Genomic DNA, 57,671 nt, shown 5'->3' with positions numbered 1-57,671 from the left:
GGCATCTATCAAGCCAAGCGCCATTGTTATTGCTGCAAGCACGGGTGGCCCCAATGCTCTTATTTCCTTTTTAAAAGCTCTACGTCCTCAGTTTGAAAAACCTATTTTTATTGTCCAGCACATGCCCAGCATGATGATTGACTCACTCGCTGAACGAATAACAAAATCCACTTCTCGCCCCTGTATTCAACCAATTGATAAAAATCCCATCTTTGATGGCAATGTTTATTTAGCACCCGGTGATTCACACATGATGCTTGAGTACAACCAGATTACTACACATATAAGACTCTACGATGGACCGGAAGAAAATTATTGCAAGCCATCAGCCGATCCTCTTTTTAGAAGCGCTGCCAATGTTTATCGAGATAAATTACTGGGAGTTGTCCTTACAGGAATGGGTGAAGATGGGAAACGCGGGAGCATAGAAATAGTAAAAAAGCATGGGATTGTTATTGCTCAAGATGAAGCCAGCAGCACAGTATGGGGCATGCCAGGTGCTGTTGTAAAAGAAAATTTAGCATCAGCAATAGGAACACCGGAATGTTTAGCCTCACTGATTAAATAAATTTATGTCGACTGAAGACTTAGCCATAGCCACTTTAAAACAAATTATCTACGATAAAAGTGGAAATAAAATTGATAACGCGAATCCAAATTTTTTATCGGTAAGACTGCATACTTTACTTGAACAACACAAAGTTGATTCTCTTGCAGAACTCTTAAAACTCATATCTACCAATAACGATATTTTAGATGATGTGATTGATCTAGCTACCACTCATGAATCACTATTTTTTAGAGATGATCTTTTTTTTAAAAGCTTAAGCGAAGCTATATTTCCATATTTTTATAAAGCACGTGAAAGCACAAAAAAACTCCGTATTTGGTCGGCCGCCAGTTCATACGGCCAAGAAGCCACCTCGCTTGCCATCAGTTTAATAACTCATCCCTGCGATTTTAGTGGCTGGGATATCCAGATACTGGGTACCGATATATCAAAAAATGTTATTAAACGTGCAAACAGTGGCATATACACACACTATGAGGTGCAACGCGGCTTATCTTGCCATTTATTGGCTCGTTTTTTTGAAAGGGCCGATGCCGGATGGAAAATTAAAGATGAACTAAAAAAAATGACCCGCTTTGAAAACCTGAACCTGCTCAACTCATTTCAGCATTTGGGAGAGTTTGATATTGTTCTCATTAGAAACGTACTGATTTATTTTGAACCTGATATAAAAAAGAGAATACTGGAAAATATCAACTCACTACTGCCTACCGACGGCTGTCTTGGACTGGGAGGCCCCGAAACAACATTAGGAATTACCAATGTCTTTAAAACATGGGAAGGCTTGCAGTGCTCGTTGTATCAAAAAAATCCGCTATAATCCGTACTCCACTACTTTTTGATTAAACAAGTGATTTACTTTAACAGACAGGGAATCGCGGTCATCCATTCTTAACCCCTGAGGGAGTTCTAAAATAGTTTCTACCCCTCCCAATTCAATAAGATGCAAATAGCCTTTACACGATCCATTGTATTCGTGCAGAATAGAATTTAAATTTTTTAATTTATCTTCAGTTAATAACGTAGATGGAATTTTAAAATGAACACTACGCGTTCTATTTCCCAAAAATTCCTGCAACGGAAAAAATTCGTCGGCCAAAATTTTAGAACCCTCTTCCGTCCGGTCTACCTTACCTTTTAAGATAACAATTTGATCTTCTTTTAAAATTTCAGCCGACTTTTGAAAAGTATTAGGAAACACAATCACCTCAACCGTCCCTTTTAAATCTTCAAAATTTACAAAAGCCATTCGGCTTCCCTTTTTGGTGGTAATGACCCTAATCCCCTTAATCATACCCGCCATATTCACTTCGGCTTCACTGGTAAGAGTTTTTATTTTAAGAGTATCGGCATTGGAAACACGCTCAATTTCTTCACGGTAGCCAGAAAGCGGATGATCCGAAAAATAAAAACCCAGGGCTTCTTTTTCAAATGCCAATTTTTGATTATCGGGCCAATCGGGGCCAGACTTGTGTGTAAAGGCCATGGCATCTGCAGGATTATCGTTTAAAAGACCAAAAATACTCTCTTGGCCCAATCCCTTTTCCTTTTTATTTTTTATGGCCATCCCTACAAGTTCTTCAATACTATCAAATATAACAGCTCGGTTTTTTTCAATACGATCAAATGCCCCGCATTTAATGAGCGATTCCAGCACCCGTTTGTTGATTCGGTGATGATCCACTCGCATGCAAAAATCGGAAAAAGATTTAAAAGGTCCTTTTTCGTTACGAGCTTCAACAATGGCCTCAATAGCACCTTCACCAATTCCCTTCACTGCGCCCAAACCATAACGGATGGAATTTTTGCTCATTACCGAAAAACCAAAATAACTTTCGTTCACATCCGGAGGCAGCATGGTTATTTTTTGTAGTTTCAGGTCATCACTATAAAACTGGATACGGTCGGTATCATGCATTTCGGTAGAGAGGATAGCAGCTAAATATTCTACGGGATAATGAGCTTTAAGATAGGCGGTTTGATACGAAACCAAGGCATAGGCGGCCGAGTGGGATTTATTAAAACCGTATTCGGCAAATTTGGCCATCAAATCAAAAATCTTTTCAGCTTTATCGCTAGGAACCTTCTTTGTTTTGGCACCTTCCAAAAAGCGCACCCGCTGCGCAGCCATTTCTTCGGCCTTCTTTTTACCCATGGCCCGGCGCAATAAATCGGCTTCACCAAGAGAATACCCCGCTAACGCCGATGAAATCTGCATCACCTGTTCTTGGTAAACAATAACGCCATAAGTATCTTCTAGAATAGGTTTTAATTCAGGTAAATCGTAAACAATGGGTGTGCGTCCTAATTTACGATTAATAAAATCATCCACCATACCGCTCCCTAACGGGCCAGGACGATAGAGAGCCAAAATAGCGATAAGATCTTCAAAAGTATTGGGCTTCATGCGGATGAGCAAATCGCGCATCCCCGAACTTTCTAGCTGGAACACTCCTGCCGTATCGCCCTTGGCAAGAAGCTCGTACACAGCTTTATCGGCTAACGATATGTCTAAAATTTCAAGCTCTACATTTTGAGTGCGTTTAATAATTTTAATGGCATCGTTAATTACCGTAAGTGTTTTTAAACCCAAAAAGTCAAACTTGATAAGCCCAATCTTTTCCACAAACTTCATATCGAACTGCGTCACCACGTCACCATTACTGCCTTTATAAAGAGGCAAATAATTGGTAAGCGGCTTATCGGACATCACCACGCCGGCGGCATGGGTAGAGGCATGGCGGTTTAAACCTTCCAAATTTTTGGCAATTTGCATAAGGCGCGCCACTTGCGAATCGTTGTCCACCAATTCCTGCAAACGAGGCTCTTCTTTTAAAGCTTCTTCAAGCGTAATATTGATAGCATTAGGAATGAGTTTGGCTATTTTATCCACATCGGCATACGGCATTTCCATCACACGCCCAACATCGCGCAACACTGCTTTGGCTTTCATTTTTCCAAAGGTGATAATTTGTGACACATTGCCGTATTTTTTTCCCACATATTCCAAAACTTTTGAACGGCCATGCATGCAAAAATCGATATCCACGTCGGGCATGCTCACACGTTCGGGATTTAAAAATCGTTCAAAAAGAAGATTATACGGAAGAGGATCTAAGTCGGTAATACGCACCGAGTAAGCAACAAGAGAACCTGCAGCCGAACCACGGCCGGGCCCTACCGGCACACCAGTGTTTTTTGCATGCGAAATAAAATCAGACACAATTAAAAAGTAACCGGCAAAACCCATCTGCTTAATCAGCTTTAATTCTAATTCCAAACGAGCCTGGTAGGTTTCGCGGAGTTTCACTTCATCAAGCGGCACATCAGGATACAAAAGTTTACGGTTATGAATAATCTGCGGCCAGCGTTGATCTAGGCCCAGGTGGGCCTCTTTATCCAAATAATCATCCAGCGTTAAACCTTGTGGCGGTTCAAATTTTGGAAAGTAATATGTTTTTAAGTCAAACTCAAAATTACATAAATTTTCAACAACCTCAGTATTAGCAATGGCCTCTGGACAATCTTTAAAAGCCTCTTCCATCTCTTGAGTGCTTTTAAAATAATAGCCGTCGGTAGAAAATTTTAAATTACCATGGGCACCATGCATGGTAGCTCCCGTTTGAATACACATGAGTGTTTCAAACGCTTCGGCTTCTTCCTGCTTTAAATAATGACAATTGTTGGTAGCAACAAGAGGCAAGCCTTTTTTATGGGCCATATCTTTTAAAGCTGCGTTCATTTGCTTTTGAGCTTCAATACCATTGTCTTGCAGTTCTATATAGTAGCGGTCTTTAAAAATAGTGGCGTACTTTTCCATCCATTCCATAGCCTTGTCGTGCTGACCTTCGTAGGCATAGTGGTTAAGAGCACTGTCCCAACCACCAGAAAGAGCAATAAGACCTTCAGAATATTCATTAAGCAAAGCAGAATCAATACGAGGCTTATAATAAAAACCATCAAGATAGCTTTGTGTGATCAGCTTGCATAAGTTGAGATAGCCCTCTTTATTTTGAATGAGCAATACCAACTGAAAAAGATGATCCATCCCACGGCGATGGATTTTATTTTTATGATCGTCGAAAGAGGGGTGAAAAACGGTACAGCCAATAATGGGCTTTACCCCTTTTCCTTTGGCCGTTGTAAAGAGATCTACGGCCCCAAAAATATTGCCATAATCGGTAAGAGCAACAGACGTTTGGCCAAACTCTTTAGCTTTGGCCACCATATCTCCCACACGCAAGGCACCATTCAAGAGGCTGTATTCAGAATGATTGTTAAGATGACTAAAGGACATGATTTTTGAGCCCTATCAAAAGCGAGCCTGCCCTATTCCCACTCGATAGTGGCGGGAGGTTTTGAGGATATATCGTAGACAACACGATTAATCCCCCGTACTTCATTGATAATCCTGTTTGAAATATTAGCCAGAAGTTTTTGTGGCAAGTATACCCAGTCGGCAGTCATGCCGTCAACGCTTGCTACCACACGCACAGCACAAACGTTTTCATAGGTGCGCTCATCCCCCATTACCCCCACCGATTTTACGGGCAACAAAACAGCAAAAGCCTGCCATACCGAGTTGTACCATCCCTCTTTTTTTAGCTCTTCAATCACAATCTTATCGGCCTTTTGTAAAAGTTCTACTTTATCAGCGGTAATAGAATCGATAATGCGAATAGCAAGCCCTGGCCCGGGAAAAGGGTGACGTCCCAAAACTTCGGCCGGCATATTGAGCTTAGCTCCAATTTCGCGCACTTCATCTTTAAACAATTCGCGGAATGGCTCCAAAAGTTTAAAGCCCATTTTCTCGGGTAAGCCCCCTACATTGTGATGACTTTTAATCACGGCCGAAGGCCCCTTGTGAGATACACTTTCGATGACATCAGGATAAAGTGTTCCTTGAGCTAAAAACTTTACATTCTTGATTTTCTTAGATTCTTTTTCAAAAACCTCTACAAATACACGGCCAATAATCTTGCGTTTTTTCTCAGGGTCACTCACCCCTTTTAAAGCCTTTAAAAACACCGCCGAGGCATCCACATATTTTAGTTTTAACTTAAAATTTTTGCGGAACATGGTTTGAACATCCTGTGCCTCTTTATAGCGCAACACCCCATTATTGATAAAAATGCAGGTCAGCTGTTTACCAATGGCTTTTTGAATAAGAACAGCAGCAACCGACGAATCCACCCCACCCGATAAACCTAAAATAACATTATCTTTCAATACAATAGAACGTATTCTTTCAACTTCTTTCTCGATAAAAGAATCCATCGTCCAATCGGCCTTGAGACCGGCAACAGTAAGCAGAAAATTACGGATCACCTGAGTGCCCGATTCGGAATGAACAACTTCGGGATGAAACTGAAGCCCATACAAGCGCCGGTTTTTATCACCAAAGGCGGTGATAATGCCATTATGAGAGCGCGCCAGGGTTTGAAAACCGGTAGGAATTTGGTCGATAGAATCCCCATGGCTCATCCAAATCACCGAGCCCTGCGGCACACCGGCAAGTAACTCGTTATCACGAGCCACCACGTCAATTTCGGCCCTACCATACTCTCTTTTTTCAGAATGCGTAACCTTACCCCCTAAATGATGAGCCATTAATTGAAGGCCGTAACAAATCCCCAAAATAGGGAGCCCCAGGTTAAAAATTTGAGGGTCAATTTTAGGCGATTTTTTATTAAGAACACTATCGGGACCGCCCGACAGAACAATAGCGCTGGGATTAAATTCTTTAATTTTAGAAAGACTGGTGCGGCAATTAAGGATTTCGCAGTAAACTTTTTGTTCACGGATACGGCGGGCTATCAGTTGGGTGTATTGAGAACCAAAATCAAGAACTAAGACTTTATCCATAGTATTTCGCCATACGTCCTTCGTTGAAACACGAACGAAATACAGCTTAAGAAACGTTGTAGTTAGGAGCTTCTTTGGTGATAATCACATCATGCACATGTGATTCACGCAAACCGGCCGATGTGATCGACACAAACTTGGCCTTCTTGTGCACTTCTTCAATTGTTTTGCAGCCCAAATAACCCATGCCCGAACGAATACCACCGGTAAGCTGATAAATACTTTCGGCCAAAGACCCTTTGTAAGGAACACGGCCTTCGATACCTTCGGGAACAAATTTGGATTCTTCATCAATATCCGATTGAAAGTAACGGTCGCGGCTACCCTTTTTCATGGCGCCAATAGAACCCATACCACGATATACTTTATAACTACGACCTTGATACAGCACCACTTCACCTGGCGCTTCGTCGGTACCGGCAAATAAAGAACCTATCATCACCGTGCTGGCACCTGCAGCCAAGGCTTTCATCATATCACCCGAAAATTTAATACCGCCGTCGGATACAAGAGGGATACCAAACTTGGAGGCTACTTCCACACAATATTGAATGGCCGAAATTTGAGGCACACCCACACCACTCACAATACGGGTTGTACAAATTGAACCGGGCCCTACCCCTACCTTAACACCATCGGCACCAGCATTAATAAGATCTTTAGCAGCTTCGCCGGTGGCAATATTGCCGCCTATAATCTGCAAGGCCGGAATTTTCTTTTTTATGAGTGCTACCGTATCCAGCACCATTTGAGAATGCCCATGGGCCGTATCCACAATCACCACATCGGCACCGGCTTCATATAATGCCTTGGCCCGATTATAGCCATCGTCCCCTACCGACACCGCCGCACCCACAAGGAGCCGACCATAGCTGTCTTTAACAGAATTAGGAAAATGCTCCGATTTTTCGATATCCTTAACGGTAATAAGCCCTTTTAAATGGCCCTTTTTATCAACAACCAAGAGCTTTTCAATTCGGTGCTTTTGTAACAATTCACGAGCACGATCGAGATGAACCTTTTCATCTACGGTCACAAGGTTTTTACTGGTCATTACCTCTTTAATTTTTTGTTTTTGATCTTTTAAAAAACGCAAATCACGGTTGGTTAATATCCCCACCAGCTTGCCCGCTTTGGTTACAGGTAAGCCCGAAATCCCATAACGTTTCATAAGAGCTAGAGCTACACTTAGCGGCTCATCGGGATCTACCGTTAAAGGATCGGCTACAATGGCCGATTCAGATTTTTTTACTTTATGAACTTCCTCAACCTGATCGGCAATACTCATATTTTTATGAATAATACCAATACCGCCATGACGAGCCATGCTAATAGCCGTACGCGACTCGGTAACTGTATCCATAGCCGATGATAAAATAGGGATATTAAGCGTTATTTTTTTGGTTAATTTTGTTTGGGTTTTAGTATCGCGCGGAAGAACCTGGCTTTTGGCAGGAACCAAAAGAACATCATCAAATGTTAAGGCTTGAGGGAACTCTTTCTTCATGAGTTCCTATGAGGCTTTAGGATAAAACACCGATTGAATCAAGCATTTTTTATAAATTATGAAGTGCGGGCCAAAGCTATACAGTAGGAACTAGACCACGCAATACCTGTGCTTTTTCATAACTTTCGCTAAAATGGAGTTAATGAGAGCTTATTAAACGAAAAAGACGGTCAATCCAAAAACCTTCGTCTTTGGCCAAATGGTACAAAAGTTCGGCCTTACGCTGTAACTCAGAAAAATTACCTTCCTCTTCGCCAGAGCCACCAAAGTAATCAATTTGTCCTCTTAAAAAAATACCCTGTATAAGAGGATGAACAAACTCTTTAAAAACCTCTTTAGCTTCACTATCACTGCCATCAGGCCCGGCCTGTGCGGAAAAAGCAGCTGATGCTTTTTTGAAAGCCTCAAAAACAGGTTTAGCCTTGTTCCAATCCTTTATCAAAACAGCATCGCTAAACTGAAACTGTTTACAGGCTAAAGCAAAATCGGAGGCGTAAGTTTTAAGACGCTTTAACGCTTCTTGAGTAACACGGAGTTTTGCATTTATTTTTTCGCGTGTTTCCTTTTGTTCGCCCGGACTAGGCGGGCTAAGTTTGGCTTCTAAAATACCTAACACATCAAAACTTTCGGTTAATTGTTGTGGCAAGGTTTGAGGATCAAGCCGCTCGGTACCGTTAATTTTAACTCCCATGGTGGAAGGAATCACATTGTATACTTTTCCGGCGTACTGAGGCACCAACTGACTCACAAAAGTTTGTAAAAACAAATACCAGTAGGCATTCACCGTCACTGTGCTCCCGCTGTTACCGGGCAACTGTATTACCGCTTTTTCATCACCTTGAAGCTGTGCCATGGCAACGGCCGATTCATCCCACACGCCTTCACCATGACTTTCTTTACCTAAATAGGATAAATCTTGGCCTACTAAATAAATAGATTTACAACCCAATTCCTTCAGTAACAAAAATGCGGTATGAGCCGAAGAATGGCCATGATCGTAGCGTGGTCCAGAAAAAGGCACCCACCGTGCCAATCCGCTTTCACCCAAAATATAACTATTTAAACTCCCATTACCGTTAACGTGGTTACCCGTGTAACAACGCGGGTGCACTAAAATGTTTCCCACAAATACATGGGGGGGCTTATCTTTAAGATCTTCAAAATATTTTCCCTGCATTTCGGCACGTTCCACATTAAGCCATAGATGAGGATGAATACCCGCATCAACAAGCACTTTTAATGCCGAAGGACAGGCCGCTATAACAGCTTTATTTTGCACCTCTTTTAAATAAGGAAGGCTCTCGTTAAGAGATGGTCCCGACGCCACCACAATACCCGGTTTTCCCTCAAAAGCATTTTTAGCTTTAGAAAAATCGGCCATACCGTTTAACAAATTCAAATTATCCAAGGTATTTTGATAGCCTATGTGGGCATCGTACGGGTCACAAAAATAACGGCTAAACTGATGCGTGATAACAGCAGGTAAAATCTTTTTTTGTGCCTCATCTATAAAAGGCGCCGATAGCTTATAAGCCGGCGGATAAATAACGTATTCAATAGCGCGAGCCATAGACAGATTAAGGTACTCGGAAAAGAATGAAGAAAAAAATTGAGTGAGTTTGGCCGTATCTTGCCCAATAAACCAACCAAAATTAGACGCCAAAAAAAGAGGCGTTAAATCAGTTTGCTCCAAGGCTTCGCGAAACAAATACGGAAAAGGCTCCAAAACCAATACTGTTCTATTTGTAGGCTGAGGATTTTTGGCATATTCCAACAAATGATGCCCCAAACCAATACCCGCAAAAATAATCACACGCGGGTTTTTAAATTCGAGCTTTTTAACAAATTCTTTTGCGTATTTTTTGGGGGATTCCCCACCATGGTAAGGAAACTCTTTGCCATCGCTGGTTTTTAGAATAACTTCGGGTTCGCCCTCAATAGTAGAGCTAGAAAAGGCAGGAACGGGTTTTAACAACTCCATCTGGCGTGCCAGTTCGGGGTAACGTTTTTTAAGAACAGCTAAATTACGTTCAAAAAAGGACATAGTTTATGGAACTATCAACCCGTACAAAACGGACGAAGAGGATAACACAAACAAACGGTTACTATCCACGGCAATTTGATTTAAAGACCCACCCGATAAGGCTAATGTTTGAAGCACACGCCCGTTAGCCGCATCCAACACATAAGCCCCGTTTTCCTCGGTACCCACAATCACAGTATTGCCTACTACAACCGGTGGCGATTGAGCTCCCGAATAAAGACCTGTATCCCACATCCGAGTACCATTAGATTTTGAAAGGCTCATCACATGCCCGTCGGCTGTAGATACATATAAAGAATCGCTCCCTGCCTCCAATTTTACGCCGCTCTTGATATCTTTTTTCCACAACACATCACCACCCGAGCGCGATAATTTGTAAATATTGCCAAAATAACCAGAAACATAAAGAGCATCACCATCAATAGTAATATCGGCATCTAAATCTCTAAAGCCAATGCGGTTAAATGCCAACATGCGCGACCACACCACCGAACCATTACCCGCCGACAAGGCCACCAATTGACCATCGGCAAAACCTATATACAAGCGATCGCCCTGTATCACCACACCCGAGGTACCGCGCATTGTCATTTTGGCATCAAAGCCTGATACAGGCGTACTCCACACCACTCGCCCATTGTCGGCATCTATAGCAAAAACCTGACGCGCTGTAGTGACAGCATACACTTTCCCTTGTCCAAAAGCAGGCGTACCCAAAATTTCATTTTCAAGATAAACACTCCAGTTTCTGGTACCCGTCTCGGCGTTTACCGAATAAAACCATCCCTTGTTATTTCCAAAGTAAACATTTTGAGAAACAGCTAAAGCCTGCGAAGCAATGGGGCCTTCGGTGGGGAGTGTCCACAATATTTTACCAGAGGCCGCATTCACTGCATAAAAATTACCCGAATGAGTTCCTACAAAAACTCTGCCATCAGCTGTTGTGGGGGATGACGCTTCTGGAAAAAATCTTTTTTTAGATCCCCCGCTTTTAAGCCCTCGGCTCCATAAGGTTTTTACCACTTTTTTATGAAGTGTTTTTGGAGGATTATGTTTTTCGTCTTTGGCCCAAAGCGCCGAACACATAAACAAAACAACTAGTAGAGGAATAAAAAATTTAAGATTTTTCATGATTTCCTTTAGTTTGTTCTACAAGGTACGTTTGCACGGCCTTTTCCTTAACAGAGCTCGTTGCAGTAGAAGACAACTCTTTTAAAGTTTTTAAACCCTCTTCACTATTACCTTTACCTAATGCAATTAAGGCTTTTAAATAAGAGGCAAATTCTGTGTTGGCTTGAGTTTTATTGTTTGTTAACAAACCAAGAGCCTGGGTGGCTTCATCCCATTTTTGATTTTGAACCAAATAATGGGCGTAATGAAGTACATAGTAATTTTTAACAATGGCCGGCGCTTCCTCCAGTAAAGTTTTAAACTCGGCATCTAATTTTTCGTTATTACCAGCCGTTGCATAGCGATGAAGCAATTCAAGCGTGGGCAAATAGGCATATTTTTTTTCATCGGCAAGTTTTTGTAACCCAGCTTCCGCATCGGTAGATTCTAAAACCTCAAAAACCTGAGCATTCATTTGAGTAAGATCGCTGTCTTTTTTGTGGCTTAAAAAAAGATAAACAAAGCCACCTATAAAACCAACAATCACTAAAACAAAAATAAGGGAGGCAAAGGGAGCTAATTTGGAAAAAATGGTATCTACAGCAGAAATAAATTCATCCTGTTTTTTCTTTTTATTTTCAAATGGAAGTCTTTTGTAACGTGACATGAATTAATTGTCCTTTCCTTCGTAATCCGATTCATCTAACCGGAACATTTTGCGAATTAAATCTTTGGCCTGCCAACTACGTTCATCACCGGCCTCATTTTTAAGGCTTAAAACCGGATCAAATAGAATTCGGTTTAAAATAGCCTCGGTCATTTTTTCTACAGCTTCTAAATCGTTTTTATTTAAGTGGGAAAGTTTTTTCATAGTTCTTTCCAACTCTTTTTTACGAATACCGTCCCACTTGGCTCCAAGCTGCACCAACGTAGGATCTCTTGCTACCATAAAATCCATGAATCTCGAAGCTTCTTTTTCAACAATAAGAAAGGCTTTTTCGGCCTCTTTTTGACGCTCTTTCGAGTTATGTTCAATCACCTGTTTTAAATCGTCAATATTATATAAAAACACATTATCAACATTATTACAGTCGGCATTAATGTTGCGTGGCACGCCCAAATCAATTAAAATCAAAGAACGGTTTTTGCGTTTATGCATTAATGTTTGCAATTGATCGGCCAACAAAAGAGCTTTATCGCTTTCAATAGCAGTAACCACAATATCAAGCCCCTGCTCCAATATATTTTCCAAATTATCCAATGAATGAGCCTGTCCGTTTAAGCGAAAGGCCAATTCTTGCGCCTTAGCCTGAGTACGGTTAAAACAATGAAGTGAGCCAATGTTGTGCTCGCTTAAATGGCGAACAACCAATTCTGCTATCTCGCCAGCGCCTACAATGCCTATAGATTTATTTTCTAGCGTTCCATAAATTTGCCGCGTTAGCAGTACTGCCACCGACCCTACCGATACTGCCCCAAGTGACACAGCCGTATTTTCGCGCACCTTTTTAGATACATAAAAAGCACGATTTACAAATTGGTTAAGATAGGTTCCCGTTACATGCTCTTTAAAAGCAATTTCAAAAGCATCTCTAAACTGTCCCACAATTTGATTTTCACCAACCACCAAAGAATCAAGACTACTAATCACTTTAAACCCATGGGTTACGGCTTCCGAATTTTTATATGTATAAAGATGTGAACGGATAGTATCAAGTGGACACTGCCCCTTATGAGAAAAAAAACTTTCCAAATCACGAATAGAATCTTGCGCATTGCTACTAGCCGCATATACTTCCATCCTGTTACAGGTAGATAGAAAAAAAGTTTCTTTAAGCGAGGGAATTTTACCCGTCAAATCGTGCAGTACATGCGGGCATTCCTGGGCCGATACCGATAATTTTTCACGCAGGCTAATAGGGGCTGTTTTGTGGCTTAAACCCACCACTAAATAATCCATTAGGCTCCTCCCCCTTGCACCCTAAATAGAAGATAAAGAAAAAGTACAAAGCCCATGGTAGATAAAAGAATTCCTTTACGCCCCTGCAAGCCCTGCGACACGCGCAAATTAAGAAGAAGTGCAAAAAAAATCCAAATCCCAATCGATAAAAGTGACTTGAGATCGTTAGTTACATAATAACCCAAAGTACTTTTAGACCAACCGGCACCGGTAATAATACCCAGCGTAAATAATACAAAACCGGTATACAGCGAGCGATAATGAATAGCATCCAGCTCATCCAAAGCCGGCACTTTATCAAAAAAACCACCTAGTTGTTTGTGCTTAAGACGATATTCTTTGATGAGATAAATAAGCCCGGTTACAAAACTCACCATAAACACGCCCACACCCATAAAAATAAAAACAAGATGAATAAAGGCCCAGGGATTTTGTAAAAAATGCTGAGGAGCTGCGTAGGCCACCAAGCGTGTGATGCTTAAAATATAAAAGAACAAGCCTAAAAACATAAAAATAAGACCGGCTGCCAAATAGTGATAAAAAAAACTAAAGATCACAAAAAATAACACAATAATAAGACTTGTAAGCTGGAGTGATTCGAAACTGGTATTAAAGTAAGGATATCCCTGTTTTAACAGATGGGTGATAAAAACAATTCCATGCACCAAAAGCCCTACCATGGTAAAACGCAGTGCTAAAAGAGCGTAGACTTTTCGTTTAAAAATGAAGCGAAAACAAAAGGCCAAAAAACTTACCAAATAAAGCCCCAAGACAATAAAAAAACCATTTGAAAACGTATAGTTTGGCATGAGTTCTCTTGTGTAATACGCCCAGAGGGAAGATTCAAGGTAATTTCTGAGTAACCCCCTCCTGGCCTCCCCCTTAATCTAAGGGGGAGGGATATCCTCCCAAACTTTGTGATCAAGTTCTCCTCCCTTAGATTAAGGGAGGAGACAAAGGTGGGTTACTGAAACCCTTGACATTTTTCATCTCCGGCATAAATAAGACATACAGAAAGGAACACACAATGAGTTCAGCCAATGTAAAAACCGCAACCGACGATAACTTTGCAACCGAAGTTTTAAATTCCGGAAAGCCCAGCCTGGTAGATTTTTGGGCCGTTTGGTGCGGACCTTGCCGCGCATTAGCCCCCATCATCGATGAATTAGCCGATGAAAACGTGGGCAAAATAAATGTTTTTAAATTAAATGTGGATGATAATCCAAACGTTGCCGCCCAATTTGGTATACGTGGTATTCCTACCGTTCTGTTTTTTAAGGATGGAAAAGTAGCTCAGCAATCGGTTGGTGTTAGTGCTAAAGCCAACTTGCAAAATATGATTAACGGCCTGGCATAAAAGCTTTCTAAAAAGCTTTTTCCAAGTAAGGCAGTAAATCGGAAGCATTGACTTCACGGGGGTTATAAAAGCTGGCACCGTCATCCGGAGATTTTTCGGCGAGCGTTGCAAGATCGGCTTTTGTAACTCCCACTTCCGATAATGTTGTTTTAAGTCCGCACACCTTTTTAACCTCTTCCCTAAAACTTTTAACCGCCTCAATCACCTGAAGTGCTCTCTTTTTCAAATCAGCATCCGGGTTTTTAACCTGGAGAGCCGCTGCCATAGATGCAATGGCTTCGGTACGTTCGTCTAAATTATATTCCATCCCAAAGGGTAAAAAAATGCCATTGGCGGTTCCATGATGTACATGAAAGAGCGCCCCAATAGTATGGGCAACGGCATGCACAACCCCTACCATGGCGTGGTTAAAGGCAATGCCCGCTAAAGTAGAAGCCACCAAAAGTTTACCGCGCAAATCAAAATTTTGAGGATCGGATAAAGTAGGAATTAAATTGTCGCGCACCAGGCTAATAGCCTGAAGCGCTAATGCATCCGACACCGGCCCCTTTTGCACACTCATCATTGATTCAATAGCATGGGTTAAAGCGTCCAGCGCTGTGGCTGCTGTAATCACGGGTGGAAGTCCCGTTGTAAGTGCGGGATCAAGAATAGCGAGTGTGGGTAAAAGATGTTTATCAACAAATGAAAGTTTAGTGGCCGAATGATCGTCTTTTACCACGATAGCCTCGGTTACTTCGCTACCGGTACCGGCCGTTGTGGGAATAGCAATCAGAGGCGATAAATCTTGCGTGATGGTTTGCGCGCCAGAGTAATCGTCAACAAGATTGCCACCGAGTGAAAAAAGAATATTGGCTCCCTTGGCCGTATCCAAAACACTGCCCCCGCCCACGGCAATAATTCCTTCGGCCCCCGATTCTTTAATGAGAGCCGCGCATTTTTCAATAACACTTACTCCCGAATCGGAAGGTACTTCGCTAAAAATTCCGGTAACTTCACGCCCCGCATTTTTAATGCCCTCTTCAATACCCGTAATTAAACCCAAGTCGCGGATAATTTTGTCGGTAACAATAAAATATTTGGAAATAGGAATTAAATCGAGTTCGGCGGCAAAATCGGCCGAAAGATTTTCGCCATAAACAATTTTGGTGGGAACATTAAATTGGAAAAAATCCATCTTCTTCTCCCCTCTTGTCAGACGCGTTGGACTTGTCCGAAATTTTATTCCAAAGGATTAATCATCAAGCCCGACACAATTTTAGGATAAAAAAACGTAGACTTTTGCGGCATTTTTTCACCGGCCAAAGCCACTTTTTCCATATCTTCAATTTTAGTGGGGTTCAGTAAAAACGTAAGTTGGCAAGCCCCATTACGGGTTTCTTTAATAGCCTTTTCGGTTTCCTTCCAGTAAATCAAATTTTCCTGATTCGCCTGCGACTCGGGCGACATGCGTAAAATTTCTTCAAACACCAAACGATGTAATACTGTCACATCCAAATCTAAAAGAGAGGGCGAAATATTAATAGCCACCGGCGATGTTTTCCATACCCTGCGCTTAATGCTTACCAAAAACGATTGCTTTTTATCGGGTGTAATCATGGCATAGGCATGATCTTCTTTACCGGCATCGGCCAAAATTTGCAGCAACTCCTGATCGGACTTTTCACCTAAAGGTAATACCTTCATTTGGCTTGAAAGTTTTTCTACAAAACTTTCTACCGAAAAGTTTCTCAAACTATGAAGAGCACGATGAATGGGTAAAATTACCAAGCCTTCATCGTTCATGTTGGAAAAATACATCATCACATAATTAAAAGCCTCGTTGCCGTCTCCCGGAGGGTGTTGGCGGCGACATTCGTTACGGTAATTAATAGCAGTTTCGTAACGATGATGCCCATCGGCAATAAACACGGCTTGTCCGGCAATTTTATCGCTAATAAATTTACAAACGGTAGGGTCAGACTCTCTCCACAATTGATGCCGATACCCATCTTCGGTTTTAAAATCAAAAACAGGAGGTTTGAGTTTTAATTTAGCCACCAAACTATCAATGTTTTTTTCAGGATCAGAATACAGCGAAAAAATAGGCGATAAATTAGATTTTGTAGAACGCATCAGCATCAATCGATCGGCTTTGGGGCCATCCAGGGTTTTTTCGTGCGGCTTAATACCCCCTTCCGAAAAATCTTCTACACGGCGCAAACCAAAAAATCCCTTACGCACCACTGTTTGGCCGTTAGGTAAGGTAAAAGTATGATGATGAAAATAATAAGAAGGCTTATCGTCTTTTAACAACACGTTTTCGGCAAGCCATTTGTGGTATAAATCGCCGGCTAACACATATTTGATGTTATCGGGTTCGCGCGAATAATCAATTTGAACAAAATTATAAGGATCACGCGCGTACAATGCGTTTTGATAATCGGCGCTAATCACATCGTAAGGCGGTGTTACCACTTTAGATAAATCTTTAATTTTTTCTGGGTTATAAAAAATTCCGGTAAAGGGTTTTACTTTTTCTTTTGTCATAAGAGCCTCATAAATATTTTTGAATGGATTCCCAGGTTATATCACCAGCACGCAGTAGTTTAGGAGTAGTGCCTGTCACATCTACAAAGCTCGACCCTAGGCTTGCCGGCAATGTCTCATTTGTGACTACCCCTTCTATCCTCTCCCCAATCTGTTCGTCAACTTCTTTAGCACTAGAAATAGAACCTGCTCCCGATACGTTGGCACTTGTAGTGGTAATGCTGCCAAAGGCTTCGCATAACATTGTAGCAACAGGATGCGATGAAACACGAATAGCAATAGTACCGCTTCCGGCAGTGAGAATAGGTGAAACTGATTTTTTTGCCTTAAAAACAAGAGTTAACGGACCAGGCCAAAAGTGTTGGATGAGTTTTTTTGCTAGGGGCGAAATATCTTGGGCCCAGTTTAAAAGCTCCTCGTTATTTTTAATAAGAATTGATACGGGCTTGCCACGGTCGCGTTCTTTAATAGAAAATATTTTTTCAAGGACGTTTTCGTTTAAGGGATTTCCACCCAGGCCGTAAAAAGTTTCGGTAGGATAAGCAATAATGCCACCGCTGTTAAGAACGGTTAAGGCTTGAGACACAGTAAGAGTTTTCACAAATTTTAAAGCGCCTTTGCGCCAATATCTTTGCGGTACTGCATGCCGTTAAATTCAATTTTACCCACCGCTTCGTAAGCACGATGAACCGCTTCTTTTAGGGTAGCACCACGCGCCGTAACTCCTAACACGCGGCCACCGTTTGTTTCAAAATGGCTGTTTTCTTTTTTAGTTCCTGCATGAAACACAAATACATCTTTCATTTTAGAAACCTTGTTAAGACCACTAATAGTGTCCCCTTTGGCATATTCTCCAGGATAACCTTTAGCAGCCAACACCACACACACAGCGGCATCGGACGAAAATTTAATTTTGTAACGGGAGAGGTTCTCATCTACTACAGCTTCTACTAATTCTAACAAATCGGATTCCATTCTAAATAAAATAGCCTGACATTCCGGATCACCAAAGCGGCAGTTAAATTCTACCAAACGTGGTTCGTTGTCGGAAATCATAAGACCTGCATACAATATACCCTTGTACGTTCGGCCTTCGTCACGCATTCCTTTTAACAGTGGTTCAATAATTTTTGCCTTTACCTTGCGGTCAATATCATCGCTCACTACAGGTGCAGGGCTATAAGCCCCCATACCGCCGGTGTTGGGGCCTTTGTCGCCATCAAAAATGCGTTTATGATCTTGGCACGATTCTAACACCACATAATCGGTTCCATCGGTAGCAACCATGTAGGTGGCTTCTTCACCGGGCATAAAATCTTCAATCACAATTTTGCGACCAGCTGTACCAAACGATTCGTAAATCATCATTTGCTCTACAGCATTTGCTGCTTCATCATAATTTTGAGCAATAATGACACCCTTACCAAAAGCCAAACCATCGGCCTTTAAAACAATAGGGTAAGAATTTTTCTTTTTAAGATACGCACGTGCTTCCTCAGAAGATTGAAAAATTTCGTAATCGGCGGTGGGTAAGCGGTGCCGGGTGGCAAATTCTTTGGTAAAACATTTGGAGTATTCAAGCGCTGCCGCATTTTTTTTGGGACCAAACACTCTCAGGCCGGCTTTTTCAAATTCATCTACCAAACCATGCGATAAAGGCATTTCGGTACCCACAAGAGTGAGATCAATTTTTTCTTTTTGGGCAAAGTTTAAAAGCCCGGGCACATCAACAGCCGAAATAGCCACACTCTGGGCCACATCATTTAATCCGTCGTTTCCGGGCGCGCAAAAAATTTTAGTAATTTTAGGATTTTGCGACAATTTCCAGGCAATAGCATGTTCCCTACCACCCGAACCAATGAGAAGAATTTTCATAGGACGTTTGAAATAGTGGATAAAAGGCAAAATAACAAGAATTTTAATGGGTAACAAACTGTTATCATTTTTAACCCTCTGCGCTTGATCTTTTGTAAAAAATCAGCCAACACTAAGCGCAATGGAACAACATATCCCCTATAAAAACGCCACTTACTTCACAAAAGATAAAAGCATTCTTTCAAAACATTACGATCTCATTATCATTGGTAGCGGCATGGGCGGTATGTCTTGTGCCGGCGCTTTGGCCTTACAAGGAAAAAAAGTTTTGGTATTAGAACAGCACTTTATTCCCGGTGGCTATACTCAAAATTACGCGCGTAAGGGATACACCTGGGATATTGGTGTACATGCCTTGGGCGAAATTAAACCCGACAAGGTAAAAAAATGGCTTTTTGGCGATGCGGTAGAATTTGTTACCTTTGGCCCACCGTACGACAGGTTTTATTACCCGGGCGATGTTTGCGTGCGCTACATGAACAGCAAAGAAGATTTTAAAAAGAGTTTAAAAGAAACTTTTCCAAACGATGCAGAGGCCATTGATGCCTATGCAAACTTGGTAGATAAAGTAGGAAAAGAATCGGAAGCCTATTTTGCCCTGCAAAGCTTGCCCGAAGGCGTTCACAAAATTGCCGATAAAATTTTAGGGTTCTTCCACAAAGACTGGTGGCTGGTAACCGTTTACGATGCCATTAAAACAGTTACCAATAACGAAAAATTGATAGCAGCACTGACTTCTCAATGGGGTTACTACGGTAATTTACCGCAGGATGCCAGCTTTGGTTTGCATGCCATGATGGTGCGCGCTTTTTGGAATGGCGCCAGTTATCCCAAGGGCGGCTCCGAAGTTTTTGCCAAACATTTATTAAGCACGGTACAAAAAAGTGGTGGCAACACTTTGGTAAAAGCCGAAGTAACAAATGTGATTGTAGAAAATAACAAAGCTGTAGGTGTGCGTTTAAAAGACGGCAGTGAATTTTACGCCAAAAAAATTATTAGTGCTATAGGCGCTAAAAATTCCATCAACAAATTACTTCCTACTTCCATTTTACAAACTAACTGGGCCAAGGAAATTTTAAATCTTCCACATTCACCTCCTTACTTATGTTTAAACATGGGTTTTAAAGGCAACATCAAAGAAGCCGGCGCCACAAGTGGCAGCATGTGGTTTTATCCCAGTTGGGAACACAAGGTGTGCAAGTGGGATGTCTCAAATCCCAATTCTAGCGCCCCTACTTTTTACATGTCGTTTCAATCGTTAAAAGACCCCAGCTATAACCCGGGGCCCGAAATGCGGCACGTGGGTGAATGCATTACCTTTGTAGATTGGGAACCCTTTGAGAAATGGCAAACCTCTCGTCGCGGAGGCCGCCCACCGGAATATAGAGACTTTAAAAAACAAATTGAAGACCGCATGCTGGCAGAACTAAAAAAACAGGTTCCCGATTTAATGGCCATGCTCGACTACTACGAGCTAGCAACCCCGCTCTCCTCCACCTTTTTTACTCACGCTACCGAGGGGGCTATTTACGGTTTAGAATCCACCCCCAAACGTTTTGCATGCCGCAAGTTACGCATGAAAACCCCGGTGAAGAATTTTTATTTAACAGGAGTAGATACCACAACAGTGGGTGTGATTGGTGCTTTGTTTGCGGGGTTACTTACTGCCGCTATTATTGATAAGAGGGTTTATTTGAAGTTGGTGTAAACAATGGTATTGCCAATGGTGTATTTAATTGTTATAATAAAGTCATGTTAAATACGATACAAATTAACGGCAATGAAGACAAATTTATTGCAAAGGCAAAAAAAGACTTTGGGTTTTCCAGTAAAAAAGAAGTAGTTTTGGCTGGCGTACAAGCCCTCTATAAATTGCGCAAAAAAGAATTAAAAGCCCTTCAAATGCAAAAGGCCTCCTTGGCGGTACGCAAAGAATCCATGAAAATAAACAAGGAAATGTCCCGATTTACAACTGCTTCTCTCCGTAAAGAAACATGGTAATCGATCAATACGGCATTTATATTGCCAATCTTAACCCACGCATTGGAACTAAACCCGGAAAAATAAGACCTGTTGTAGCTATTCAAGGTAACACGCTTAACAAAACCGAACATCCATCGGTTATTGTTCTTCCTCTTTCAAGCCAAACCTCTCAACGCGATGCTTATCCGTTGCGCATCTTTCTTTCACAAAGCGATTCAGGCTTATCCAAAGATTCCGTAATTTTAGTAGATCAGATTCTTTCATGGGATATTACCCGCATCACAAAAAAGGTAGGTCTGCTTCCTAAAAATAAACAAAATGAACTGATAGAGGCTTTAAAAGATATTTTTGATTGGGAATAACGCCCTACTCCCCCATTCTCTATCCTCAAACCTAATATTAATGATACGAACTTTTTTTATTTTGCATAAAAATATTCTTTTCAACACTAACACCCCGCGTCATAACTATTTAAAAAATCTGAAAAAACTTATTTTTCTACGCAACTTTTACAGATAAATGCCGATAACTTTACTGAGGTAGGATAAATCCATTTTTATAGATAGAGGAACACATGCCAACACCCGTATCAAATTCACCACTTGAAGCTATTCGTAATTACTTTACGTGGCTGGGTAGCGTTGATAATTATAAGGGTGGAGACAAAAATCTTAAGGGTAAAAATCCATTTAAAGAACTCGACAAATGGGTTAGCCAAAGCGGCGATGTAGGCACCGCTGCGCGTTATATTAGAGATACTTTTATTAGCGCTGGTCTTAAAGGTAAAATTGATACAAAAGAAGAAAGATCTTATTTTTCTAACGATAATAACATTACCGCCATTATAGATGTTTTAGAGGGCCGTGTTGCGGCTTGCCATCTTGACAAACCACTAGAGCCAAAATCAGCTACCAGTACCCAAACAACATTAACTATTGATGAGGCTCGCAGTTCCATTATCTATATTATTAATGAAATGAACGGAGCTGGGATTATCACCAAGCTTGAAGGATGGAAAAACGACCCTACAGTAAAACAAGATGTTAAAGAATTTATTACATATGTACAAAATATATTAAGTGAAGAAGTATTTATTGCTGGCGAAGTAGACACTACGGGTGAATTAGCCGAGTTTGGCCCTGTGAAAAAGAGAATTATTACTGATAGAATAAATGACTACGGTATTCCAGCTTCACGCCCCCGAACAACAACTGTACCCACCAGCACTAACCTCCCTCGTTTACTTACAAGCGAAGAAGCATCAGATTTGGAAGCCGCGCTTATAGCTGGAACCGATAAAAGTGTTTACACAGCGGGCAAACCTTATTCTTTAGTAATAGATGCGGCCTTTAATGGATATCAAATTGCTTTAGACAATAAGTTAAGTGGGGCTGATGCTGTTAGATATGCTTTTGCTTATGCTTCATCGGCAGTTTCTGGACAATATTTACAACAATTTACCGGTATTTCTAGTGATACAAAAACTAAGCTAGAAGGTTTTATTGATGCTAAAGGCACTGTAACTAATCAAGCCGGCATTGATGCTTTAAAACAAAGCAATCCACAAGAAGCCATTGCCATTGGCTATATTGTAGATCAGGCGCAAATTACTCACGACCGCGATGCTGCAATACAAGCCTACACACCCTTAGGTATGGCGCAAGGTAATGTTTATTATCTTATCCGGGCATTTTTACTTAACCCTACCCGTACAGTTAACCATGCCGATAGCGATAAAGCCTTGTTAGATGCACAAGTGGCATTGGTAGCCAGTCATTTAGACTCTATTGGGCAAGTTGATTTACAACGTTTTTACCAAACCGAATATGCCCGTCAAAAACTTTTGGCCGCACAATTTCGTGAATTTAGAGTGGGTCTTACTCCAAAACTAAAACTCGCAATTCCAGGGCACGAGCTTATTGATACCATGGGCGCCCTTACAAGCTTTGCCGGACTTCCCGATGTGCTTACTTCACCAGGTGAACTTTTTAGACCTCGCATGATTGTATCTCCCTTTACCGACATTAATGCGGTTCCCGATCCCATGTTACGGCATTTGGATGTAGCCAATGGTATAACTGGTATCATACGTAATCTACCTCGTCTTCAATGGCTGGGTGCTACACATATCAATTTAAATGAACTACTCGACGAAGGTAACATCGAACTTATTTTTCCGCTACTGAGCGATGCGCTGCATACATCAGGCATTCGCCATAATCGTCGCGAATATGCACGCTTTGCCGGCCAATTTGAACCCTCTCTCATTGGCAAAGGAGTTCGCGCGCTTAATTATGCATCCATGTTTGTTGCCGATGAAAGTTTGCTAGAAGGCCTTATAGAACAACGTGCTGTATTTGATGCCGCAAAGGGTCACATGAATGGGTATCAAGCAGCTTTTACTCTTGACGATTACGAAGTTGCTATGGGGCTAGATCCAACCAAGGAACAAATTGACATTTGTGCTAACAGCGCACATCCAAAAGATAGATGTGATATCTACATGGACGAAGCCAAGGCATGGATGGAAGAACAAAATGCCGGTAACGTTTCTTCTAACGGAGCCTTTGTCGTTTTTGATTTGGAGTTTCCCGTAAGAGCTCAAATAGCTGCATTAGAGGAAGCAATGTCTACAGGCAGCCAGAATTTAACAACAGATCTTATTCGTGAATTTGGCCCAGGAATAGGTATTACTATTGGTGCTTTAACAGCAGCTGGCGCTCCTGTTATTATGTCGTTTATACCAGGAAAAGGCTGGGCTATTAATGTTAGTGATAAAGCCCGGGCTTATGATGAAGCCATAGCTCACTCCACTACCGAAACTATAGAACGCCAAACCCGTGTAGATACTATTCTAGAAGGTGCCGGTGCCCGATTAAGCGGTGTTGCTTTTGCCATTATTGCTGTTGATTGGGACAAAGGGGGTAGAACTGATCCTTTCATTCATTATCGTTTGGCAAAACAAACCGGAATCTTAAGCGAATATGCCCGCACACTTACACAAGCTGGGCTTATTAGCGCTAAAGAGGGATCTTCGGTTGTTTATATACCTCTTATTATTGATGCCGCTGCAAACGATCTGCAGCAATTACAAACTGGTGTTATGGATAGAATGTTGTTTGATAAAGTACTTGCTAAAGGCAACGCTTCTACTCCTTGGGATAAAGCACAGGTAGCCATTATTTATGGCCTTAAGTTAGCAGAACTAGCCGAAGGGTGGATAGCAGCGGGTAAAGCTGCTCACGATAATCCCGATGATGCAACCAGTATCTATGTTAATGAAGCAGCTGAGACATTAGCTTATGGTTTAGGATGGGCTCTTCCCACTATTTTACCTAAAAATATCCCGATTTTTGGAGATCATGTGGTGTTTAATCCCGATGTATCGCCGGGCTCGGTGTTTGGAGGCAATTTTCGCTTAGGCACTAAGGAAATAAGCTGGGGCTTAGATGTTAACCCAGTTCTTCAAGCGGATCCTTTAAACGGCAACAATTTTGGCGCCTCAAGCCAACTCACATTTCGTTGGGGAAAAAATAAATAACGCATAGCGTTATAACTAGTTAAAAAAACTCATTTTTTTTCTTCTTTTTACGCAACATTTCTGACAATTAGCCGATAACTATTATAGGTATGACCCATAAAAGACCTTCCAACCCGCTCTCTTCCTTATTTTCCAATACTTTCCTGGCGTTAGCCTTTTGTTTTATCACGCTTTTTTCTGTAGCCTGCGGGGTAGAAACTAATAGCCGTGTTGAGCTAGCCACTAGCGGTGGCAACGAAGACATCGGTTTACAACCCGGCGCCGACTTAGACCCCACCGATGGCACTACCCCTGTTAATCCGGGCAAAGAACCTGATTGTGAAACCTTTGAAACCTTATCCATTTCACCTAACACTATCGATTTTGGCTTAAGACAACTTGAAGATAAAGAATGTGAGCACATCCAAGTAAACGGTTGCGTGGGTTTTAACGCCGAAATTGTATATCCTGATGGAACTTCCGATGATGATCAGCAATTTGGTTTTTTTGATGCTGCCGGCAATGAACTTTCGGGCCGCCAAGCCGGTGTTTCGGAAGGCATTGATCTTTGCTACAAACGCACTGTTATTGGCGATCATAGCGCACGCGTAAATGTGGTAATTGATAGCGGCTCCATGGCCTATGCCACAGTTATTCCCGTTAAAGGCAGTACCGCCGATTATGTTTTTGATTTAGATAGCCCCACCGAAGGCATGCTTGTTTGGGAACAAGACGGCGTAAGTACCTATGATGCTGCAGCCGGTACTTTTACCATTGCTGTAAAAGGCACAGTCAATACTAATTTATCGTCTGTTATTACCGGTACCGACGTAACGGTAAAAGGCGGCATGAGCACTGTTACTTTACCGGCAGGAAACAACAGCTTTGAAGGCGAATTTAAGCTGCCTTTTGATCCTAAAAAAGTTTATCCCATCACTATTTCCATCCCTTCTCAAAAAGGTGATTTGGAAATGGTACGTCATTTAATTAGATACACCAGCCCTACGTCTAAAATGGAAATTCGCGATGCGTCTGGCGGTATTGTTAATGCGGCCGTTACCGATACTCCCGGGCAAACTGATTCTACCATTCTTACATTGGGTATTAACGTAAGTAACTTAGATGTTTCGGGCCCTTCTAAAACTAAACCGGTTCATATTAAAACTGTTATTAAACACAACGACCAGGTTTATATGAGCTACAACGCCAACGATAAAGAATGGACCGGCGATCCCGATGAAGTAAGTACTTTTGACATGTATGTAGGCCTTCAAAAAAGTGAAGAAGAAGATCCTAATGCCGAAGAAGGTGTTAATGGTCACTGCAGTTCTAAATTTAATAGCCCCACGTCTACTTATTGTATTGTAATGCCGCCCACAGCAAGTCTGCAAAAAGGCACCAGCATTATTGAAACCACTCTTTGTAACGACTACACCACTTTTAGTGGAAGCTGCACGGTAGAAACCACCAGTATTGTGGTTGATAACGACATCCCCAACATTACCATACAAGCTCCTCTTGAAGATCACGTTTATCCGTTAATAGACGAACCTAAAGATAATAGCGAAAAAATTAAAGGCACCATTACTATTGATAACTTTGTAATGTACGATGTTACCAAAACAACCGATGATGATGGTAAAGAAGTAGAAACCAAAAGTTGTGCCGTAAAATTGTGGCTTAATGCCGCCAATTGGAAAGACGGCCAGAATGTAGGCACGTTTATTCCCTTGTGCGACAACAATACTACCGACAAATTTACTTTAAAAATTATTGCTTCTGAAGACGGTAGCACCAGCAACGGTAACACGGGCAACATCCGGCGTGCAGTATATGAAATGTATTTAGACAACTTGAAAAAAACCATTACCGATACTGCCACCAATACTAGCACTACTTTCTTTGGCTTAACCCAGTTTACCAATTTAATGTTTATTGAAACCCACAACGCCAGCGGCCACTACGCCTACAAGGCCGTTAGCTTTCAACGTGGTAAAAACAAAAAGGCCAATTTTAATTCCACCGGCGCCGGTATTGGCGAGCTATCCACAGGCCCTATGGGCAGTTATAATGGTGGAGATCATATTCAAAATGCTCCTATCATGCTTTACCTTGGCGAAGGCACTCTTCAAAAACAAGAAATAAAAAATGTTATCCGTAAATTATTAAATGACAATCTTAATTTTGCTGATTTAGCCATGGGCTTCCCTACAGATGAAATTAAAGAAAAGCCTTTTGGTGTTTTTGACCCTGATTGGTCTGATACCAATGATAAAAATGAAATTATTCGTTTATTACATCGCAGCGCTCCAGAACAAGTCATGGCTATTTGGAATTATCAAAGTGCGCAAGGAAGTACCGAAAAATACTTCCCCAGCGATATTGCCAGCGATCAATGTGGCAATCCGATAACCACAGCCATTGTATCACCCGACATGTATCAATACATGTATGCTTTATGGGGTAAAGTAACACCTAGCTTCTTTACTGATCCTGATTATGGCTTAAAAGAATGGCCAACTGCCATATGTGCCGATGAAAAGAAAAACAAAGGTGATAAAAACGTTTTGAATTGTAATACTTTTGAGCAGGGCGTTTGGGATGTGGATGTCAATTTAAAAAACGATGGCTTTGTGGATGCAAAACTATCTTTAAATGGAAAAGTAGATGAAAATGGAGACGTAGGCCCTGCACTTGCTGGACACTTTAATGCATATAACCTTATTGATGAAGGTACTACTGGCGCTCTTACATTAAAAGACTTTGGCCTTGCCGATCCTATTATTCCTCTCTTTTTTAATGTGGGGAAAATGACCATCAACCTAAAAGACATACTGCGTATTGTAAAAGCTAAAAAGGATGAAGATGGCCATATAGTCATGCAGGGTACCGGTAAATTTTATGATTTAAAAAAGAAAAAATATGTTGATAGCTGCTCTGCTGGCGTTGATACTTGTGTAGAAGAAAGCGAGCCCGCTGTATGTGACAATAGTAACTGTACAAACATGCTGTACATCTATCCTTATAGAAGACTTGAATCAGAATATATGGATCTTCAATTCGATCCATACAAAGAATGTAGCTCTTATTTTAAAAAGCGCTGGCCCAATGCCACAGTTCCACTGGGGTGCAATGATGAAACAAAAGAATATTATCCTTTTACAGTAGATACGAACTCAGTACAGGGAGATCTTCTCTTACGCTCTGCTCATAATGGCGAGTATGACACCCTTAACCTTCTTATCCATAATGTTTTAGACGCGACTTTCCGTAATATACTTGGGTGCCTACCTGATTCTATGGTCAATCCAATGATAGATTCCGAAGCATTTCGCTATGCAAGCTGGGTACCTCAAAAGGAACGCAAACCTCTCGAATTTGGTGTAGGTACTGATAAAAATGGTGATGTTGCTTTTGGTTTTAAAAAGGATTTAGAAAAAGAAGACGGTACTTCCATTGCTTTTACCGTAAAACCCGACATTAAAGATGCCGATCTTAATATTAATGACAATGGAATTTTAGCCAAGTTAGGCATAGAAAAAATCGGTGCCGATGACGTCAGTGAAACTTTTTATAACCGTGGGGATGACACCACACGCTCTCGCGGCTACATTTATCGCGATCCTGTCAATCTAGATTCCGCCACCTATCCCTATGGACAAGAAGAAGTAAACAATGGGCAAGTAAATCCTTATCTTTCTCTCTCTCTTAACGCCGAACAAGTGTTAAACGGCGCCCTCTATACCTTAATTGAAAAAGGCCTTTGGGATGTTCTTAAGCTGGCCGATGTGGATGAAGATTTACAAGGGCCTAAAGGCTACAACTTTGATAACTGGACCATTGGTGTAGACAAAGTTATTTTGGGACGTTTTGATATGTGCGGGCCCTTGTCGCTAGCCAATACCGATCTTTCTCCTTCTATTGTTTTTGAAGGGATTAAAGACTTTTTTGAAAATGATATTTCACATTTGGATATATCGGTTAAATCGGCTCCTACTATTGCCATTTTACCCATGGAAGGTGGCGATGAAAATACCGCCCTCCTTCAAATAGGGATTCCCAATTTGGAAATTGCTGTAAAAAGCTTACTCACTATTCCTGCCGCTTCCGAAGATGAGCTTGAAACCTATACCGTTGGCAACAAAGTAGTTACCGTACGTGGCGATGTATTGTTACGCTTGGCGGTTCGGGTAATAGATAATGGCACCAACGGTCAAACAGTTGAAATTTATATTTTACCTCAAGACCAACAAGTGTTTTATTTTAGCGCTATCGACCGCGGTTTAACAATTAACGATCAGGGTATCACCCGATCCTTATACTCTCTTATTTTACCCAATCTCTTTGGTGGATTAGCCAAACCTTTTAAACCCGAAGATCCAGAAAGTTTACCCAGCTTTGGCGTGGAAATTGTTAACAACAAACTAAGTGGCCTTAACGTGGCAAGCCATATTACACAAACCAATATTGGTAATTGTAACACCGAAGGTGAAAACGCCCATGGCCCTGCTCCTGAATATGGCGTTCCTCCTCCTCCTCCTCCTCCTACCATTACCATTGGTGGTGAACTGGGCGAAGCTATTAAGCAGTGGCTCATAGATATTTTTGCCATGATGCAAGATGCTGTGGATGCAAAAGGTGGCAGCACTACTCCCGAAAGCAAGCCACTTATCCCCCGTTTCGATTTTACTCCTATGGAATTTATTCCTTATAACTCCGATGAAAACACGGCTGCAGAAGAAACATGCGATCTGTTAGCTGATGAAAACGATGCTAAAGAAGAGGCCGACAACTTAACTTTGGGAGATACTTTAAGAGAAAGCGTGTGCGAAACCGGGATTTCGGATGTAAGTCTTAATAACTTTAAGCTTAATTTTGACCACCAAAATGGTTACATCCACTTTGGAACAGGAATGCACCTGGAATTATATGAATGGCTATACGACGAATTGGATCCTTCGGGGCTAGCAGATGATAAAAGCACGCAATGGGAAATGAAACAAGCTCCTTTTAATCCTAATTTGTTTAAAACGATAAACGACCTGCAGATTCACATGAATTAAAATGAAAAAAGTATTTTACAATCTGTTTTTTGCTTTAAGCTTGGGAATACTGGCTTCCTGCTCTACCTTTGGCGGTGGCTCTCAAAATAGTTCTACCGGCACTCCTAGCTTAGGTGAAGAAAGCGACGTAGTGATTATTAGGGCTCCTTTGGGAGGTGCTGCTTACCGCGCTATCCCCTTTACCAATAACACCGGCAAAGAAATTACAATCACCAATGTGATGTTTGAAAACAATGTATGCGGCGACCTTTCGTTTTACACCATCACACAATATGGAAATGTTATTGTAAACAACCCTGAAAATATTTCTGCCACTATTTCTAACGGCGATAATGCGTTTGTTAATATACGCTACACGCCTCTTAATTGTCCTAAAGAGTTAGCCGGTTATTCTACCAAAATGTATGTATACTATACCGATAACAACAAAACCTACCGTCAATCGGTAACTATTCAGCCCACACAAGATAGCGGCGAAGAATATATTATATGTACCGAAGATCCCCGCTCATTTGAATACGAAGATCAAAATTTTACCGGACGTCCTCCCGCCGGCGAATATTACCTGCGTATCGATAAAATGGTGGGTTACATTTATCCCGGCACTAGTTCGCTAGCCGCTGTGGTTTCTACCAGCGATCCCAATCCTAAGGTAGAATATATTCCTACTTATCTCAAATTAACTGTTGATGATGCCAATGGTAATTTTACCTTCCATCGCATTACCAAATGCGAAGACTTTTTTGTACCCGGTGATCCCTCTATTTTATTGTACGAACCAGCCTACATTACCACCTTTACCGATTTTGAAGGTGTATTTGACGAAAAAGGTGACACTCAAATTAACGACTTTAAAGCCAAGCTCCGAGCCAATGATTTAGATGGTTCCTTAGTAGCCACCGATGCTGGATCTTTTCAGGTCGATTTAGAAGCCGACTTAACATCAACCGTGACAGAAGAAGATACCTTATTAGGTACTATTTTAGGCAGCCATAGTATTTCTGTTATGAATCTTAAAGATGGAAATCGTAACAACAAATATAATCTGGAAGGTGATTCTTTAAAAGACGGGCACATGACTTTTGTAACCCGTGGCGAGCTCATTAACGACGAAAACTTTTTAGCTAAAGATGGTATTGTGGGTATCTTATTTGCCAATACACCCTATATTTATATTCAGCTCGAAGTAACGTTTACCAAAAAACTTAATTAACACGATATGACGCTTTATAAAACCACAATTGGCCTGTTTGCAAAAAGAATCTTGGGATTTGTATGTACTTTTCTCTTTTTCTTAACCATAGCCTGCGGCGGTGGCGGTGGTTCTAAGACAATTGACCCTACTCTTACCACCGGTGGCGATTTTTCTGTAGAACCCGAAAACACATTACAAAACGGCATTACGGTTAATCCCGAATCTATTGACATGGGTGTAACCACCCAAAAGAAATCTATTGTTAAAAAGTTTACTCTTACCAATGGCTCAGGCCGCGATGTAACTTTTTCCCTTATTATTATGGGTAATGCCGGAGGGTATCACTTTTTTCAAACCGATAAAACTTTAGTGGGCATGCTTTCGGCCGAAGCCATCAAGCGCGGTGAATCTAAAGAATACAGCGTTGCTTTTGATGCCTTAACCATGGGTTCTAAAACAGCCTATGTACAAATTGAAGCCCAGGGCATTGCCGGTCACATTATTCTTCCTTTAAAAGGCCGCGTATCGGGTGCTGCCGATTATAAAATTATTACCTCCGATTATTTGTGTAGTAGCGAAACCGCTCCTACTCTTTCAACACTCGATTTTATGAAAGTGCTTTCGGGTAAAACGGTAACCAAGGGTGTTAAAATTTGTAACACCGGTGGACAGGACATTATTTTAAATGATGCTGCTCTTAAACCCAATAAAACGGGTGCCGAATCCGAAAGTGTGGATGTTGATTTTGAAAAAGACTTTGTATGGGAAGTGGAAGAAGAATTAAACACAGTTTTTTTTGATTACTATAATCCTGACGTAACAGAAAGTTTTGAAGAGCCCACTTTTGTTACTTACACAGGCCCCGCACCTGATGCCGTGGGTGCCTTTACCATCAAAGAAAACTCTACCGGACGCCTGCCTAAAAATTTGGTTATTCCGGCCGGTAATTACATGCTGCTAGATATTACCTTTGCCCCTTCTATCACCACACAACCTCCAGAGGGCTCACTATTTTTACCTGTTAACTATGCCACTACACTGGAAGTTTCCACCAGCCTTGGCGTAGAAAGCTTTAATGTTTTAGGTTCATCAGGCGGACGCGAACCGGAACTTACGGCCAGCTATACATTTGAAGGATCCACTTTTGATACCGACAATATTTTAGATTTACGTTCCGATTATTCAGCCATTAATTTTGGCATAGCCGACATTTACAAAGACTGGATTATTGAAGATGCTAATCATGTTAATTTAACATTAAAAAATACAGGAACAGGCACAACACCTCTTAAGGTATGGTTAGATGAAATTACCACCGGCTATTTTACCTTTGAAGAACAAAACCCGGCTGTTAACTTTCCAATTTTATTACAACCGGGACAATCAAAAACAGTCAGTTTAATTTACGCCCCCACTCCCGAGGTGGTAAGTCCGTATTACGATTTGGGCCAATTAAAAATTCATCAAAACGGCACCAATGGTCCTACCAATTTGGTTACCTTATTGGGCCAGGAAAAATCGCAAAACTCCGTTGAACTTTCTCAAGGGGGCATCCTTAAAATAAAACCCTACGATGCAATCAACCCTCCCTACCCTGTAGACTCCCCTAAAAGTTTGTGTATTGCCACTATTGGCACCGTTACAACCAAAAGCTTTACCATTAAAAACTATTCCAAAAATTATCCCCTTACTTCCGACATCCGCTTATCGAGCATGGGCGATAAAAACGGAAGAGCCATCAAAAATGTTGCAATCACACTCGATCAAACTCATCTGGTAACCGATCCTCAAAGCGAATCTACATTCTCTATTAATGTTGATGTAAAAACGGGAGTGAAAGAAAACGTGGATATTTACGGAAAACTGGATGTAACCAACCATTTTGACCAAGCCACAGAACGCCAATTTGGAGTTTCTCCGGCTCAATACAGTTTATATTTTAAGCTTGTTAGCTCTAAGGCTACACAATGTACCGGCGGTGACGGCACTCCTGTTACCGGTAATGCCTGGTATGTAGTAGATCGCTTAACCCTTAACCTGGGTGGCGTATCGGAACCTCTGCGCGATCATACTGCCTACCGCAGCCAGATACCTGTAGAACTGGATTCAACAGGCCGCTGGGCCCGTTTAAAAGGTATTAAATACGATCCTCGTGCCGATACCAAAACTATTCCCTCAGTAAAACTGTTCCGCGCTTACAATCACCAAATTACCAGTGTAGCGAGCGGCGCCAGCTGTTTTCCTTTGGGTACCAATCCTTATAAGGCCGAGTACGAACCGGGAAGCTGGATGAGCGATAAAGGCCGTTGCAAATACGATAACGACAGCGAAAATATTCATATTGACGGCAGTGAAATATGCATGTTCAACAATAACTCGCAAAAACTGGATGCTGCCGACCCTAATTCTGACGATGTGTTTTATCATGAATTTGTAAAATTTAATCCTGACAGCTGCGAAGTGGAATTTGAAGGAAAAATTGCCACTTTTTATCTGGCTCACAATGAAACAGCCCAACAGGCATACGACCGCGTAGCCAGCAAAGTGGGCGACAGCGGTACGGCCGAGCAATATCAGGCCGAAATGAAAACATACCAAAACGGATCTTACATTACCTTTAAAAAGGCTTACGATAAAAACGGTTGTAAGGCCAATGCCAACGAAACCTTAACCGATGCCGATAAAATTAAAACCTGTTGGGAATCGTTTAAAGGCCAAGATTGGAAAAGCGATGAAGATCCGGGCTTAACCCGTGTGGGCGGCATGGTGGAAGAATGCGCTTACTTCTATTTTACCTTGGATGAAGGTTGTGTTCCTCAAGATGCTCCTGTTGGTCCCGATTACGATGGATTAAGCCGTTGCACCGATTCAAATATTAAATGGAGCAAACCCGACACATGGACCAGCTTTGGCGAATATGAACCGCACAGAAAATACACTGTAGATGACAAAGGAAACGTAAGCTACGAAGAAGACGATACTCGTTGGGATTTAACCATGCGTAATATCCGTTTGGAGCTCTCCATTTTATCAAGCTCGCTTAATAACTTTTTTGATAACAATACTAAACTGGCTAATTTATCGCTGTACTTAACCTTTACCAGCAAAGCTATTGGCTTAGACGAAGATAACCCTACCAAGTTTTCAAAAGACTTGATTGCCGTTAACGTACGCGATGATTTTAGCCAAGATAAAGTGATGCTTAATAAAAATGATAGTGGCACCAAAGGTTATTTTACCGAAAATCCCATTAACTCCAATTTAAATACCGGTGATAATGACGACCAACCATGCGATGAAATGCCGGCTCTTTCTTCATGTAAAGGTAACTTTATATTCACGCCCTCCCAAAAAATGGTAGTGGCCGGTGAACCCATTGACTTTTTAAATCGTAACCGTGCCATGATTGCCGGTGTAACCGCTTTCCATGGTAAAAATCAGTTAGCCCCCGTATTTGCCCGCGAAAGCTCCAGTGGAGATGGTGTGGGTTTAACCTTTAGCACACACGGTTGCTTGGTAGCCGACCCAGACAATACGGGTATTGACGAAAGAACCGGTTGTTACGATTGGCATTGGGATGATGAAGAAGCGCAACAAAAGTATGTAGAAGCAGGTATTTTAGATGAAGTAAAAACAGGTGTTGTAGATGAAAGCAATATTGATGAATGCAAACAATCGGCAGCTTGTATTGACTACATTATTTTTGAACAAGATCGCCAACGTTTCACTAACTATTACGATTATCCCAAGCATCAAGACTTTGGTGCTCCCACCTTTTACAAGGCTGCCTGCGGGGATGGCATGTAAAAACTTTTAGCTCGGAGTGGTAAAAAAGGCGTCTGCCGCAAAGCAGACGCCTTTTTTATTTGAGCAACACTCGAATAGGTTCAAAACTCTTCCGGTGCAAAATAGTTACTCCGTGTTCTGCTAAAGCTTTTTGATGGGCTTTAGTGCCATAGCCCTTATGAGAATCAAACTGGTACTGAGGAAATTGTCCGTGCAGTTCACGCATCAATCTATCGCGGGTTACCTTAGCTAAAATGGAAGCAGCACCAATAGTTTGCGATAAAGCATCGCCATCTATAATGGTGGTATGGGCCATATCAATATTGGGAGCCATATTCCCGTCTACCAATACATGTTGCGGCTTGGGCGTCATTTGTTCCAACGCATTTTTCATCGCTAACAAAGAAGCTTGTAAAATATTAATACTGTCTATAATTTGGGCGTCAATTAAGCTAATGCCATAACACAGCGCCTTGGAGATAATTACATCAAAAAGCTCTTCGCGTTTTTTGGGAGATAATTTTTTAGAATCGTTAATTTGAGGAATAACTTCGTAAGGCTTTAATACCACCGCCGCCGCACACACAGGCCCCGCCCATGCACCGCGACCCGCCTCATCAACGCCAGCCACAAGCGTAATTCCAGCATCCCATAATTTTTTTTCGTAAGTGAGTTTATCAGATGATAATTGTGGCAACACCATCTTCACCATCCACTCTCTACAATTCACTATTTACTTCTTCTTATGCAGGAACCGGCTCGGTTGTAGTATCAGCAGTACCGCTTACAATGCCACGTTCTTCGGCAAAAATGCGGGCTTTTTTACCTTGTAAATCTCTCAGGTAATACAAGCGCGAACGACGTACACGGCCGCTCATCACGACTTCAATTTTTTGAATAACAGGCGAGTATAAAGGAAACACACGTTCTACACCCACACCGTAAGAAACCTTACGCACAGTAAAAGTGGTACGGGCCTGAGCGCGATGGATGCGAATCACGGCACCCTGAAAAATTTGCACGCGTTCTTTATCGCCTTCTTTAATTTTTACGTGAATTTTTACAGTATCACCCGATTTAAACTGGGGGAATTGTTTAACGCCGTTGTATTTCTTTTCAATAAATTCGAGTGCTTGCATTAGTGTATCTCCTAGACCTGTTAGTCAGCGAGCATGAAATGCTCGGTGGCGTTACAGGCACTTATCCCCGAAGCGTAAGCTTAGGGGATTATTTTCATAAATCTAAAGTCCAAAAAGTCTGTCTAAAATAATGGCCACCGCCGAACGTACCGGCAGATGGTTGTACTCCGTTGGTCCGTTGATAGGTTCCAACACATGGTCTACCCCCTCAATCACTTGCGGGGCCAAGCCCCAGCCCGTCCCAAACAAAAAGAGAGTTGGACGCTCCGGGAGCCGTTGTTTTAAATCCTTGAAAGATATGGTTTTTGATAACCGCCTGGCCGATGTGGCCACCTTTAAAGGAGGCAGCTTGGTATCATGGCGCTTTTGTATTGTCAAACAAGTTTCCTCAATACTGGGGCTAATAAACAGCGTATCAAAGGCATCCTTACGGTCGGGGTTAAAAGCCGCCCCCTTACCCTCCTGCCAGTAGTTTTGAATGTAAAGCGACATGTTCTGCTGAGCCTGATTGGGCGTAATAATATAACACCCTGATATTCCATATGTTTTTGAGGTTCTTGCCAAGTCGTGGAGGTCAAAATTGGTAACCGAAGTGGTCACAATTTCGCCGTGTTTATTAAGAACCGGGTAATGAACAAGTCCAATGTAGTACATAAAGTTTAGGCCTTTTTATTCAGTAAATCCGGGCGTTTTTCGCGGGTCACCCTCAGCGACTCCTCTTTCCGCCACGCTTCAATTTGCGCATGGTTCCCCGAAAGCAGTACAGAGGGAACCTTGTGCCCTTCAAAATCTTCGGGACGTGTATAATGCGGATGCTCCAAAAGTCCATTCATATGGCTTTCGTTCACAGGCCCTTCTTCATCGCCAATCACACCGGGTATTAAACGACTCACGGCATCCACCACCACCATAGCCGCAAGTTCGCCACCGGTTACCACATAATCACCAATCGAAATTTCTTCATCCACGGTCAGTGTGATAGCCCGTTCATCCAAACCTTCGTAGCGTCCACAAATAAACAAAATATTGTGATACTTCTCTTTAAGTTCCCCCGCCACCGCCTGTTTAAAAACTCGCCCGCGCGGCGATAAAAAAATCACACGATCAATAGAAAATTTATTTTTAATATCTCGTACGGCGTTTACTACAACATCGGCTTTAAACACCATCCCGGCACCACCACCATACACACGATCGTCTACGCTTTTGTGCTTATCGGTAGCATAAGCCCGCAAGGCATGCGTGGTAATGTTAATAATGCCTTTTTCGGCAGCGCGTCCTAAAATACTGCCTTTAAAATATCCCTCTACAAGCTCAGGGAGCACGGTGAGCACATGAAAGTTCATTCTAGGCCCTCCGGAATATGCAAAATGACGATGTCACCCTCTACTTTTCTAATCCAGTCGGCTACATAGGGAATTAAAAAATCTCCTGTTTCTTTTTGAACGCTCAAAAACATATTTTTTCCATCCCCTTCTAATCCTTTTAACACGCCTCGGTCTAAACCATTTTCGTCTTTCACTTTTTTTCCAAACAAATCCTGCAGATAATATTCACCTGATTTTAATGGTTTGAGTAATTTCTCATCTACCAATAATTTAGCCTGACGCCACTTTTCAGATTCGGTCATCGAGTTAATTTCTACAAATTGAACCAGCACATGAGGAGACATCATTTTAAAGGTTTTGAGCGTTACTTCTTTTGTATTTCCTTCTAACTCCAGCTGATACTTTTTTCCTTTCACCAAATTTTCGCTTTGGGGATTATAAAGAAGTATCTTGAGTTCTCCTTTTAAACCGTGTTCGCGGTATATTTTTCCTAAAGGTATAAGGGCCATCTTTTTTCTTCTGCCTTCACCCCTCTCCCTAACCCTCCCCCCAAAGGGGGGAGGGAATGAAGAGAAAATCACATCTTAAAAAAAAATACCCCCGAGTGCCGGGGGTATTTTTTACTACTTAAGCTTTTTCCATATGGTTATTCAATAATTTCCAATACGGAACGTTTACGAATTTTTGTGCTAGCAGCACCCAAAATGGTGCGCAAGGCACGAGCGGTACGGCCTTGTTTTCCAATCACCTTACCTAAATCGTCCTTTGCAACTTTTAATTCCACAACTGTAGTCTGTTCGCCTTCCACTTCAGTCACTTCTACCTCTTCAGGTTTGTCCACCAAAGCTTTGGCCATCATTTCAACAAGTTCTTTCATAGTGCCTCCAATGTAATGAGAATGAACAAAAAACAAATTTTTATACCACCGCCTCCTAAAAAACGCAAAGCCTTACAAAAAGGCCAAAAACGCGTTTTTACGAGCGGGCTAAAATTTGTTTTACGGTTTGAGAAGGAACAGCACCCTGCTTTACCCAATGCTCAATACGATCTTTTTTGAAATCGCCTTTAGCATCCGGTTGCTTGGGGTTATAGGTTCCCAAAATTTCAAGATAGCGGCCATCACGGGGATATTCCTTATCGGCGGCCACTAAGCGGTAAAACGGTTTTTTCTTGGTCCCATGACGGGATAAACGAAGTACAACTGCCATATGTCACTCTATATTTCTATTGGCTCTAAACGTGATCAGTCACTCTCTACAGCCAATTTATATTAAATCAAAAAGGGATTTAATCCCTCTACTTTCCTAACAAACCTTTCAAAGCCCCCATCCCGCCTTTGGTGAACATCTTCATCATCTTCTGCATCTCACCAAATTCTTTTACCAGGCGGTTTACATCGGATACTTGTGTTCCGCTTCCTTTAGCAATGCGTAAACGGCGGTTGCCGTTTAAAATTTCGGGGCGCTTTCTTTCGGCCATCGTCATCGAATTAAGGATGGCCTCTTTTACTTTTAATTCAGCTTCGGCGCGGTCCATGTCCATTTTACCGGCCATGGCCTTCATGCCAGGTAAATAACCCATCAGGTTTTTTACCGAGCCCAGCTTTTTCATTTGCTTTAACTGCGTTCTAAAATCGTCTAAATCAAACTTATTCTTTTTTATTTTGCCCGCTAATTCCTGGGCTTCTTCCACGTTAACAATTTCTTGAGCTTTCTCAACCAAGCTTAATAAATCGCCACGGTCTAGCAAACGGTTTACCAATCTATCGGGGTCAAAGGCTTCAATCTCATCAAGCTTTTCACCCATCCCCATAAAATATACGGGGCATTGAGTAACATGCTGGATAGATAACACAGCACCACCTTTGGCATCGCCATCAAGTTTGGTTAACACCACACCATCAATTTTTAAAAGATCATCAAAAGCCTTGGTTACGCGAACAGCTTCCTGTCCTATCATCGCGTCGACAACAAACAAAACTTTGGGCGGATGCGGCAGTTTTTTGTGGAGACGTTTAAGTTCGTCCATCAGCGTATCATCCACATGCAAACGTCCCGCCGTATCTACCAAAACTACATCACATAAACTTCTTTCTGCTTCCTCTACTCCCCTTTTAGCTACTTTTACCGGATCATCTTGAGCCGTTGTGGGGTAAACAGGAACACCTAATTGGCCGCCCAATTTTTGGAGCTGCTCAATGGCGGCCGGACGCTGAATATCGGCCGGCACTAAATAAGGCCTCATGCCTTTCTTTTTTAACAAACCGGCCAGTTTTCCGGTGGTGGTTGTTTTGCCACTCCCCTGCAAACCAACCATAAGAATGATATGCGGGCTTTTACCTTCTAAAATAAAAGGTTTAGCTTTTTCTTTGAGGAGTCCAGCCAGCTCTTCGTGCACAATACGCAAAAATTCTTGCGCCGGCGTTAAGCTACCCAACACTTCCTGGCCCAAGGCCTTGGCTTTTACTTTTTCAAGGAACGCTTTCACTACGCCCACATGCACATCGGCCTCTAAAAGAGCCAAACGTACATCGCGCAATGCTACTTCTATGTTACTTTCGGTCAACCGCCCTTGGCCCCGTAACTTATTAAAAACATTAGTAAATTTCTCAGTTAACGAGTCCAGCATAGGGCGCACCAAAAGAGGGCGCACTTTATGAGATTTTTCCCTTAAAAGTCAAGGGTATTGTGGATAACATAGCCCCCGCCATTCATAGCGGAATCTACGGTTATTGAGAGTGTAGAATCGGCATTAATGATGCTTTGTCCCGACACCACCATGTAACTAATTCCAGAAGAAGCTAATGTAGAACTGATACTATCGCTTTGAGTGGCTAAAGGACCATCTAAACGAGTACCTCTATTATCGTTTTGAGCACTACGCAAATTAAGGCCTAAAAACTGAAAGCGATTATCGGGAGATGCGCCTGTATCGGATAAAAGAAGAGCGAGCGAAAAATTACCCATGAGGTCTTTAAATAAGCTTGTATCGCTTGAACCTAAAGCGGCATCTACAATGTTACTCATGCCAACTTTGTTGGTGGCTAACAAACTGCCAATAAGTTCGGCACCGTTTTGAGCACCGCTTAAATTTCCCAGCTCGGCTTGCTCGTATAAATAACGAATAAACAGATAAGAACCTCCGCGTTGCACCAAACTGGAACCACAGGTAAAGCAGGTACTATCGGTAGCATCTAAATACTGTGCCACGCGTGAAGGGTTTTCAATACCAGTTTCGGCCATAAAATGATCACTATCCATACTGTAAATATCTTCGGCTAAATGCGAAAGCCCCTCATTAAGATAGGACCGTTCCGAGGCTCCCGAATGTTCAAGAACATGTTGGTTATAATTAATCATGTGTTGAAATTCGTGAGGAGCAACCGACCCTAGCAAGTTAGCCTTGGCAAAACTGGTAGTAATGCGCACACCAAAACTGCCACTGGGATCGGGCACCATAGAGTATACAATTTCCATTTCGTTACTTGCGGGGTTCACACTATGAGAATACAAATCGGCGGCATAAAAGTAACCGGTAAGCATCCCACCACCGCTATAACCCAATTCGTTTACAGCCTGCGTGAGTAAAATTACAAAATGACCGTCGTTATTCACATCCGATTCTTCACCAAATAAATTTCTTTCGTCGGCCACATGGTCATCAAATCTGCCGTAAATCTGTTCAATTTCATCATCGCTTAAACTTGCTGCATTGCGGTTATCTACATACACATAAAAATTATTAGTCACGTAACGCAGGGTAGCGGTTACCGTAACGGTGCTAGAGCCCGAAATCGAACTAAGTACTTTAAAATTTTCTTCATCTCCTACTTCCGACTCGCGCGATACACTACGTGTATGAGCCTGAGTTGACATTGTTTCTTCATTTTCAAAACCTTCTTCTAAGGCACGCAAGGTTTCGTGAATATCTTCGCTCACGTCGTTTTGATTTTGGGCACGCGTTAAAGCTTGGCCGCTTAAGGAAGCACCCATTTCAAAACCGTAGGTAGAAGCCTCTTCAAAATCGTATGAAAAAAGCGCTATCGTGTAATTTTCAGTAGCATCCACTTCGTTAAAATGGGCAACGGCTCTAGACCCGTCAAGATCAAGCTCAGTGATCACTCCACCAATTTCCGACTGAGCCGTTGCCCCTCTCTCCTCGCCATCCCCACTTCCGGCAGCCCCTCCGCATGCCGAAAATAGACCCATTATAAGGATGACTAACCCGCTTTTTAAATTTTGCTTGATGGTGATGCTCGTTTTCATAAGCTCACTAAAAAGCAAGGCCAATGCCAACAAGGCAATAAATTAACCAATTAAAATCAAGTAGTTACAGGTGGGTAAAATAGAACACAGCGGGAATGTTAAATTTAAATATATACAAATTAAAAAACGAATACATATAAACAAAAAAGTTCACAAAACTTTAGCGACTTTATACTTGTTTTTGAAAACTATTTTAGTAAGGATGCGTTTTAATTTTCTTTTTACCGGGAAAGAAAGGAAAAGCTACAGGAGCCCCATATGGATAACAGCGATGATTCAATAAAAAAAGCAGTCACCAAACGTAAATTAGTAGATTTAAAAGCCGTCAGCAATTTAGCCGAAGAACACGGTGACGATGCCGCCAAAAATATGGGTTCGCAACTTAAGTTTAAGCCTAACGAAGAATTACTACAAGAAACCAGCCGCATTAAAAACCAGCGCGACCTTATCACAAAACGCCTCGACAAAATGAACCAGGCTAAAAGCCGCGTCTCAAAAACAGTTTTTGAAAAAGTATATCGCGACTATCGCTTACAGCTTGATGGTATCACAAAACTATTGCACGAAAAAAAGGAAGTGTTGGCTCGCGAGCTTGAATCGCTTTATGTTTTACGCGAAAAATGTGTACTGGAAGCCAATCGTCATAAGGAAATTTTGGAAGAAGCCCGCTTCCGTCATTTTTTAGAAGAATTTTCAGAAGAGCAATACAAAGAAGTAGAAAGTTTTGAAACCAAAGAAATTGAACGCTACCAAGCCGATTTAGCACAAATTCAAAGTTTTATGCGTATTCACGAGGAGCTTTTTGATGCGCAAGAATTAAAATATCCCAGTAAAACGGAAGAACCCCAATTGCCCGAACTAACGCCAGAACCCACTAAAACCGTTCCTCAAGCACCGGTGCAAGCGCCGTTAGCGAAACAAAATACTAATCACACACGTACTGTTATTCGCGAAAATGTTTCTGATGATTATTTAGATAAAACGCCTATTCCCTCTAAAAACGTAGAACGTGACGACTCCATTGCACAAAAAATTTTACCGGAAGATTTGCACAACAAAAGCGATGATTATTTTACTAGCGATCTTCCCGCCAAACCTGCTGCACCTCAAAAAGAACCTGAAAATATTTTTGATGTATTAGAAGACATGCCTATGTCTGCCGATGAAGTATCGGAAACGGTGTCAAAAGTAGAGGCCGAAAATACGCCCCTCCCTCCACGCGAGCAAACAAGCGAAAACTCCACATTGCCAGCTTCAAACTTTAAGCTTGTATTTATTGAAGCCGATGGCGACTTGGACATTTCGGAGTTTCCCATGAAGGACAATGTATCTATTGGACGCTCTCCTTCTAACGATTTAGTTCTTAATGCCCCCAAAGTGTCGCGCCAGCACGCCGCTATTAATAAATACAAAGACCAATACGTGATTATTGACCTTAAAAGCTCAAATGGGATCTTTGTTAATGGCCGCAAAGTGGACGAGCACACCTTAAACGAAGGCGATGAAATCACGGTGGGTGGCTTTAAAATGATCTTTAAAAAATCTTAAGCACTACTTGAGGTATTGACTTTATCACCTACACTCTGCTACCTTGAGGGCGTTCGTCCGTTTTTACTTATTTTACATATACATCCAAGGTTTGCATGAAACAAATTTTAGCGTTTATTATAACGTGCTCTCTTATATTATCTCCTTACCTAGCAATGGCTACCGACCCTGTATTGCTCGATTCAAATTTAGAGGTCACTGTATATAGTTATAAAAAGGAAGCCGGCTTTACCGCTGTAGAAATTGGTTTTACCAATACTTCCGATAAGTACGTACCGCTTAATGCTCAAGAAATTTATTTAAACGACGAAGGCAAATACTCGTTGGCCCTTCTTAAAAAAGATGACGTTCAAAGTCTTTCCGAAAAGCATGGTAATTTTTCGGCAGCTCCTCTTATATTAGGCACCGTATTAGGTATTAGCGGTATTGCCGTGGGCTCTTCTAATAGCGATGTATCGCGTGGATTGCTCATAGCCGCCTTGGGCATGGGGGGTGTTTTTGTTATTTCTAAAACTCTGGAAGCATCGGCTAAAAACAACAAACTTATTACCTTTGAGGGCAATTCGTTAAACACAGTTGATAAAATTCCTCCCGGCATGACTCTGGGCGGTTTTTTATATTTCCCCAAAGCAAAAAAACCAGTGAGCATTTCTATTATAAAAAAGCACGGCAGCGAAAAGGTGGATATTGGCTTAGGCAAAGTAGCTAAAGCACGGCATTATCCAAAAGGAGCATAATACATGACAACAAAACACAAACTTGCCGCAATTCTTTTGGCCCTCTTACTTGTTAGCAGCTTTTCATCACCGGCCCATGCTTCAAAGCGTAAATTAGGTGATGGCATTCTAATTATTCATAACGTTCATTTAAATGAAACGGTGGCTGTTAATTACCGCAACTTTTTTGGTTACGACAGAAACGCTTTAAAACAAATTGCTAGTGTCCTGCGGTGCCGTAAAACCAACGAAGCCCATAAGATGAGACCACAGCTGATAGAATTGGTGGATGAAATAGCCGACCACTTTGGGTCTCAGGATGTTTATGTGGTATCGGGATACCGTAGCCCCGAATTTAATTTAAGCTTATGGAAGTCAGGGCATCATGTTTCTAAAGATTCTCCGCACATGTATGGCCAAGCCATGGATATCCGGATCCCGGGAGTTTCTCCCGAAGCCATTCGAGATTATGCACGCGCCTTAAACCGAGGCGGTGTTGGGTATTACAAAAGTAACGCCTTTGTACATGTAGATGTGGGTGTAAAACAGTATTGGGCGGAAAATTAAGCTAAAACAGAATATGCCCGACGGGGGTCTTGATAGCTGGAGCGGAATTGAGAAGCAATGCTCTGCCCCAGTTTTTTAACTTCGTCTTTCACATCTTGTGAACCTGTATTTCCAAATACAATCTTTAAATCTTTTTGAGAGGCTGCCGAGGAAATTCCTTTAAAAAAATCGGATTTTTGAAGTGCCAAACGGGAAAAACCAGGATTACTTCTTAAAAAATCTTCGGTAATGGGACTTGCAGAACCCAGGGCATTTTTAGTTTGGTCGGCTAATACATCGGCTAAAAATTGATCACTGTTAAAAGCATCGGCGGTTGACGGATTAGATAAATTATATTCGGGATGATCGGTTAAAAATCGGGCAACCGAACGGATATTGGTATCCGCCGATGAAGCCACTACTAAGTTGGCCAAATCCTGATTGTCTTCAAAGAAACTCTGATCATAACTCCCTGAACCCACCAACTCATCGGCTCGTTGCGCAATATAACTGTTAAAGGCTTCTTGACTAGCAACATGATCTACCGTGTTTTTAAAAGCCTCCGCCAAATCAGTTCGGTTAGTGTGAGTGTTGTAAGTGTTTACCACATCAGGATTATTATAAAGATAAATAGCAACCTCATGATGATCTTTTAAAAAGGCAGCGTCATTTAGAGGCGAGTCTTCCTCAAATAGTGCTGCCGTTTTTTGGGCCACACTGTCCAGTAAATCGTTTGCTGTTTCGGTGGCACTGGACACCAAAATAGCCGCATTATTTTCGTCTTCATTGACAATATCGCGAATACCACCCGTATTGAGTGATATTAAAGATGATAATACTGAGGAACTTTTTAATTTTTCAATAGTAATAGATTTTTTAGCATCGCTATTGAGTGTATTAAAAGCCGTTTCCGCCACTATATCGCTTAAATCTTTTCGCGAACTGATGTCCTTTTTACCAAGCAGCTTAGTGGCCTCATCCGATTGGCTAATAACATACAATAAATCCTTATTTTCACTCACAAACTTATTTTTATCCTGCTCCGAATATACGCGGCTTTTATCTAACGCTAAATTTTGAGGTGGTAAACCGGTAGCACGCCCTAAAGAAGATTTAAGAAAATCCGTTCCTTTGAGCTTGAGGGAAGAATTATCCGTTGATCTTTTGATCTTTTGATTGGCTAACACAGCCTTGGGGCTAAACCCCGGTTTAAACTCAATACCATCCATAGACACTGCCCTCTAGTAACTTATTACGGCATGGCTTGAGGAAAACTTGAGGATTATTTTTAGGGAGGATCTTATTTTAATCGTTTAAAAGAAAAAGAACGGGTTTGATCGTCTATAATATGAAGTGTAATTATAATATTAAAGTAATACTTTAATTCTTCTATCTTATCACCCCATTCTATAACAGCTATATTATTCTCATTAAACATATCTAAAAAGTCGCATTGTTCAAATTCCCGAGCACTATTAAGACGATACAAATCAAAATGAAGGAGTTTTTTTTGTTGGGGCAAGGGATACTCTTGAAGCAGGGTAAAAGTAGGAGACGTAACAAGTACATCCGGATCCCCGCCTAAACCTTGATATAAACCGCGTGTAAAGGTAGTTTTACCGGCACCCAAATCACCCACTAAACCCACCACATCGCCTGGTTTTAGATTTAATGCCCAACGCGCGGCCAAAGCCTCGGTTTCTTCATCAGAAGAGCTTGTTTCTTTTAATTCCATAATAAACTTTCTGAAACGCTTTAATCATATCGGTCGCTAAGGCCACACGGCTGTTGAAGGTTTCGCCGGCCAGCCCGTGATAATAAACCGCCGCCGCTACCCCTAGAGGGTTTAAACCATGTTCACACAAAATACCACCTATTAAACCCGATAACACATCCCCCTGACCCGCTGTAGCCATGGCCGGGCTGCCTGTGGGGTTTACAAAAACCTTCCCATCTGGAAAGGCAATAAGCGTACGAAAACCTTTTAACAAAACAATCACACCCTTTTCCACTGCAAATTTGCGAGCCACAGCAAGCCTGTTATTTTGCACATAAGCTGTGCTTTTACCCGCCAAGCGCGCCATTTCGGCCGGATGCGGTGTAAGAACAGTAATCCCTTTTCTTCTTTGAAGCACAAAAACACAAGACGCCAAAGAATTTAAACCATCCGCATCAATTAAAAGAGGGCCTGGGTAAGACTTTAAAAAGGATCGAACAAAAGAGAGCGAAACTGTACCCATGCCAAGGCCTAATATTACCATTTTGGCATTTTTTACAATTTGCAGCACAGGCTTGAGCGAAACCAAACCAAAAAAACCATTCTTATCGGGAACCGGAGCATACATAATCTCAAGGGCCTTGGGATCAATTTTTGCAAAAGCTTTTTTGGGCAAAACCAATGTAGACAAGCCACTACCAGCCGCAAGCCCCGCCAAAGATGTCATTGAGCCAGCCCCCATCTTAAAGGGTGAACCTGCCACCACAAACAAATGACCCATAGTTCCTTTATGGACATCCCTCTTTCTTTTTTGAGTAAAATCAGAAAAATCAGAATGCTCCATCAAATATTCTTTAATTGGAATATTTGTTTTCTTAACATTTATAAGCCCTATCTTTTTTAAAACCAAGTCACCCACATACTCGTGCGCTTTTAAAAAATAAAATCCGGTTTTGGGATATTCAAGCGTAATAGTGGTATTGGCCTTAAAGGCCACTCCCAAAACTTTACCCGTTGTAGCATCTAGCCCCGACGGGATATCCAGAGCCACCTTATAACCGGGGCATTTATTGATATACCTTACCAGGCGAGCCGCGTCACCCTTAAGCGGGCGCGACAAGCCTGTGCCAAAAAGTGCATCCAACACCAAGGTATGCTTGTCACTTTTAAATGAGATATTTGAATTTAAGGATTGAACCAAAACAGGTATTTTTTTGTTAGCTAAAAGCTGCGCCACAATACGCCCATCTCCCCCATTGTTTCCGGGCCCACACAACACAATCACTTTATGAATAGATTGGCTACGAATGATAGGAAGAAGAGCTTCAAAAACAGCCTTTCCAGCTCGTTTCATCAGCACTTTCACGGGTGTGTTTTTGAGGGTAGCGGCATCAAGGCTCCGCATTTGGTCTCTATTTAAGAGAGGAATCATGATAGTTTGCGGAGTATCTTTTGAATTTCATTAATGGCTTTTTCTAGCCCCACAAAAACTGCGCGCCCTACAATGCTATGGCCAATATTATATTCTTCTATTTGAGTAATTTTTGTAAGCGCTCCTAAATTGTGCGTATCAAGCCCATGACCTGCAAATACTTCAAGACCTAAACTCTCGGCCAAAAGCGAAGCCTGTTTTAAATCATCCCATTTCTTTTTCCATTTTCTCTTTAAAAAAGCATGCGCATAGGTCCCTGTGTGAAACTCAATAGCCCTGGCTCTTACTTTATAAGCAAGAAGCACTTGTTTGGCATTTGGATCAATAAACAAACTGGTCCGTATTTTAGCCTTATTTAATTTTTTAATAAGAGAGGCAATCACTTTTGTTTTTTTTCTTAAATCAAGGCCACCCTCGGTAGTAATTTCCTGACGTTTTTCTGGGACCAAGGTTACCGTATGGGGCTTATGCTTTAGCGCTATACGCACCATTTCGGGTGTAGCCGCCATTTCAAGATTAACCGGAAGTATTTTTTTGCGCGTAATTTCGGCCAAATCGCTATCCAAAATATGGCGCCGGTCTTCACGCAAATGGATGGTCACTTGAGACACTTTACATTTTTTTAGTGTTGTTAGAGCTTGGGCAGGATGAGGGAAAAAACCCTTACGCGCCTCACGTAGAGTGGCGATATGATCGATGTTAACACCTAAGCGGGGAATTCTCTTCTTTTTCATACATGCTCTTTTATGCAGCTTGATAAACGCTCAAGATTAGCTTTTACTTTATCCTCATTTTCCCCTTCAATCATCACGCGCAATAAAGGCTCTGTGCCCGAATACCTCAGCACCACACGCCCCGTACCATTTAGGTTTTTTTCCACTTCGGCCAGCACCTTTTTAACAGGAGCAATGCTATCTAAATCTTTTCTATTTTTAACTTCTATATTTTGGATAAGTTGAGGAAACACAGGCATTTGATGGGCTAGCTCCGATAGTGGTTTACCCTGCCTTATCATACTGGCCAACACTTGAAGCGCACCAATCATCCCATCACCCGTGGTAGATACGTCGGCAAAAATAAGATGACCCGAAGGCTCACCACCCAAGGAATAACCAGACTTACGCATTACTTCCATGATAAAACGGTCACCAACGGCCGTGCGAATAAACTTCATATTATTTTTACGCAAAAAAACTTCCAACCCCATATTGCTCATCACGGTTCCTACTACCGTGTTTTGACTTAAAGTTCCCATGGAGGCTTTCTCTAAAGCGCAGAGCGCCAAAATACGATCACCATCCACTATTTGTCCTTTCTCGTCGCACAAAATAACACGGTCGGCATCACCATCTAAAGCAATTCCAATATGAGCCCCCTCTTGTTTAACTATGTTAGACAAGTTCTCAGGATGAAGAGCGCCACATTTATCGTTAATATTTACACCATTTGGCTTTACACCCAAAGAAATAACCTCGGCATCCATTTCCTGAAACACAAGAGGACCAATTTTATAAGCAGCCCCGTTGGCACAATCGATTACCACTTTAAGCCCTCTTAAATCGAGATTTTTGGGGAAAGTAGATTTTAAAAATTCGGCATAACGACCAGTAGCATCTTCCACACGAATTGCTCGGCCAATGTTGCTTCCGGTAGGATTTAAAGATTCGTCATGTTTTGACGCTACAAAATCTTCCATTTGCTTTTCAATATCGTCTGGCAATTTAAAACCCTTGTTGTCAAAAAACTTAATCCCATTATCCTGAAAATTATTGTGTGAAGCCGAAATTACAATACCAGCATCAGCGCGCATGGCATTAATTAAAAATGCAATACCCGGTGTAGGAAGCGGCCCTGTTAAAATAGCTTGAGACCCCATCGAACTAATACCCGCCGATAAGGCATACTCAAACATGTAACTTGAGCGCCGCGTATCCTTACCAATCACAATACGGCCCCCTCCCTTTTTACGGGCAAAATAAAAAGCTATCGCTTGCCCCAAACGTAAGGCCACGTCGGGAGTCATGGGGTATTTATTGGCAATCCCCCTTACACCATCGGTTCCAAACAATTTATTCATAATAATTCCCCCTCTAAGGTAGCATAAATCTTACATAGAGCCGCAGTTTCTTTAACATCGTGCGTACGAATATACATCGGTTTATCACGTAACATATACGCGGTAACAGCTAAACTTCCATTCAAACGATTCTCAGGATTTTCCTCACCCATTAAACGTCCAATAAAGTTTTTGCGAGACACCCCTATCATAAGCGGAAAACCCATAGCATTGAATTGATTTAAATTTTTTACCAGCAAAAGATTATGTTCATAAGCTTTAGCAAAACCAAAACCAGGATCCACAATAATCTGCTCCTTTTTTACACCTTTAGAGGCTGCCTTTGCAATTCTTGTTTCAAGTTCTTTTATGGTGTCGTCTATAAAATTATCATAAGCTATCTGGTGCTGCATGGTATCGGGAGTGCCCCGTGAATGCATAACAACACCCAAAACACCAGTTTTAGCCACCACAGAGGCCATGGCATCATCAAACTCAAAGCCACTCACATCGTTAATCATGCTAGCGCCCAAGCTTACGGCTTCACGGGCTACAGCACTTCTACGGGTATCTACACTAATCTTTATATCAACATTTTTACAAATGGCTTCAAGTGCAGGTAAAACACGACTCATTTCTTCATCTGAACTTATAGCAACTGCCCCCGGGCGAGTAGACTCTCCACCAATATCAATCCAGGAAGCACCACTATTTTTCATGAATAAAGCCTGCTTCACACACTCGTCTGCAGCACTCACACGGCTCCCTTTATAAAAGGAATCGGGAGTCGTATTGATAATGCCCATAATCTGAGGGGCATAGATGCTCATGAAGTGCTAGGCCTTTGTAGGTTCGGGATTAATAGGAAGCGGTGTATGAACCTTGCTTTCTCTTTTAACATCCGTGGGCATGTTTTGATCGAGCGGCACCGATTTAGGAACAGGAGGCAATTTTTCACCCCTAATCACACGATCAATTTGATCGCCATCAAGGCTCTCGTATTCTAATAAAGCCAATGCCAACGCATGGAGGTTTTGAATATTATCGGAAAGAATCTTTTTAGAACGATTGTAATTGGTCATCACAATCTTTTTTACTTCGTTGTCAATAACCACGGAAGTAGATTCGGAATAATCCTGGTGTTGCCCAATTTCACGTCCCAAAAATATTTGTTCTTCTTTCTTGCCAAAAGACATAGGCCCCAATATTTCGCTCATACCCCACTCACACACCATACGGCGAGCCATGTCGGTAGCACGTTCAATATCATTACCGGCACCAGAAGTAATTTCATTAAAAATGAGTTCTTCGGCAATACGTCCACCCATTAAAATAGAAATGAGATCTTCTGAATATTTTTTAGATTGAGTGTATTTATCTTTTTCGGGCAACTGCTGAGTGACGCCCAAGGCCATACCACGAGGTATAATGGTAACCTTATGCACAGGATCGGTTCCAGGAATCATTTTAGCCACCAAAGTATGGCCAGCTTCGTGATAGGCGGTAATTTTCTTTTCTTCATCGCTAATTATCATACTGCGTCGCTCGGCACCCATAATAACCTTGTCTTTGGCCATTTCCATATCAAACTGGTTTACCGACTTTTTGTTTTTTCTTGCTGCATACAGTGCCGCTTCGTTCACCAAATTTTCCAAATCGGCCCCACAAAAACCCGGTGTACCACGGGCTATGTGCATTAAATCTACATCCGAATCGAGCGGCACTTTGCGTACATGAATACGTAAAATCTGCTCGCGACCTTTTAAATCGGGACGCGGCACCACCACACGACGGTCAAAACGACCAGGACGCAACAAAGCAGGATCTAAAACATCCGGACGGTTTGTGGCGGCAATCATGATCACACCTTCGTTACTTTCAAAACCATCCATTTCAACTAGCAATTGATTTAAGGTTTGCTCACGCTCGTCATGCCCACCACCCAAACCAGCACCACGATGACGGCCTACAGCATCAATTTCGTCTATAAAAATAATACAGGGTGCATGCTTTTTACCCTGTTCAAATAAATCACGTACACGCGAAGCGCCAACTCCCACAAACATTTCAACAAAATCACTACCCGAAATACTGAAAAATGGAACGCCGGCTTCACCAGCAATAGCACGCGCCAGCAAGGTTTTACCAGTTCCCGGAGGCCCCATAAGCAATACACCTTTGGGAATACGCCCTCCCAGCTTGGTAAATTTATGGGGTTCTTTTAAAAATTCGATAATCTCGTGCAGTTCTTCCTTAGCTTCTTCAATACCAGCTACATCTTTAAAGGTAACTTTGCGCTGAGTTTCATTTAATAAGCGAGCCTTCGACTTGCCAAACGATAAAGCCTTTCCACCACCCACCTGAATTTGGCGCATAAAAAAGAAAAAGAACGCAAATAAAAACAAAATGGGGAGCCACGAAAAAAGAAGTTGTTGCCAAAAAGAATTTTCTTCCTGTTTTTTAAATTCAACTCTAACGTTTTTTTGCCCAAGCAACTCTAAAACCTTTTCACTATTAAGCGGCCCTAAAGTAGTAAAGTAACCACCAGAATTAAATTGGTTTTTGTATTTGCCTAAATATTGAGAGCCTTCAATGGTTACTTCTTCCACCTCGTCATTTTGAACGGCTTGAGTAAATTCGCTAAAACTAACTTCTTTGCTAGTGGGCGTTTTGGAACTGTAAAAATGAACAGCATAGAGGGAAAGCAACAGTAAAACAACCCAGAGGGCCAATGATTTTTGTGTTTGTTTCAAGACAGACTCCTTAATATTAAAAACTGGATTAAAAATAGCGGAATTAAAGGCTTTTTTCAATATCTTTTAGCCATTTATCAATAAATTACCCTATGCCTTAATTACCCCTTTGTCTAGGGCTACACTCATTTTTTTTTACAATGAGAGCCTTCCCAGGTAGTTTGGGCAAGGCATAGCGGGCATCAATTTCTACCCCCACTAAAGCAAGCAGCTTGGAATCGGCCCCATAAAGTGCCAATACTTTTTGTTTTTGAAAGGCTGAAAATCCTTTTTTTGCCAAATAGTCCTTTATTTTCTGTGGGTTACGCCTGCCATAGGGAATAAAACGTTCTCCTGGCTGCCAAGGCTTAAGGATAAGTGGAAATGAAACTTTTTGAGCGTCTAAATAAAGAGAGTGTGGAGACAAGCGCACAACCTTCTTTTCAAATAATTCTATATTTTCATAACACCCAAGCCCCGGTAATACGGCTGGTTCTGGCCCTTTTTTGCAAAAAGATTTTTGTGTTACAAAGTAAAAAGTTTTCCCCTCACTGAGCAGTAGCAATGATCCAAACGGCATAGCCACACTGCGTGAGGCCTTTAAAACTTTCTCAATTTGCAGGTAATTTTTTTGAGACAACTCCCGCTTTTCGTTCATATTAGCTATCAAGCGGCGAATGATAGAAAAACGAACAGCTTGGTTCTGTCTAAAAAAATTGATTTTAGAAATAATGTTTTTATTTTTTAAAAACTGGTCCGTTTTTTTACGGATAGTCTGTTCGTTTTTTTGAGCTGTTTTAATAGCATGTAAAATTTTCTTCTTCTCAATAGAACTCATGGAACCCACCACCTGATGCCGCACACGATTACGCAAATAAGCCGCTGTAGCATTGGAGGAGTCTTCAACAAATAATACATGGTGAGCACTTCCGTAAGTACGAATTTTTTTACGGGAAAAATTTAGGAGCGGCCTATAGATGCTAAAATGATTATAAAAAGTGACAGGCCACATACAAGCAAGCCCCCGTTCGCCGGCGCCACGCTGTTGTCGTATGGTATAGGTTTCTAGCTGGTCATCCTGATGATGCGCTAAAAAAACAGCCCCGTCTTTCTGTTGAGAAAATTTCTTTGAAAAATATGCCAGACGGACCTCGCGCGCTCTTTCTTGCACCGAAGATCCCTTTTTAAGAGGGCTATCTACTACTGTGAGTTTATCCTTAAAAAAATCCGCCATATTTCGAACATGGGCTTCGTCACGATTTGATTCGTCTCCTCTTAAATGAAAGTTGAAATGGATAATTTCGTAATTGAGCTTCAAAACTGGTTTTAGCTGATGCAGCAAATGCCACAATACCATGGAGTCGGCCCCACCCGAAACGCCCACTACAAAAGGTTTGCCATGCTCAAATTTGTATTTTTTTAAAAAATGTATGAGAGACTGTTGCACCAATTCCTCTTTTAAGCATATTGAACGCCTAAAGGCTTTAACACCCCGCGTTATCTTTTTTTCTTTGACACTTTAGCAATAATTGACCATGAATTTAAAGTGAGTAAAAAACTTAAAATTTTGGTCATTGATCCCAATTTAGTTCACCACCATCTGTATCAAAAATTGGCTCAAGACAATTCCAAATACAGTTTTGATTTTTGCTCCAAGCTTTCGGAGGGGATGGATTTTTTAGAAAAGAAAAATTACCATCTTATTTTAGCCGAAAACTTTTTTACCACCAACAATTCTCACGACTGGATTAGCGATATCCGTAAACAGGGACATCATCAGCCTTTGCTTATTATCACGCATTATAAAAATGACAAGCTTACCATCGACACCCTTAAATATGCGGTGGAAGATTATCACTACAAAACGCAAGATACGATGGATAAACTCCCTCATATTTTGGACAACGCCTATAAAAAAAGTAAAAAACACAAACAGAAACAAAGCACCATGTCTAGGCTTGGAACTTTGGAACGCATTACCAAAAACTTTAGAAACTTGGTTGATACGGTAAACCGTCCCGCACAGGCCCTCTACAATCAGCCCGCTACTCAAAAACAAATTAGAAATATTGAAAAGGAAGTTGAAAAACTAAAAAGTACGCTTAAAAACTTTTTATTTGATTAAGCAATTCCTGAAGTAACCTTGTTTCTACCGTTAGCCTTAGACTCGTATAAAAATTTATCCGCTTTTTCAATAAATGCTGTAGCATCGGGCATCGATTCATGAAGTTCGGTAACACCCAGTGAAATGGTAACGTTCACTTCTTTACCATCAAATAAAAAAGGATGACGAGAAATCATCACACGAATACGTTCGGCCAAATTAGCCGCGTTTTTTTCGTCGGTATCACGTAAAATAAGAACAAATTCTTCTCCTCCATAGCGCGCAAAAATATCGTCGGTACGGATTATTTTGGTAATAAGCTGGCTTACCTTTTTAAGAACAGCATCTCCCGCAATATGGCCATAGGTATCGTTTAGCTTTTTAAAATGATCAATATCAAACATGATAAGCGATAACACCCGCTTTTTGCGTTTGGAAAAGTTAAATTCTTCGTTTAAACGCTCCAAAAAATAACGTTTGTTATGAATTTCGCACACCGGATCCATAACACCCATCTCGTAGCGTTTTTTCTCGGATAAACTTTGCGATTCATCCAAATAACTAAGTTCAAAAATGGTGTTGCGAGAAATTTGAATTTTGTCGCCATCTGCCAAAGCCTGACGGGTTACTTTGGAACCGTTCACATGCGTCCCATTAGTAGAAGCTAAATCTTCCACTGTTACCTGATTATTATTGACGTAAATTTTAAAATGCTTGCGCGAAATAGCAATGTCTTCAATACGCAAATCGGCCTCTTGCGAGCGGCCTACCACCATCTCCGCTTTATCAAGTGCATAAATTTGACCCAAGCGAGAGCCTTTTACTATAGTAAAATAGGGCTTTTTATCACCATCATCCAAACGGCCAATGGTGGTCACTACAGTTTCATCTACTGTTTTTTCGGTGCTCATGGTGTTATTGCTTTTAAAGTAAGGGCAAGTTCTTTATTTTCGCCCGGGCTTAAAACCAAACTCTGATTTAAAGCCTCATACCCCTCCATCACAAGGGTAATATTAACTGTGGTTAAAGGCACAATCTTTTTATCCACATACGGCGTTACCCCCGTTTCCTGTCCATTGACTATAACACGCGCACCCGGGGGTTGCGAATCAATTTCTAGAGCGGCATAATTTTTTTCAAGACGGCCAAAAACCTTAAGGGTTTCCCCTCCCCTAATATGTACTTTTTGAGAGCTAAAAATATACCCTTCCATAAAAAATCCTACATCTACGTCTTTATCGTTAGGTAATTGAGAAATTTCGGCCGGGGTTAACTGCCCCCAATCCATATTATTGATATAAACCTTGGCGCCAACAGGATCACTCTCTACAAACACACTGCCAAATTGAGGAATTTTTTTGGTAAGCTTAATTTCTTCCTCCCGGGTTTCCTTTTTTTCCAGCACATACTCCCTATCTTCCTCCACATAATTATCAAGAGACGCCTCTACATGAAACTTTTCACCACTCTCATATTCAATGGTATAAACACCTGCTTCCCCCTTTATTGTTTTACCATTTAGTTTTACACGCGCCTCTAAAGGACTAACATTAAGAACCAAATGGGCACGGTTTAAATAGGCTATAAAAGCTCCCGCACTCCACGCTAAAAAAACAAGTGTGGCAAGAGCAACCGCACCTGCACCACCCCACTTTAAAGCATTTTTAAGCCTTAATACTCCAACCTGTTTGCTAAAAGTTTTAGCTGTAATCTCAACCTTTTTATTAGGAGTTGCTTTAAGCTCATTTTTAAGATTGGGAACTTCCTGGGGCAAATCCTTTTCATCGGCTTCGGGTCCAAAATAGGTGTATAAAAACTGGGCTACACGTAGGGGTTTAAAATCGGGATAGTGTTTGAGTAAAAAACGATTAAGCTCAGACGCCATTTGGGAGGCTGTGGAATAACGTAAAAAACGAAAACGACGCAGGGCCTTTTTAAGTATTTTTACCAAATCAGGGGGGATATCCTCTCTAAACTCAAGAGGCGAAACAAACGCGGCCCGCCTAACGGCCTTGATAGTATCTTGGTTGGTTTTCTTTTTAAAGAGCCGGTTTTGGGTCAGTAGTTCCCACAATAAAATACCCGACGAAAAAATATCGGAACGCCTATCAATTTTTTCGCCATGCGTCTGTTCGGGAGACATGTAGGCAAACTTTCCCTTTAAAACACCCGATTCGGTTTGATTGAGTTTATCAAGAGATTTGGCCACGCCAAAATCTATAATTTTAACCGTACCCGAATACGATACAATGATGTTTTGGGGAGAAATATCGCGATGCACCACTCCAAGAGGCTTTCCAGAAGCATCTGTTTTATTATGGATATAATCGAGGCCCTTGCAGGCTTCAATCATACAATACACCAAAATATCGATAGGTATTTCTTCTCCACGCTCCTTAAAATGCCGTAAAATTTGCCCCAGGGTTTTACCATCCACATATTCCATCACTATAAAATAGTCTTTTCCGGCTTTACCCAGGTCGTAAACTTGTGCAATATTGCCATGATTGAAATGAACGGCAATTTTAGCCTCGTCAATCAGCATATCCACATATTCGGGTTGGGAAGAAATGTGGGGAAGGATGCGTTTGATAACAACCAAACGCTCAATACCACCCGGATCGGAAGTTTTGGCCTTATAAATTTGGGCCATGCCACCGTGGGCTATTTTTTCGAGGATAAGATAATCCCCCAGCTTGAGTTCTTGCTCGGCCATAGAAAGGGCCATCATACTGGGTTAAGCTGTCAAAACAAAGTGTTTTTAAAAAGGATATTTGTTTAACAAGCCATGGGTAAATTTTTTAAATTTTCTTTTTTTGCCATTCTTTTTGCGGCAAGCCTTATGTTTTTTGATTTGCCCAATATGGGACTGCTTCTTTATAAAAATCCAAAAACTACAGCCTTTATGGGGGAATATTTAGATAAACGAGACAAAAACAATGCACTGCCTCCCCTCAAACAAACCTATATACCCTATTCTAGTATCGCCTCATCCATTAAGGCGGCTGTATTAATTGGGGAAGACGACACTTTTTTTGAGCACGAGGGTTTTAACTGGGTTGAAATAGAAAAAGCTTTTAAAAAGAACATAAAGGCCAAAAAATATAAGCGTGGCGCCTCTACTATTTCACAACAACTTGTTAAAAATCTGTATCTCTCACGCAAAAAAAGTATTTGGCGCAAATTACATGAATGGATGCTAACCATTCAAATGGAACATACCTTGCCTAAAAAACGAATTTTGGAATTATATTTAAACTATATTGAATGGGGTGAAGGGATATACGGCGTACAAGAAGCTGCTCGCCATTACTTTAACACTGATGCTTCTAAATTAAGCCGCGAACAAGCCGCGTATTTAGCCGCCATCATTCCAAACCCGGTAGTTTATGGGAGTGGGAAAAAGCCAAAAACAGTATCTTTGCGCACCAATATTATTCTGTCACGCTTATCAAGAGGTGATTATATTTTAGATACAGCCGATAAAAAGAATTAAACGCACGCTATTTCCCCTTCCCCTCCCTTATGTACCTGGCACTTTAAAAGCAAAGTCTCAAAATTAGTATCAGCAGTCTCATTTTGAAACATCAAATGAGACTCCCTGGGTTCAATAAGCAAGTGCACCACTTAGAATAGATGAGTATTCTGAGTGGATATGGGTAAAAACTACTATCAATTTACTTTAATTGAACGAGAAACGATCGCGATTTTAAAGGCTAGGGG

46 protein-coding genes (1 of these 46 running past the window's edge) are annotated in these 57,671 nt (G+C 41.5%); 15 read left to right on the top strand and 31 right to left on the bottom strand.

From position 1 onward, the window contains the following. Positions 1–568, top strand: partial view of a chemotaxis-specific protein-glutamate methyltransferase CheB gene (gene cheB / locus K1X76_02555; protein ID MBX7147942.1) — the 3' portion only. The gene continues 458 nt to the left of window position 1, outside the view; the window shows 568 of its 1,026 coding nt (coding positions 459–1,026); its start codon lies off the left edge, out of view; the stop codon is at positions 566–568. 4 nt (positions 569–572) lie between these two features. Then, positions 573–1,391 carry a protein-glutamate O-methyltransferase CheR gene (locus K1X76_02550; GenBank protein MBX7147941.1) on the top strand — a complete coding sequence of 273 codons (819 nt, stop codon included), beginning with the start codon at positions 573–575 and terminating at the stop codon, positions 1,389–1,391. On the opposite strand, the gene dnaE is transcribed toward K1X76_02550, so the two are convergent. From dnaE to K1X76_02510, 8 genes are all read right to left on the bottom strand, one after another. Then, positions 1,386–4,868: a DNA polymerase III subunit alpha gene (gene dnaE / locus K1X76_02545; GenBank protein MBX7147940.1), complete on the bottom strand. Its 3,483-nt coding sequence runs from the start codon at positions 4,866–4,868 to the stop codon at positions 1,386–1,388. The genes K1X76_02550 and dnaE overlap by 6 nt on opposite strands. 32 nt (positions 4,869–4,900) lie before the next feature. Beyond that, positions 4,901–6,436 (bottom strand): glutamine-hydrolyzing GMP synthase, encoded by a 1,536-nt coding sequence (gene guaA, locus K1X76_02540; protein MBX7147939.1) that lies wholly within the window; start codon positions 6,434–6,436, stop codon positions 4,901–4,903. Between the two features lie 46 nt (positions 6,437–6,482). Beyond that, complete coding sequence (gene guaB / locus K1X76_02535; GenBank protein ID MBX7147938.1) at positions 6,483–7,943, bottom strand: IMP dehydrogenase; 1,461 nt, start codon at positions 7,941–7,943, stop codon at positions 6,483–6,485. A gap of 139 nt (positions 7,944–8,082) precedes the next feature. Further along, entirely contained in the window at positions 8,083–9,987 is a 1,905-nt protein-coding gene (locus K1X76_02530) for a DUF115 domain-containing protein (GenBank protein ID MBX7147937.1), read from the bottom strand. A 3-nt stretch (positions 9,988–9,990) separates the two neighbouring features. Further along, entirely contained in the window at positions 9,991–11,118 is a 1,128-nt protein-coding gene (locus K1X76_02525) for a PQQ-binding-like beta-propeller repeat protein (protein MBX7147936.1), read from the bottom strand. Then, a complete protein-coding gene (locus K1X76_02520; GenBank protein ID MBX7147935.1) occupies positions 11,105–11,764 on the bottom strand; it encodes a hypothetical protein in 660 nt (219 codons plus the stop codon). The genes K1X76_02525 and K1X76_02520 overlap by 14 nt, the downstream gene beginning before the upstream one ends. Before the next feature lie 3 nt (positions 11,765–11,767). Further along, a complete protein-coding gene (gene hemA, locus K1X76_02515) occupies positions 11,768–13,057 on the bottom strand; it encodes a glutamyl-tRNA reductase (GenBank protein MBX7147934.1) in 1,290 nt (429 codons plus the stop codon). Beyond that, a complete protein-coding gene (locus K1X76_02510) occupies positions 13,057–13,866 on the bottom strand; it encodes a cytochrome c biogenesis protein (GenBank protein MBX7147933.1) in 810 nt (269 codons plus the stop codon). Before K1X76_02510 ends, hemA begins: the two co-directional genes overlap by 1 nt. Positions 13,867–14,084: 218 nt before the next feature. Here K1X76_02510 and trxA point away from each other — a divergent pair, with 218 nt between their 5' ends. Next, positions 14,085–14,414 carry a thioredoxin gene (gene trxA, locus K1X76_02505; protein ID MBX7147932.1) on the top strand — a complete coding sequence of 110 codons (330 nt, stop codon included), beginning with the start codon at positions 14,085–14,087 and terminating at the stop codon, positions 14,412–14,414. Between the two features lie 7 nt (positions 14,415–14,421). On the opposite strand, the gene K1X76_02500 is transcribed toward trxA, so the two are convergent. From K1X76_02500 to purD, 4 genes are read right to left on the bottom strand one after another with little or no spacing between them, the layout of a single operon-like run. Further along, positions 14,422–15,591, bottom strand: coding sequence for an iron-containing alcohol dehydrogenase (locus tag K1X76_02500; protein MBX7147931.1), 1,170 nt, complete (start codon positions 15,589–15,591; stop codon positions 14,422–14,424). A 44-nt stretch (positions 15,592–15,635) separates the two neighbouring features. Further along, positions 15,636–16,943 carry a DUF1015 domain-containing protein gene (locus K1X76_02495; protein ID MBX7147930.1) on the bottom strand — a complete coding sequence of 436 codons (1,308 nt, stop codon included), beginning with the start codon at positions 16,941–16,943 and terminating at the stop codon, positions 15,636–15,638. Positions 16,944–16,950: 7 nt separating this feature from the next. Next, positions 16,951–17,544: a threonylcarbamoyl-AMP synthase gene (locus tag K1X76_02490; GenBank protein MBX7147929.1), complete on the bottom strand. Its 594-nt coding sequence runs from the start codon at positions 17,542–17,544 to the stop codon at positions 16,951–16,953. Between the two features lie 5 nt (positions 17,545–17,549). Next, entirely contained in the window at positions 17,550–18,818 is a 1,269-nt protein-coding gene (gene purD, locus K1X76_02485) for a phosphoribosylamine--glycine ligase (protein ID MBX7147928.1), read from the bottom strand. A 121-nt stretch (positions 18,819–18,939) separates the two neighbouring features. Here purD and K1X76_02480 point away from each other — a divergent pair, with 121 nt between their 5' ends. From K1X76_02480 to K1X76_02450, 7 genes are all read left to right on the top strand, one after another. After that, entirely contained in the window at positions 18,940–20,526 is a 1,587-nt protein-coding gene (locus K1X76_02480) for an NAD(P)/FAD-dependent oxidoreductase (protein ID MBX7147927.1), read from the top strand. Positions 20,527–20,570: 44 nt separating this feature from the next. Beyond that, positions 20,571–20,819, top strand: a complete 249-nt coding sequence (locus K1X76_02475; GenBank protein ID MBX7147926.1) for a hypothetical protein — start codon at positions 20,571–20,573, stop codon at positions 20,817–20,819. Then, the gene (locus tag K1X76_02470; GenBank protein ID MBX7147925.1) at positions 20,813–21,163 is read left to right on the top strand and encodes a type II toxin-antitoxin system PemK/MazF family toxin; all 351 of its coding nucleotides are present in this window, start codon (positions 20,813–20,815) and stop codon (positions 21,161–21,163) included. Before K1X76_02475 ends, K1X76_02470 begins: the two co-directional genes overlap by 7 nt. A 212-nt stretch (positions 21,164–21,375) precedes the next feature. Continuing rightward, positions 21,376–24,342: a hypothetical protein gene (locus tag K1X76_02465; protein ID MBX7147924.1), complete on the top strand. Its 2,967-nt coding sequence runs from the start codon at positions 21,376–21,378 to the stop codon at positions 24,340–24,342. Positions 24,343–24,431: 89 nt separating this feature from the next. Continuing rightward, positions 24,432–29,384 carry a hypothetical protein gene (locus K1X76_02460; protein MBX7147923.1) on the top strand — a complete coding sequence of 1,651 codons (4,953 nt, stop codon included), beginning with the start codon at positions 24,432–24,434 and terminating at the stop codon, positions 29,382–29,384. A 1-nt stretch (position 29,385) separates the two neighbouring features. Further along, positions 29,386–30,597: a hypothetical protein gene (locus tag K1X76_02455; GenBank protein ID MBX7147922.1), complete on the top strand. Its 1,212-nt coding sequence runs from the start codon at positions 29,386–29,388 to the stop codon at positions 30,595–30,597. Between the two features lie 6 nt (positions 30,598–30,603). Then, positions 30,604–34,386, top strand: coding sequence for a choice-of-anchor D domain-containing protein (locus K1X76_02450; protein MBX7147921.1), 3,783 nt, complete (start codon positions 30,604–30,606; stop codon positions 34,384–34,386). Between the two features lie 55 nt (positions 34,387–34,441). Here the strand turns inward: K1X76_02450 and K1X76_02445 are convergent, their stop codons facing one another. From K1X76_02445 to K1X76_02405, 9 genes are all read right to left on the bottom strand, one after another. Next, on the bottom strand, positions 34,442–35,068 hold the full coding sequence (locus K1X76_02445; protein MBX7147920.1) for a ribonuclease HII: 627 nt from the start codon (positions 35,066–35,068) through the stop codon (positions 34,442–34,444). 40 nt (positions 35,069–35,108) lie between these two features. Continuing rightward, positions 35,109–35,504: a 50S ribosomal protein L19 gene (gene rplS / locus K1X76_02440; protein ID MBX7147919.1), complete on the bottom strand. Its 396-nt coding sequence runs from the start codon at positions 35,502–35,504 to the stop codon at positions 35,109–35,111. Between the two features lie 102 nt (positions 35,505–35,606). Then, positions 35,607–36,158 (bottom strand): RNA methyltransferase, encoded by a 552-nt coding sequence (locus K1X76_02435; GenBank protein MBX7147918.1) that lies wholly within the window; start codon positions 36,156–36,158, stop codon positions 35,607–35,609. A 5-nt stretch (positions 36,159–36,163) separates the two neighbouring features. After that, positions 36,164–36,850, bottom strand: coding sequence for a tRNA (guanosine(37)-N1)-methyltransferase TrmD (gene trmD, locus K1X76_02430; GenBank protein MBX7147917.1), 687 nt, complete (start codon positions 36,848–36,850; stop codon positions 36,164–36,166). Next, positions 36,847–37,341, bottom strand: coding sequence for a ribosome maturation factor RimM (gene rimM / locus K1X76_02425; protein MBX7147916.1), 495 nt, complete (start codon positions 37,339–37,341; stop codon positions 36,847–36,849). The genes trmD and rimM overlap by 4 nt, the downstream gene beginning before the upstream one ends. 137 nt (positions 37,342–37,478) lie before the next feature. Continuing rightward, a complete protein-coding gene (locus tag K1X76_02420; protein ID MBX7147915.1) occupies positions 37,479–37,709 on the bottom strand; it encodes a KH domain-containing protein in 231 nt (76 codons plus the stop codon). A 97-nt stretch (positions 37,710–37,806) separates the two neighbouring features. Next, positions 37,807–38,040 carry a 30S ribosomal protein S16 gene (rpsP, locus tag K1X76_02415; protein MBX7147914.1) on the bottom strand — a complete coding sequence of 78 codons (234 nt, stop codon included), beginning with the start codon at positions 38,038–38,040 and terminating at the stop codon, positions 37,807–37,809. An 88-nt stretch (positions 38,041–38,128) separates the two neighbouring features. Further along, the gene (ffh, locus tag K1X76_02410; GenBank protein MBX7147913.1) at positions 38,129–39,460 is read right to left on the bottom strand and encodes a signal recognition particle protein; all 1,332 of its coding nucleotides are present in this window, start codon (positions 39,458–39,460) and stop codon (positions 38,129–38,131) included. Between the two features lie 41 nt (positions 39,461–39,501). Continuing rightward, entirely contained in the window at positions 39,502–41,097 is a 1,596-nt protein-coding gene (locus tag K1X76_02405) for a hypothetical protein (protein MBX7147912.1), read from the bottom strand. Positions 41,098–41,355: 258 nt separating this feature from the next. Between K1X76_02405 and K1X76_02400 the strand changes: the two genes are divergently transcribed. The 3 genes from K1X76_02400 (at position 41,356) to K1X76_02390 (ending at position 43,928) form a co-directional block, all read left to right on the top strand. Next, complete coding sequence (locus tag K1X76_02400; protein ID MBX7147911.1) at positions 41,356–42,645, top strand: FHA domain-containing protein; 1,290 nt, start codon at positions 41,356–41,358, stop codon at positions 42,643–42,645. A gap of 95 nt (positions 42,646–42,740) precedes the next feature. Continuing rightward, positions 42,741–43,382, top strand: a complete 642-nt coding sequence (locus K1X76_02395) for a hypothetical protein (protein ID MBX7147910.1) — start codon at positions 42,741–42,743, stop codon at positions 43,380–43,382. 3 nt (positions 43,383–43,385) lie between these two features. Next, positions 43,386–43,928, top strand: coding sequence for a DUF882 domain-containing protein (locus K1X76_02390; protein ID MBX7147909.1), 543 nt, complete (start codon positions 43,386–43,388; stop codon positions 43,926–43,928). Here K1X76_02390 and K1X76_02385 read toward each other — a convergent pair. The 8 genes from K1X76_02385 to tilS all read right to left on the bottom strand — a co-directional run bounded on the left by K1X76_02385 (position 43,925) and on the right by tilS (position 53,291). Then, positions 43,925–45,136 (bottom strand): hypothetical protein, encoded by a 1,212-nt coding sequence (locus K1X76_02385; GenBank protein MBX7147908.1) that lies wholly within the window; start codon positions 45,134–45,136, stop codon positions 43,925–43,927. The two genes, K1X76_02390 and K1X76_02385, sit on opposite strands and share 4 nt — an antisense overlap. A 71-nt stretch (positions 45,137–45,207) precedes the next feature. Next, entirely contained in the window at positions 45,208–45,642 is a 435-nt protein-coding gene (tsaE, locus tag K1X76_02380) for a tRNA (adenosine(37)-N6)-threonylcarbamoyltransferase complex ATPase subunit type 1 TsaE (protein MBX7147907.1), read from the bottom strand. Continuing rightward, a complete protein-coding gene (locus tag K1X76_02375; protein MBX7147906.1) occupies positions 45,614–47,029 on the bottom strand; it encodes an NAD(P)H-hydrate dehydratase in 1,416 nt (471 codons plus the stop codon). The genes tsaE and K1X76_02375 overlap by 29 nt, the downstream gene beginning before the upstream one ends. A gap of 23 nt (positions 47,030–47,052) precedes the next feature. Then, on the bottom strand, positions 47,053–47,790 hold the full coding sequence (locus K1X76_02370) for a pyridoxine 5'-phosphate synthase (GenBank protein ID MBX7147905.1): 738 nt from the start codon (positions 47,788–47,790) through the stop codon (positions 47,053–47,055). After that, positions 47,787–49,133: a phosphoglucosamine mutase gene (gene glmM, locus K1X76_02365; GenBank protein MBX7147904.1), complete on the bottom strand. Its 1,347-nt coding sequence runs from the start codon at positions 49,131–49,133 to the stop codon at positions 47,787–47,789. Before glmM ends, K1X76_02370 begins: the two co-directional genes overlap by 4 nt. Then, the gene (gene folP, locus K1X76_02360; protein MBX7147903.1) at positions 49,130–49,942 is read right to left on the bottom strand and encodes a dihydropteroate synthase; all 813 of its coding nucleotides are present in this window, start codon (positions 49,940–49,942) and stop codon (positions 49,130–49,132) included. The genes glmM and folP overlap by 4 nt, the downstream gene beginning before the upstream one ends. Before the next feature lie 6 nt (positions 49,943–49,948). After that, positions 49,949–51,865, bottom strand: a complete 1,917-nt coding sequence (ftsH, locus tag K1X76_02355; protein ID MBX7147902.1) for an ATP-dependent zinc metalloprotease FtsH — start codon at positions 51,863–51,865, stop codon at positions 49,949–49,951. Between the two features lie 97 nt (positions 51,866–51,962). Next, positions 51,963–53,291, bottom strand: coding sequence for a tRNA lysidine(34) synthetase TilS (tilS, locus tag K1X76_02350; protein ID MBX7147901.1), 1,329 nt, complete (start codon positions 53,289–53,291; stop codon positions 51,963–51,965). A gap of 99 nt (positions 53,292–53,390) precedes the next feature. Here tilS and K1X76_02345 point away from each other — a divergent pair, with 99 nt between their 5' ends. Further along, positions 53,391–53,969, top strand: coding sequence for a hypothetical protein (locus K1X76_02345; GenBank protein MBX7147900.1), 579 nt, complete (start codon positions 53,391–53,393; stop codon positions 53,967–53,969). On the opposite strand, the gene K1X76_02340 is transcribed toward K1X76_02345, so the two are convergent. Further along, positions 53,966–54,859: a diguanylate cyclase gene (locus K1X76_02340; GenBank protein ID MBX7147899.1), complete on the bottom strand. Its 894-nt coding sequence runs from the start codon at positions 54,857–54,859 to the stop codon at positions 53,966–53,968. The genes K1X76_02345 and K1X76_02340 overlap by 4 nt on opposite strands. Continuing rightward, entirely contained in the window at positions 54,856–56,679 is a 1,824-nt protein-coding gene (locus tag K1X76_02335; GenBank protein ID MBX7147898.1) for a protein kinase, read from the bottom strand. The genes K1X76_02340 and K1X76_02335 overlap by 4 nt, the downstream gene beginning before the upstream one ends. A gap of 57 nt (positions 56,680–56,736) precedes the next feature. Between K1X76_02335 and mtgA the strand changes: the two genes are divergently transcribed. Next, the gene (gene mtgA / locus K1X76_02330; protein ID MBX7147897.1) at positions 56,737–57,444 is read left to right on the top strand and encodes a monofunctional biosynthetic peptidoglycan transglycosylase; all 708 of its coding nucleotides are present in this window, start codon (positions 56,737–56,739) and stop codon (positions 57,442–57,444) included. The last annotated feature ends 227 nt before the right edge of the window (positions 57,445–57,671 follow it).

The organism is bacterium, from assembly GCA_019695305.1.
In the GTDB taxonomy this organism is placed as follows: domain Bacteria; phylum UBA10199; class UBA10199; order UBA10199; family JAIBAG01; genus JAIBAG01.
The sequence above is the reverse complement of the archived record's forward strand: the minus strand, read 5'-3'. Positions and strand labels throughout refer to the sequence as shown.

What these genes read in the sequence shown, in the direction of transcription:
- rplS (MBX7147919.1), bottom strand. Translation starts at nt 35,504, where the DNA reads ATGCAAGCACTCGAATTTATTGAAAAGAAATACAACGGCGTTAAACAA.
- rpsP (MBX7147914.1), bottom strand. Translation starts at nt 38,040, where the DNA reads ATGGCAGTTGTACTTCGTTTATCCCGTCATGGGACCAAGAAAAAACCG.
- guaB (MBX7147938.1), bottom strand. Translation starts at nt 7,943, where the DNA reads ATGAAGAAAGAGTTCCCTCAAGCCTTAACATTTGATGATGTTCTTTTG.
- K1X76_02390 (MBX7147909.1), top strand. Translation starts at nt 43,386, where the DNA reads ATGACAACAAAACACAAACTTGCCGCAATTCTTTTGGCCCTCTTACTT.
- K1X76_02480 (MBX7147927.1), top strand. Translation starts at nt 18,940, where the DNA reads ATGGAACAACATATCCCCTATAAAAACGCCACTTACTTCACAAAAGAT.
- K1X76_02445 (MBX7147920.1), bottom strand. Translation starts at nt 35,068, where the DNA reads ATGGTGTTGCCACAATTATCATCTGATAAACTCACTTACGAAAAAAAA.
- K1X76_02500 (MBX7147931.1), bottom strand. Translation starts at nt 15,591, where the DNA reads ATGGATTTTTTCCAATTTAATGTTCCCACCAAAATTGTTTATGGCGAA.
- K1X76_02375 (MBX7147906.1), bottom strand. Translation starts at nt 47,029, where the DNA reads ATGCGGAGCCTTGATGCCGCTACCCTCAAAAACACACCCGTGAAAGTG.
- mtgA (MBX7147897.1), top strand. Translation starts at nt 56,737, where the DNA reads ATGGGTAAATTTTTTAAATTTTCTTTTTTTGCCATTCTTTTTGCGGCA.
- K1X76_02340 (MBX7147899.1), bottom strand. Translation starts at nt 54,859, where the DNA reads ATGAGCACCGAAAAAACAGTAGATGAAACTGTAGTGACCACCATTGGC.
- rimM (MBX7147916.1), bottom strand. Translation starts at nt 37,341, where the DNA reads ATGGCCCTTATACCTTTAGGAAAAATATACCGCGAACACGGTTTAAAA.
- K1X76_02460 (MBX7147923.1), top strand. Translation starts at nt 24,432, where the DNA reads ATGACCCATAAAAGACCTTCCAACCCGCTCTCTTCCTTATTTTCCAAT.
- K1X76_02405 (MBX7147912.1), bottom strand. Translation starts at nt 41,097, where the DNA reads ATGAAAACGAGCATCACCATCAAGCAAAATTTAAAAAGCGGGTTAGTC.
- K1X76_02450 (MBX7147921.1), top strand. Translation starts at nt 30,604, where the DNA reads ATGACGCTTTATAAAACCACAATTGGCCTGTTTGCAAAAAGAATCTTG.
- folP (MBX7147903.1), bottom strand. Translation starts at nt 49,942, where the DNA reads ATGAGCATCTATGCCCCTCAGATTATGGGCATTATCAATACGACTCCC.
- dnaE (MBX7147940.1), bottom strand. Translation starts at nt 4,868, where the DNA reads ATGTCCTTTAGTCATCTTAACAATCATTCTGAATACAGCCTCTTGAAT.
- K1X76_02520 (MBX7147935.1), bottom strand. Translation starts at nt 11,764, where the DNA reads ATGTCACGTTACAAAAGACTTCCATTTGAAAATAAAAAGAAAAAACAG.
- K1X76_02470 (MBX7147925.1), top strand. Translation starts at nt 20,813, where the DNA reads ATGGTAATCGATCAATACGGCATTTATATTGCCAATCTTAACCCACGC.
- K1X76_02370 (MBX7147905.1), bottom strand. Translation starts at nt 47,790, where the DNA reads ATGAAAAAGAAGAGAATTCCCCGCTTAGGTGTTAACATCGATCATATC.
- K1X76_02525 (MBX7147936.1), bottom strand. Translation starts at nt 11,118, where the DNA reads ATGAAAAATCTTAAATTTTTTATTCCTCTACTAGTTGTTTTGTTTATG.
- K1X76_02435 (MBX7147918.1), bottom strand. Translation starts at nt 36,158, where the DNA reads ATGTACTACATTGGACTTGTTCATTACCCGGTTCTTAATAAACACGGC.
- K1X76_02550 (MBX7147941.1), top strand. Translation starts at nt 573, where the DNA reads ATGTCGACTGAAGACTTAGCCATAGCCACTTTAAAACAAATTATCTAC.
- K1X76_02495 (MBX7147930.1), bottom strand. Translation starts at nt 16,943, where the DNA reads ATGACAAAAGAAAAAGTAAAACCCTTTACCGGAATTTTTTATAACCCA.
- K1X76_02510 (MBX7147933.1), bottom strand. Translation starts at nt 13,866, where the DNA reads ATGCCAAACTATACGTTTTCAAATGGTTTTTTTATTGTCTTGGGGCTT.
- trmD (MBX7147917.1), bottom strand. Translation starts at nt 36,850, where the DNA reads ATGAACTTTCATGTGCTCACCGTGCTCCCTGAGCTTGTAGAGGGATAT.
- K1X76_02475 (MBX7147926.1), top strand. Translation starts at nt 20,571, where the DNA reads ATGTTAAATACGATACAAATTAACGGCAATGAAGACAAATTTATTGCA.
- tsaE (MBX7147907.1), bottom strand. Translation starts at nt 45,642, where the DNA reads ATGGAATTAAAAGAAACAAGCTCTTCTGATGAAGAAACCGAGGCTTTG.
- glmM (MBX7147904.1), bottom strand. Translation starts at nt 49,133, where the DNA reads ATGAATAAATTGTTTGGAACCGATGGTGTAAGGGGGATTGCCAATAAA.
- K1X76_02420 (MBX7147915.1), bottom strand. Translation starts at nt 37,709, where the DNA reads ATGAAAGAACTTGTTGAAATGATGGCCAAAGCTTTGGTGGACAAACCT.
- K1X76_02455 (MBX7147922.1), top strand. Translation starts at nt 29,386, where the DNA reads ATGAAAAAAGTATTTTACAATCTGTTTTTTGCTTTAAGCTTGGGAATA.
- K1X76_02385 (MBX7147908.1), bottom strand. Translation starts at nt 45,136, where the DNA reads ATGGATGGTATTGAGTTTAAACCGGGGTTTAGCCCCAAGGCTGTGTTA.
- guaA (MBX7147939.1), bottom strand. Translation starts at nt 6,436, where the DNA reads ATGGATAAAGTCTTAGTTCTTGATTTTGGTTCTCAATACACCCAACTG.
- K1X76_02395 (MBX7147910.1), top strand. Translation starts at nt 42,741, where the DNA reads ATGAAACAAATTTTAGCGTTTATTATAACGTGCTCTCTTATATTATCT.
- K1X76_02335 (MBX7147898.1), bottom strand. Translation starts at nt 56,679, where the DNA reads ATGATGGCCCTTTCTATGGCCGAGCAAGAACTCAAGCTGGGGGATTAT.
- hemA (MBX7147934.1), bottom strand. Translation starts at nt 13,057, where the DNA reads ATGGATTATTTAGTGGTGGGTTTAAGCCACAAAACAGCCCCTATTAGC.
- K1X76_02530 (MBX7147937.1), bottom strand. Translation starts at nt 9,987, where the DNA reads ATGTCCTTTTTTGAACGTAATTTAGCTGTTCTTAAAAAACGTTACCCC.
- K1X76_02465 (MBX7147924.1), top strand. Translation starts at nt 21,376, where the DNA reads ATGCCAACACCCGTATCAAATTCACCACTTGAAGCTATTCGTAATTAC.
- K1X76_02400 (MBX7147911.1), top strand. Translation starts at nt 41,356, where the DNA reads ATGGATAACAGCGATGATTCAATAAAAAAAGCAGTCACCAAACGTAAA.
- purD (MBX7147928.1), bottom strand. Translation starts at nt 18,818, where the DNA reads ATGAAAATTCTTCTCATTGGTTCGGGTGGTAGGGAACATGCTATTGCC.
- ffh (MBX7147913.1), bottom strand. Translation starts at nt 39,460, where the DNA reads ATGCTGGACTCGTTAACTGAGAAATTTACTAATGTTTTTAATAAGTTA.
- trxA (MBX7147932.1), top strand. Translation starts at nt 14,085, where the DNA reads ATGAGTTCAGCCAATGTAAAAACCGCAACCGACGATAACTTTGCAACC.